Source organism: Promicromonospora sp. NPDC050249, from assembly GCF_040656015.1.
Lineage (GTDB): Bacteria > Actinomycetota > Actinomycetes > Actinomycetales > Cellulomonadaceae > Promicromonospora.
In genome coordinates this window covers 1-57120 of the sequence record NZ_JBFAKY010000032.1, presented here as the reverse complement: position 1 = coordinate 57120, position 57120 = coordinate 1, and the positions used below count along the sequence as shown (strand labels likewise).

General features: G+C 72.6%; 50 protein-coding genes. 19 read left to right on the top strand and 31 right to left on the bottom strand.

Translation table 11 applies throughout. The features are described 5' to 3' along the window. Positions 1 to 100: 100 nt before the first annotated feature. From valS to AB0I32_RS21930, 3 genes are all read right to left on the bottom strand, one after another. Entirely contained in the window at positions 101 to 2854 is a 2754-nt protein-coding gene (valS, locus tag AB0I32_RS21940; protein ID WP_357509888.1) for a valine--tRNA ligase, read from the bottom strand. 83 nt (positions 2855 to 2937) lie between these two features. After that, on the bottom strand, positions 2938 to 3498 hold the full coding sequence (locus tag AB0I32_RS21935; protein ID WP_357509886.1) for a hypothetical protein: 561 nt from the start codon (positions 3496 to 3498) through the stop codon (positions 2938 to 2940). Positions 3499 to 3619: 121 nt separating this feature from the next. Next, complete coding sequence (locus AB0I32_RS21930) at positions 3620 to 7207, bottom strand: ABC transporter ATP-binding protein (protein ID WP_357509884.1); 3588 nt, start codon at positions 7205 to 7207, stop codon at positions 3620 to 3622. A gap of 125 nt (positions 7208 to 7332) precedes the next feature. On the opposite strand from AB0I32_RS21930, the gene AB0I32_RS21925 reads away from it, so the two are divergent. Both AB0I32_RS21925 and AB0I32_RS21920 read left to right on the top strand, forming a co-directional pair. After that, positions 7333 to 8061 carry a helix-turn-helix domain-containing protein gene (locus AB0I32_RS21925; protein ID WP_357509882.1) on the top strand — a complete coding sequence of 243 codons (729 nt, stop codon included), beginning with the start codon at positions 7333 to 7335 and terminating at the stop codon, positions 8059 to 8061. 10 nt (positions 8062 to 8071) lie between these two features. Further along, positions 8072 to 8953: a hypothetical protein gene (locus AB0I32_RS21920; RefSeq protein WP_357509880.1), complete on the top strand. Its 882-nt coding sequence runs from the start codon at positions 8072 to 8074 to the stop codon at positions 8951 to 8953. On the opposite strand, the gene AB0I32_RS21915 is transcribed toward AB0I32_RS21920, so the two are convergent. Continuing rightward, on the bottom strand, positions 8904 to 9830 hold the full coding sequence (locus AB0I32_RS21915; RefSeq protein ID WP_357509878.1) for a LysR family transcriptional regulator: 927 nt from the start codon (positions 9828 to 9830) through the stop codon (positions 8904 to 8906). The genes AB0I32_RS21920 and AB0I32_RS21915 overlap by 50 nt on opposite strands. Positions 9831 to 9971: 141 nt before the next feature. Here AB0I32_RS21915 and AB0I32_RS21910 point away from each other — a divergent pair, with 141 nt between their 5' ends. Continuing rightward, a complete protein-coding gene (locus tag AB0I32_RS21910; RefSeq protein ID WP_357509876.1) occupies positions 9972 to 10811 on the top strand; it encodes an SDR family NAD(P)-dependent oxidoreductase in 840 nt (279 codons plus the stop codon). Between the two features lie 29 nt (positions 10812 to 10840). Next, complete coding sequence (locus AB0I32_RS21905; RefSeq protein ID WP_357509874.1) at positions 10841 to 11833, top strand: TIGR03557 family F420-dependent LLM class oxidoreductase; 993 nt, start codon at positions 10841 to 10843, stop codon at positions 11831 to 11833. A 37-nt stretch (positions 11834 to 11870) separates the two neighbouring features. On the opposite strand, the gene AB0I32_RS21900 is transcribed toward AB0I32_RS21905, so the two are convergent. Then, positions 11871 to 13379, bottom strand: a complete 1509-nt coding sequence (locus AB0I32_RS21900) for a serine/threonine-protein kinase (RefSeq protein WP_357509872.1) — start codon at positions 13377 to 13379, stop codon at positions 11871 to 11873. 171 nt (positions 13380 to 13550) lie between these two features. Here AB0I32_RS21900 and cofE point away from each other — a divergent pair, with 171 nt between their 5' ends. Beyond that, positions 13551 to 14342 (top strand): coenzyme F420-0:L-glutamate ligase, encoded by a 792-nt coding sequence (gene cofE / locus AB0I32_RS21895; RefSeq protein ID WP_357509870.1) that lies wholly within the window; start codon positions 13551 to 13553, stop codon positions 14340 to 14342. Between the two features lie 96 nt (positions 14343 to 14438). Here cofE and AB0I32_RS21890 read toward each other — a convergent pair whose 3' ends face one another. The 3 genes from AB0I32_RS21890 to AB0I32_RS21880 are packed head-to-tail and all read right to left on the bottom strand — an operon-like array spanning position 14439 to position 20694. After that, positions 14439 to 18458 carry an ATP-binding protein gene (locus AB0I32_RS21890; protein ID WP_357509868.1) on the bottom strand — a complete coding sequence of 1340 codons (4020 nt, stop codon included), beginning with the start codon at positions 18456 to 18458 and terminating at the stop codon, positions 14439 to 14441. After that, positions 18455 to 19180, bottom strand: a complete 726-nt coding sequence (locus AB0I32_RS21885; RefSeq protein ID WP_357509866.1) for a DUF4194 domain-containing protein — start codon at positions 19178 to 19180, stop codon at positions 18455 to 18457. Before AB0I32_RS21885 ends, AB0I32_RS21890 begins: the two co-directional genes overlap by 4 nt. Beyond that, entirely contained in the window at positions 19177 to 20694 is a 1518-nt protein-coding gene (locus tag AB0I32_RS21880; RefSeq protein ID WP_357509864.1) for a DUF3375 domain-containing protein, read from the bottom strand. Before AB0I32_RS21880 ends, AB0I32_RS21885 begins: the two co-directional genes overlap by 4 nt. A 163-nt stretch (positions 20695 to 20857) precedes the next feature. Between AB0I32_RS21880 and AB0I32_RS21875 the strand changes: the two genes are divergently transcribed. From AB0I32_RS21875 to AB0I32_RS21855, 5 genes are all read left to right on the top strand, one after another. Further along, entirely contained in the window at positions 20858 to 21184 is a 327-nt protein-coding gene (locus tag AB0I32_RS21875) for a helix-turn-helix transcriptional regulator (protein ID WP_357509862.1), read from the top strand. A gap of 190 nt (positions 21185 to 21374) precedes the next feature. Then, positions 21375 to 22058 (top strand): YdcF family protein, encoded by a 684-nt coding sequence (locus AB0I32_RS21870; protein ID WP_357509861.1) that lies wholly within the window; start codon positions 21375 to 21377, stop codon positions 22056 to 22058. A 95-nt stretch (positions 22059 to 22153) separates the two neighbouring features. Then, positions 22154 to 25903 (top strand): S8 family serine peptidase, encoded by a 3750-nt coding sequence (locus tag AB0I32_RS21865; protein WP_357509859.1) that lies wholly within the window; start codon positions 22154 to 22156, stop codon positions 25901 to 25903. 100 nt (positions 25904 to 26003) lie between these two features. Beyond that, entirely contained in the window at positions 26004 to 26384 is a 381-nt protein-coding gene (locus AB0I32_RS21860) for a DUF1232 domain-containing protein (RefSeq protein ID WP_357509857.1), read from the top strand. Between the two features lie 120 nt (positions 26385 to 26504). Further along, positions 26505 to 27092: a 1-acyl-sn-glycerol-3-phosphate acyltransferase gene (locus AB0I32_RS21855; protein WP_357509855.1), complete on the top strand. Its 588-nt coding sequence runs from the start codon at positions 26505 to 26507 to the stop codon at positions 27090 to 27092. A gap of 73 nt (positions 27093 to 27165) precedes the next feature. On the opposite strand, the gene AB0I32_RS21850 is transcribed toward AB0I32_RS21855, so the two are convergent. After that, positions 27166 to 27729 (bottom strand): redoxin domain-containing protein, encoded by a 564-nt coding sequence (locus AB0I32_RS21850; RefSeq protein ID WP_357509853.1) that lies wholly within the window; start codon positions 27727 to 27729, stop codon positions 27166 to 27168. Between the two features lie 59 nt (positions 27730 to 27788). After that, entirely contained in the window at positions 27789 to 28520 is a 732-nt protein-coding gene (locus AB0I32_RS21845) for a TetR/AcrR family transcriptional regulator C-terminal domain-containing protein (RefSeq protein ID WP_357509851.1), read from the bottom strand. 92 nt (positions 28521 to 28612) lie between these two features. Between AB0I32_RS21845 and AB0I32_RS21840 the strand changes: the two genes are divergently transcribed. Further along, entirely contained in the window at positions 28613 to 28993 is a 381-nt protein-coding gene (locus AB0I32_RS21840) for a VOC family protein (RefSeq protein WP_357509849.1), read from the top strand. A 10-nt stretch (positions 28994 to 29003) separates the two neighbouring features. On the opposite strand, the gene AB0I32_RS21835 is transcribed toward AB0I32_RS21840, so the two are convergent. From AB0I32_RS21835 to AB0I32_RS21820, 4 genes are all read right to left on the bottom strand, one after another. Beyond that, the gene (locus AB0I32_RS21835) at positions 29004 to 29480 is read right to left on the bottom strand and encodes a TIGR03668 family PPOX class F420-dependent oxidoreductase (protein ID WP_357509847.1); all 477 of its coding nucleotides are present in this window, start codon (positions 29478 to 29480) and stop codon (positions 29004 to 29006) included. A gap of 117 nt (positions 29481 to 29597) precedes the next feature. Further along, positions 29598 to 30287, bottom strand: a complete 690-nt coding sequence (locus AB0I32_RS21830) for an SIMPL domain-containing protein (RefSeq protein ID WP_357509845.1) — start codon at positions 30285 to 30287, stop codon at positions 29598 to 29600. A 40-nt stretch (positions 30288 to 30327) separates the two neighbouring features. Continuing rightward, on the bottom strand, positions 30328 to 31425 hold the full coding sequence (locus tag AB0I32_RS21825; RefSeq protein WP_357509843.1) for a winged helix DNA-binding domain-containing protein: 1098 nt from the start codon (positions 31423 to 31425) through the stop codon (positions 30328 to 30330). Continuing rightward, positions 31409 to 32032, bottom strand: coding sequence for a DUF4126 domain-containing protein (locus AB0I32_RS21820; protein WP_357509841.1), 624 nt, complete (start codon positions 32030 to 32032; stop codon positions 31409 to 31411). Before AB0I32_RS21820 ends, AB0I32_RS21825 begins: the two co-directional genes overlap by 17 nt. Positions 32033 to 32234: 202 nt before the next feature. Between AB0I32_RS21820 and AB0I32_RS21815 the strand changes: the two genes are divergently transcribed. Genes AB0I32_RS21815 through AB0I32_RS21805 form a run of 3 tightly spaced genes read left to right on the top strand, consistent with a single transcriptional unit; the run spans position 32235 to position 34708 of the window. Continuing rightward, the gene (locus tag AB0I32_RS21815; RefSeq protein WP_357509839.1) at positions 32235 to 32690 is read left to right on the top strand and encodes an anthrone oxygenase family protein; all 456 of its coding nucleotides are present in this window, start codon (positions 32235 to 32237) and stop codon (positions 32688 to 32690) included. A 41-nt stretch (positions 32691 to 32731) separates the two neighbouring features. Further along, positions 32732 to 33787: a diaminopropionate ammonia-lyase gene (locus AB0I32_RS21810; protein WP_357509837.1), complete on the top strand. Its 1056-nt coding sequence runs from the start codon at positions 32732 to 32734 to the stop codon at positions 33785 to 33787. Positions 33788 to 33835: 48 nt separating this feature from the next. Then, positions 33836 to 34708 (top strand): putative RNA methyltransferase, encoded by an 873-nt coding sequence (locus tag AB0I32_RS21805; RefSeq protein WP_357509835.1) that lies wholly within the window; start codon positions 33836 to 33838, stop codon positions 34706 to 34708. Between the two features lie 22 nt (positions 34709 to 34730). Here the strand turns inward: AB0I32_RS21805 and AB0I32_RS21800 are convergent, their stop codons facing one another. The 13 genes from AB0I32_RS21800 to AB0I32_RS21740 form a co-directional block, all read right to left on the bottom strand. Then, the gene (locus tag AB0I32_RS21800; protein ID WP_357509833.1) at positions 34731 to 36020 is read right to left on the bottom strand and encodes a glycosyltransferase; all 1290 of its coding nucleotides are present in this window, start codon (positions 36018 to 36020) and stop codon (positions 34731 to 34733) included. Between the two features lie 11 nt (positions 36021 to 36031). Continuing rightward, a complete protein-coding gene (locus AB0I32_RS21795) occupies positions 36032 to 36685 on the bottom strand; it encodes a helix-turn-helix domain-containing protein (RefSeq protein WP_357509831.1) in 654 nt (217 codons plus the stop codon). 81 nt (positions 36686 to 36766) lie between these two features. Then, positions 36767 to 37291 carry a hypothetical protein gene (locus tag AB0I32_RS21790; RefSeq protein ID WP_357509829.1) on the bottom strand — a complete coding sequence of 175 codons (525 nt, stop codon included), beginning with the start codon at positions 37289 to 37291 and terminating at the stop codon, positions 36767 to 36769. Then, the gene (locus AB0I32_RS21785; RefSeq protein ID WP_357509827.1) at positions 37291 to 37737 is read right to left on the bottom strand and encodes an RNA polymerase sigma factor; all 447 of its coding nucleotides are present in this window, start codon (positions 37735 to 37737) and stop codon (positions 37291 to 37293) included. Before AB0I32_RS21785 ends, AB0I32_RS21790 begins: the two co-directional genes overlap by 1 nt. A gap of 311 nt (positions 37738 to 38048) precedes the next feature. Beyond that, on the bottom strand, positions 38049 to 38639 hold the full coding sequence (locus AB0I32_RS21780) for an HhH-GPD-type base excision DNA repair protein (RefSeq protein WP_357509825.1): 591 nt from the start codon (positions 38637 to 38639) through the stop codon (positions 38049 to 38051). A 34-nt stretch (positions 38640 to 38673) separates the two neighbouring features. Continuing rightward, positions 38674 to 39195, bottom strand: a complete 522-nt coding sequence (locus AB0I32_RS21775) for an alpha/beta hydrolase (RefSeq protein ID WP_357509823.1) — start codon at positions 39193 to 39195, stop codon at positions 38674 to 38676. Next, entirely contained in the window at positions 39195 to 40130 is a 936-nt protein-coding gene (locus AB0I32_RS21770) for a GNAT family N-acetyltransferase (protein ID WP_357509821.1), read from the bottom strand. Before AB0I32_RS21770 ends, AB0I32_RS21775 begins: the two co-directional genes overlap by 1 nt. Positions 40131 to 40207: 77 nt before the next feature. After that, complete coding sequence (locus tag AB0I32_RS21765; protein WP_357509819.1) at positions 40208 to 40696, bottom strand: GNAT family N-acetyltransferase; 489 nt, start codon at positions 40694 to 40696, stop codon at positions 40208 to 40210. Between the two features lie 19 nt (positions 40697 to 40715). After that, the gene (locus tag AB0I32_RS21760) at positions 40716 to 41198 is read right to left on the bottom strand and encodes a GNAT family N-acetyltransferase (RefSeq protein ID WP_357509817.1); all 483 of its coding nucleotides are present in this window, start codon (positions 41196 to 41198) and stop codon (positions 40716 to 40718) included. 58 nt (positions 41199 to 41256) lie between these two features. Beyond that, positions 41257 to 41652 (bottom strand): nitroreductase family deazaflavin-dependent oxidoreductase, encoded by a 396-nt coding sequence (locus AB0I32_RS21755; protein ID WP_357509815.1) that lies wholly within the window; start codon positions 41650 to 41652, stop codon positions 41257 to 41259. Positions 41653 to 41730: 78 nt separating this feature from the next. Beyond that, positions 41731 to 42561, bottom strand: a complete 831-nt coding sequence (locus AB0I32_RS21750; protein WP_357509813.1) for an ATP-binding cassette domain-containing protein — start codon at positions 42559 to 42561, stop codon at positions 41731 to 41733. A gap of 62 nt (positions 42562 to 42623) precedes the next feature. Next, a complete protein-coding gene (locus tag AB0I32_RS21745) occupies positions 42624 to 43631 on the bottom strand; it encodes a putative F420-0 ABC transporter permease subunit (RefSeq protein WP_357509812.1) in 1008 nt (335 codons plus the stop codon). Beyond that, positions 43628 to 44641: a putative F420-0 ABC transporter substrate-binding protein gene (locus tag AB0I32_RS21740; RefSeq protein ID WP_357509810.1), complete on the bottom strand. Its 1014-nt coding sequence runs from the start codon at positions 44639 to 44641 to the stop codon at positions 43628 to 43630. The genes AB0I32_RS21745 and AB0I32_RS21740 overlap by 4 nt, the downstream gene beginning before the upstream one ends. 239 nt (positions 44642 to 44880) lie before the next feature. Here AB0I32_RS21740 and AB0I32_RS21735 point away from each other — a divergent pair, with 239 nt between their 5' ends. Together AB0I32_RS21735 and AB0I32_RS21730 are read left to right on the top strand one after the other, a co-directional pair. Further along, positions 44881 to 45684: an SDR family oxidoreductase gene (locus AB0I32_RS21735; protein ID WP_357509808.1), complete on the top strand. Its 804-nt coding sequence runs from the start codon at positions 44881 to 44883 to the stop codon at positions 45682 to 45684. A gap of 279 nt (positions 45685 to 45963) precedes the next feature. Then, entirely contained in the window at positions 45964 to 47535 is a 1572-nt protein-coding gene (locus AB0I32_RS21730) for a molybdopterin-dependent oxidoreductase (protein ID WP_357509806.1), read from the top strand. Positions 47536 to 47538: 3 nt separating this feature from the next. Here AB0I32_RS21730 and AB0I32_RS21725 read toward each other — a convergent pair whose 3' ends face one another. Further along, a complete protein-coding gene (locus AB0I32_RS21725) occupies positions 47539 to 48378 on the bottom strand; it encodes a methyltransferase domain-containing protein (protein ID WP_357509804.1) in 840 nt (279 codons plus the stop codon). A gap of 162 nt (positions 48379 to 48540) precedes the next feature. On the opposite strand from AB0I32_RS21725, the gene AB0I32_RS21720 reads away from it, so the two are divergent. Both AB0I32_RS21720 and AB0I32_RS21715 read left to right on the top strand, forming a co-directional pair. Next, on the top strand, positions 48541 to 49212 hold the full coding sequence (locus AB0I32_RS21720) for a winged helix-turn-helix transcriptional regulator (RefSeq protein WP_357509802.1): 672 nt from the start codon (positions 48541 to 48543) through the stop codon (positions 49210 to 49212). 137 nt (positions 49213 to 49349) lie between these two features. Further along, positions 49350 to 50789, top strand: a complete 1440-nt coding sequence (locus tag AB0I32_RS21715; RefSeq protein WP_357509800.1) for an MFS transporter — start codon at positions 49350 to 49352, stop codon at positions 50787 to 50789. A 60-nt stretch (positions 50790 to 50849) separates the two neighbouring features. Here the strand turns inward: AB0I32_RS21715 and AB0I32_RS21710 are convergent, their stop codons facing one another. The 3 genes from AB0I32_RS21710 to AB0I32_RS21700 form a co-directional block, all read right to left on the bottom strand. Next, complete coding sequence (locus AB0I32_RS21710) at positions 50850 to 51851, bottom strand: type IV toxin-antitoxin system AbiEi family antitoxin domain-containing protein (RefSeq protein ID WP_357509798.1); 1002 nt, start codon at positions 51849 to 51851, stop codon at positions 50850 to 50852. Positions 51852 to 51998: 147 nt separating this feature from the next. Continuing rightward, a complete protein-coding gene (locus AB0I32_RS21705) occupies positions 51999 to 52799 on the bottom strand; it encodes a hypothetical protein (RefSeq protein ID WP_357509796.1) in 801 nt (266 codons plus the stop codon). Next, a complete protein-coding gene (locus AB0I32_RS21700; protein ID WP_357509794.1) occupies positions 52796 to 53440 on the bottom strand; it encodes a SigE family RNA polymerase sigma factor in 645 nt (214 codons plus the stop codon). The genes AB0I32_RS21705 and AB0I32_RS21700 overlap by 4 nt, the downstream gene beginning before the upstream one ends. Positions 53441 to 53767: 327 nt before the next feature. Between AB0I32_RS21700 and ileS the strand changes: the two genes are divergently transcribed. Continuing rightward, positions 53768 to 57058, top strand: a complete 3291-nt coding sequence (ileS, locus tag AB0I32_RS21695; protein WP_357509792.1) for an isoleucine--tRNA ligase — start codon at positions 53768 to 53770, stop codon at positions 57056 to 57058. Positions 57059 to 57120 lie beyond the last annotated feature (62 nt).

Below are 57120 nucleotides of genomic sequence, written 5' to 3'. Positions count from 1 at the left end.
GTTGCGATGAGATCGGTCAATCAAACGACCGATCTCATCGCAACCGACCGAAGTCGCGGAAGGGACGTGAGCAACCGACCGAAGTCGTCTGCCCTGTCGGTCAGCCCTTGTTGCGGGGCGGGGCCTCGCCCAGCTCGCTCGACGTCACGACCATGCCGCCCTGGACCGCCTGGTCGCCCTGCCCCTCGGCAGCGGCCACCAGGTCGAGCACACCCGTGACGCGGCCAGCGGCCTTGATGTCCAGGGCCGCGGTCTCGACGGCGGTCAGCGACGCGGCGGGCACCGCCAGCGACGCGGCGACGATCGGGGTGCGCATCGACGCCTTGGCCTCGGACTTCACCTTGCGCAGCGCCGCAAGGGCGTGCCCCGCCGCCGCGAGGTCGGCCGGGTCGGCACCGTCGGACGCCGCACGCAGCGGTCCCGCGACGGGCCACTCCGCGCGGTGGACCGAGCCCTCACGCCACCAGGACCAGACCTCTTCCGTGGCGAACGGGAGGTAGGGCGCCAGGAGCCGCAGCATGGTGTCGAGCGCGATCGCCAGCGTGGTGCGGGCTGACGTCGTCTCGGCGGAGAGGTTCGCCGCGTCGTCACCGGCGCCGTAGGCGCGGTCCTTGACGAGCTCGAGGTAGTCGTCGCAGAACGCCCAGAAGAACGTCTCGGTGAGCTCGAGCGCACGGGTGTGGTCGTAGGACTCCAGCGCCGCGGTGGCCTGCTCGACCACTCCCGCCAGCCCCGCGAGCATGGACCGGTCGAGGGCGACGGTCACCGCCGCCGGGTCGAGCGCGATCTCGCTGCCCGCGCCGCCGCCGAACGACAGCGCGAACTTCGAGGCGTTGAGGACCTTGATCGCCAGGCGGCGACCGATCTTCATCTGCCCCACCTCGAACGCCGCGTCCGTGCCCAGGCGAGCGGACGCCGCCCAGTACCGCACCGCGTCGGAGCCGTGCTCGACGAGCAGGTCCATCGGCGTGACGACGTTGCCCTTGGACTTCGACATCTTCTTGCGGTCCGGGTCGAGGATCCAGCCGCTGATCGTCGCGTTCTTCCAGGGCAGCACCTTGTTCTCCAGGTGCGAGCGCACCACCGTGGAGAAGAGCCAGGTACGGATGATGTCCTGGCCCTGGGGGCGCAGGTCCATCGGGTACACGCGGTCGAACAGGTCCTGGTCCCGCTCCCAGCCGCCGACGATCTGCGGCGTCAGGGACGAGGTCGCCCAGGTGTCCATGACGTCGGCGTCGCCCACGAAGCCGCCGGCCTGACCACGCTGGTCCTCCGTGTAGCCGGCGGGCGCCTGGGACGTCGGGTCGATCGGCAGCGACTCCTCGGCCGGGACGATCGGGTGGTCGTAGTCGACCTCGCCGTTCGCGGCGATCGGGTACCAGAGCGGGATCGCGACACCGAAGAAGCGCTGGCGGCTGACCAGCCAGTCGCCGTTCAGGCCGTTGACCCAGTTCTCGTACCGCACCCGCATGAAGTCGGGGTGGAAGTCGAGCTCCTTGCCGCGGCCCAGCAGCTCCTCGCGCAGCGCCTTGTCCCTGCCACCGTTGCGGATGTACCACTGGCGCGAGGTCACGATCTCGAGGGGCTTGTCGCCCTTCTCGAAGAAGTTGGCCTTGCGCTGGGTGGCCACCGGCTCGGTCGGCATGTCGCCCGACGCGACGAGCGCGTCGACGATCGCCTTGCGGGCGCTGAACGTCGTCTTGCCCGCGACCTCGGCCTCGAACAGCTCGGCGCCCGGGCCGCCCGGGAGCCACTCCGGCACCTCACGCGTGATGCGGCCGTCGCGGTTGATGATCGAACGCGTCGGCAGCTGGAGCTCGCGCCACCACTGCACGTCCGTGAGGTCACCGAAGGTGCAGCACATCGCGATGCCAGCACCCTTGTCCGGCTCGGCCAGGTGGTGCGCGAGCACGGGGACCTCGACGCCGAACAGCGGCGACGTCACCGTGGTACCGAACAGGTGCTGGTACCGCTCGTCGTCCGGGTGCGCGATGAGCGCGACGACGGCGGGGATCAGCTCCGGCCGGGTGGTCTCGATGTAGACGGGCTCGCCGTCCGCCTGGTGGAAGGCGACCTTGTGGAAGTGGCCGGGGTAGTCCCGGGCCTCCAGCTCGGCCTGGGCGACGGCGGTCTGGAACGTGACGTCCCACAGACCCGGCGCCTCGGCCTGGTAGGCCTCACCGCGCTGCAGGTTACGCACGAACGCGCGCTGCGCCGTGGCGCGCGAGACGTCGCCGATGGTCTGGTACGTCTGGGCCCAGTCCACCGAGATGCCCAGACGGCGCCACAGCTCCTCGAACTGCTTCTCGTCCTCGGCCGTCAGGCGCTCGCACAGCTCCACGAAGTTGCGGCGGCTGACCGGGACCTGGTCCGCGGCCTTGACGCTCTTGCCGGTGCCCTCGAACGGGGGAGTGAAGTCCGGGTCGTAGGGCAGCGACAGGTCGACGCGCACGCCGTAGTAGTTCTGGACGCGGCGCTCCGTGGGCAGGCCGTTGTCGTCCCAGCCCATGGGGTAGAAGACCTCGAGGCCGCGCATGCGCTTGTAGCGCGCCACGATGTCCGTGTGCGTGTAGCTGAACACGTGTCCCACGTGCAGGGAGCCAGAGGCTGTCGGCGGCGGGGTGTCGATCGAGTAGATCTCGTCGCGGGTCTTGGTGCGGTCGAACGCGAAGGTCTGCTCGGCGGTCCAGCGCTCGTCGAACTTGGTCTCGAGACCGTCGGTGCTGACCTTGTCCGGTACCTCCTTGACCACCGCGCGGACGACGTCGGCGCCGGCTACCGAGGCGGCCGAGGAGTCGAGGGCGGGTGTGGTCACGGCCGGGTCCGTCGGCCCGGAGGAGGCAGGAGTGCTCATGCGCACCAGTGTCCCAGATTCGAGCAAGCCGAAGTACACGTTTCCACGGTCACGGAGTGATCAGCAGTTCTGCCCCGTACGGCTCAGCCGGCATCGGCGAGCGCCTGCTCCAGAGTTGCGTCGGTGCAGGTGTCGGTGGCGACGGGGCCGTCGATGGAGAGCTCGACCACGGCGTCCTGGTGCTCGGGCGACGACTGGCCGCCGCCGCCGAGCTCGACCGACCAGCCGTTGGCGGACACGGACTCGACCCAGATGTCGCCGCCGTGCTCGGAGTGCTGCTGCTCGGACATCGGCTCCAGGCCGTGCTCCTCGAGCACCGGGTCGACCTGCGCGGCGAGCGAGGCGAGCAGCTCCTTGGCATCGTCGATGGTGCCGGCCCCGTTGGCGCTCGTGACGAAGAGGTAGCAGAGCCCGTCCTCCTGCTCGGTGACCGACGGGTAGGTGGCCAGGGACTCCGCCCACGTCAGGTCGTGCGCGTCCGGCGTCTCCTGGAGAGCGGCGAGGACGTCGTCGTACAGGTTCGTGTAGGTGGTGAGGGCCTCGTCGAGGGGCGGCGCCTGCTCGGTGGGGCCTTCGGGTGTGCAGCCGGTGAGGGCCGCGAGCGCGACGGCGAGGCCGGCGGGGACGGTCCGGGATGCGCGCACGAGGTGCTCCTTGACGAGTCGGGGGCTGCTTGCCCGTGATCGGTCTCGGACGCTACCAGCGCCCGCAGCGGCTGTCTCGACCCTGACAGGGGGAGCTCTACCCATGGTCAGCCGGCCATGATCAGCCGGCCAGGTGGGACCAGCGCGGTCCCAGGTCACGCCAGTGTCCGACGGCGGCGACGCGCCCGCCGTCGAGCACCACGACCCGGTCGGCGGTCGCGAGGGTCGCCGCGCGCGACGTGGTGCCGAGCACCGTCGTACCCGCGGACCGCAGCCGGGACCAGACCTCCGCCTCGGTGACGGCGTCGAGCGCGGACGAGACGTCGTCCACGAGGAGCAGGTCGGAGCCGGTGGCCAGCGCCCGGGCCAGGCCGAGCCGCTGCACCTGGCCGCCCGAGAGCCGCAGGCCGCGGTGTCCCACGAGCGTGGTCGTGCCGCCTGCCTCGGCGATGTCACGGCCGAGCCCGGCGGCAGCCACCGGACCGGTGACGGGGCGGTCGTGGTCGAGCCGTACGTTGTCCGCGAGGGTTCCTGACACGACGTGCGGCACCTGCGCGACGTGTGCGACACGTGGCGGGCGCAGGAACGTCTCCGGATCGGTGACCTCCTCGCCGTTCCAGCTCAGCCGCCCGCCGAGGTCGACAAGACCGGACAGGGCCCCGAGCAGCGACGACTTGCCGGATCCGACCCGCCCCACGACCAGCACGAGCTCGCCGCGCCGCACCGTGAGGTCAACGCCCGCGACGCCTACCGTGCCGTCGTCGTGCGTCGCGCTGACGCCGTCCAGCCGCAGTTCCCGCAGCGCGCCCGGCGCGGCAGAGGCTGTCCCCGCCGCACCCGATGCCCCCGGACCGGATGCCGAGGGGTCCGACGCCGCCGGGTCCGCGGTGCCGGCGAACAGGTCGAGGTCCCGTGGCACGTCGGCGAGCCGCTCCGTGCCGGCGTACCGGGAGGTGACCTCGACCCAGCGGCGTGCGGACGCGGCGCTGGTGACAAGCTGCCCCAGTCCGTACCCGATCCAGCTGAAGGTACCTATCGAGGTGCTGACCAGGAGAGCGGTGGCGAGCGACCACGTACCGCCGAGGTGCAGCGACCACGCCAGGACCATCGCGATCCGGCTCAGCACCGAGGGCGCGAGCCCGACGAGGAAGCTGGTGCGCTCCTCGCGCAGCGAGGCCTGCACGCGGCGTCCGTCCACCCGGGCGACCTGGGCGAGCACACCGCCCGTAGCGGCGGCGAGCTTGACCGTACGCACCGCGTCGAGGGCTGATCCGAGCAGGCGGCCCAGCTCGGCGGCGGCATCACCCGCGCGTCGTGCGGCGGCCGCGACGGACCGGCTGCCCAGTACCTGCGCCGTGAACATCACCGCCGCCATGGCCAGCCCGATCGCACCGGCGAGGAGGCTGTCGCTCAGCACTATGAGCAGCGCCAGCGTGAACGGTGCGGTGAGGACCTCGCGCCAGGCCTGGGTGTGTCCGGTGAGCCGGTACTCCTCCTGGGCCCGCGCGGCGATCTCACCGGGGGCGTCACGCACCGTGCGGCGCTGCGCCGTCTGCCCGCGCAGGACGGCGAGGCGCAGCCGTAGCCGCGAGTCGGCCCACCAGCGGGCGCTCGTCAGACGGATGGTGAACGGCAGCAGGGTGTTGGCCACGACCGCGGCCAGGATGGCGCAGGCAAGCAGCCAGGGCGCCGAGCCCTGCTCCAGGTCGACGACGAGCGACGCCCACAGCCAGCCGACGACCAGGCCGGTGGTGGTGAGGTAGTCGGTGAGCTCCCAGACGAGGGCCGGGAGCAGCAGGCCGAGCGGACGGGCGCGCAGCGTGCTCCACACGGCCCGGACCATCGACGTGCGCGGCGGCGCGGGATCCCGGCCCTGTCCGGCCCGTGCGGAGCCCGACGCATGGTCGCCGACGGCGAGCTCGGCGGGCGGCGTCCGTCTGGCCTGGTCGGTGCCGGTGTCCGGGCCGGTGTCCGCGGGCGGTTCCGTGAGCCCCGCCGCGGCGACGAGCTGGGCGAAGTGCCCGTCCGCGGCCGCCAGCCGGTCCCAGGGTCCGTGCTCCACCAGGCGTCCGCCGTCGAGCACCGCGACCGTGTCGGCATGCCGCGCGGTGGGCAGCCGGTGCGCGACGACCAGCGCCGTCCGGCCCGCCAGGAGGGCGCGCGCGGCGAGGGTTACCCGCTCCGCCGTCGCCGGGTCCATCCGGGCCGTCGCCTCGTCGAGCACGACCACCTCGACGTCGCGCACCAGGAGGCGGGCGAAGGCGACGAGCTGTTCCTCCCCGGCGGACAGGGTCACGCCGTCGGACCCGAGGCGGGTGTCCAGGCCGTGCGGCAGCGAGGCGACCCAGGCCCGCAGGCCGAGGGCTTCCACCGCCTGCTCCACGCGTTCCGCGGGTACCGGTGCCCAGAGCGTGATGTTCTCGGCGAGGGTCGCGGCCAGGATCTCGGTGCGCTGCCCGACGACACCGACGCGGGTTCGCAGCTCGTGCAGGTCCAGGCCGGTGATGTCCCGACCGTCCAGGAACAGGCTCCCCACCGGCGGCTCGACCGCCCGGGACAGCATCTTGGTCAGGGTGGTCTTGCCCGAGCCTGTCCGCCCCACCAGCGCGCACGTGCTGCCCGCCGGGATGGTCAGGGACAACGGGCCCAGGCGGAAACCGCCGCCGTACCCGAACGTCAGGTCACGCAGCTCGACGTCCACCCCGGTGGAGCGGCCGGGGAACGCCTCGCCGCCGACGGGTTCCTCTGGCACACCCAGCAGGTCGCGCACGCGGTGGAACGTACCGATCGCCTCCTCGACGCGCGGCAGCAGGCGGCCGAGGACGTCCACCCGGCCGACGAACCCGGTGACGAGGAGCCACAGCGTGACCAGCCGGGCGACGTCGAGCGTGCCTCCCGTCACCGCCCACACCCCGCCCACGAGGACGGCGCCGACGAGGGCGTCCAGCGGAAGCTCGGTACGCAGCCGCACCCGGGAGAACACGACCGACCACTCCTCCCGGAGCCGGATCTGGCGCGCCGCCAGCTCGGCGTACCGGCGCAGCACGTACCGCTGGCCGTGGGCGGTGCGCAGGTCGTCCCGGGCGGCGATCGCCTCCTCGAGCTGCGCCATGTGGTCCGAGCCGGCCTCCGAGCTGCGTCTGCTGAGGTCGCGCAGGGGCCGTGCCGCCCGTCGCGCGAACACCAGCACCACGGCGGCCACCAGGGGGAACGCGATCCAGGCCGGCCACCACACCAGGCCGGCGGTCACCCACCCGACCACCAGGCTGATCGCCGCCTGCCCCAGCGTGATGCCGATACCGCTGATCGCGCGGGTGAGCCGCTCGGGATCGCCGTTGACGCGGTCCAGGAGCTCGCCCACCGCCTGCTCCTCGAGCGCCGGCAAGGGCTGGCTCAGGGCAGCTGCGGCGAGGTCGACCCTGAGCGTGGCCTCGGCGCGGGCCACCGCACGTTGCACGACCAGCCACGTCACGGCGTCCAGCACGATGACGGCCGCGCTCACCGCCGCGAGCACGATCAGCGTGTCCCTGGCCGGATCGGCGGCCATCCGGCCCGTGACCACTGCCACGTACGACGAGGCCATGGCCGCCAGCAGCGCGGCAGGGACCGCGACGGCGGCGACCCGCAGCGCGCGCCGACGCCACGAGGCGCGGCGCTGGTCGCCGGCCTCGTTCGTTCGACGGCTCGGTCGGGCCGGGGTGTGGGGCACGGTCCGACTCTGCCACCGGTCACTGACACTCGGTCCGGGCCCGGGGCAGCTGCTGCGGGGTCGTCCGCGGGGCCCGTGGTCCAGACCTGATGTGGGTGTCAGTGGGTCGACGTAGCGTGGATCTCGTGACCTACCGCGAGCTCGCACCGCCCACCGGCCTGCTACCGGTGGTGGCCTGCCTGTGGGAGCACGACGTGCCGCCCGACCACGAGCAGCGGATCATCCCCGACGGCTGTGTCGACCTGGTCCGGCTCGGGGGAGAGCTCGTGGTCGTCGGCGCGGACACGGGCCCGGTCGTCGCCCGGTCGCACGCCACGGCGGCGTCGGCACGGACCAGCGGCATCCGGCTCCGGCCGGGCGCGGCGGGCGCCGTCCTCGGCATCCCCGCCTCGGAGGTGCGCGACCTGCGGGTACCGCTCGCGGACGTGTGGCCCGACGTCGGCCCCGCGCTCGCCGACGCGCTCGGCGCGGCGGACCCCGCGGGGCGGCTGGACCTGCTCGCCCGCACGGTGCTACGGCGAAAGGCGGAACGGGACGGGCTCGTCGCGGCAGCCGCATGGCGGCTCGGGGTGCCGGGCGCGCGGATCTCCGGCGTCGCCCAGGACCTGGGTGTGAGCGAGCGGCACCTGCATCGCCGCACCGTGGACGCGGTCGGCTACGGGCCCAAGATGCTGGGGCGGGTGGCCCGGCTGCGGCGGCTGATCGGCCTGTCGGCGGGTGCGCCGTCGTCCCTCGCGGAACGCGCGGTCGCTGCCGGGTACGCGAGCCAGGCCCACATGTCCGACGAGGTGCGCCGGCTGACCGGCCTCACACCCGTCCGTTTTCTGGAAGACGCCGCACTGACCGCCGCCTAGCGTCGGATTCATGAGCACAACGACGAGGATCGACACCGGAGCCGCGAGGCGGTTCATCTACGACGACGCCCGCCTGCTGGAGCGGCACCGCCTCGCGGTGCTGTTCGACGGCGCGCCGGGCAGCCGTGTCCTGGACGCCCTGCGTCCTTACCGGAACGACGACGGCGGGTGGGGCCACGCCCTGGAGCCCGACCTGCGCGGGCCGGACAGCCAGGTCTCGGGCGCGCTGTCCGCGCTCGAGGTGCTCGCCGAGCTGGGGACCGCCGCCGACCCGGCGGTGACACCGCTGGTCAGGGAGACCGCCGACTGGCTGGCGTCCGTCGCGCTGCCCGATGGGCGGGTGCCGCACGTGCTGCCGACCGCCACCGCGTACCCGGCCGCACCATGGATGCAGCCGAACGAGGGCGGCATGCTCACGTTCGCGATCGCCGGCCACCTGTGGGAGCTGGGTGCCGACCATCCATGGCTCGACGCCGCGACCGCGTGGTGCTGGGCCCAGGTCGAGACCGAAGGAGGCCTCGTGGGCGGCTACCCGGTCAAGTTCGCCGTCCACTTCCTCGACGCCGTACCCGAGCCGGACCGCGCGGCCGCCGCGATCGAGCGGATCCGGCCGCTCCTGCGCACCGACGGCACCATCCCCGTCGGAGGCGGGCAGGACGACGAGAAGCTCAGGCCGCTGGACCTGTCGGCGAGGCCCGGTGCGCCCAGCCGTGCGCTGTTCTCCGCGGACCAGATCTCCGCGGAGCTCGACCGGCTGGAGAGCGAGCAGCTGGACGACGGCGGCTGGGACTTCGACTTCCTGCACTGGTCACCGGGGCAGGCGGTGGACTGGCGCGGCATCGTCACCCTCGGAGCGCTGCAGACCCTTCGAGCGCACGGCCGGCTTCCGTAGCCTGCTCGGTCGCGTGCCGCACGAACCTCGCCACGTCGGGCGACGTAGCGGTGCACGCCCAGGCGACCCGCAGCTCGCTGGCCGAGAGGCCGACGACCGGCACGACCACCGTGCCGTCCGTCGGCCGCTCGGGCACGTGGGTGCGCGGCATGAAGCCCACTGCCTGGCCGAGCCGGATGCTGCCGGTGTACTGGGCGGTGTCGTGCACCACCGGACCGGGCCGCCAGTCATGGTGCTCGAGGTCCGTCCCGGTCCAGAACGCCATGGCGGCCGGCGGGAGGTCCGGCCAGACCGGGAACGTCTCGCCCGCCAGCTCGCCCCGGTGGACGACGTCCCGCCCGGCCAGCCGATGCGACCCGGGCAGCACCGCGACCCGCGGAACGGTGCTGATGAGGTCGCTGTCCAGGCCGCGGTCGTCGAACGGGCTGCGGAGCAGCGCCACGTCGGTGGCCCCCGCGCGCACCTCGCCGGCCTGGGCGCCGACCTCGACGATCGCCGCACGAGCAGGCAGCTCGTCCGGGTAGCGCTCGTTGTAGGAGTCCACCAGGCGCCGCAGAGGTTCGACGTCGCAGGCGCGGGCCGTCACGCGCAGGTGCGGCTCCTCCCGCCCGAACCTCGTCGCCCGGGTCAGCGCGGCCTCAGCCGCCTCGACGACGCCGCGGGCATCGCCGCTGAACTGCCGCCCGGCCTCGGTGAGCGCGACCCCCTGGGGCTGCCGCACGAAGAGCGCGGACCCGATGGCGTGCTCCAGCGCGCGGATCGCCCGGGACAACGCGGGCTGGGTCATCCCCAGCCGCTCCGCGGCGCGCGTGAACGTGCCCTCGTCCGCCACCGCCACGAAATAGCGCATGTGCTTGAGATCGACGTCCGGTGTCACGTCGTGAGCATCGCATGTGCAGGAGCCATGCCGCCAGGGCATACCTCCATGCCACGCGGGCCTTGGATCGTTTCTCGGGACTCCGGTCTGCTGGGTGCGGGGCCGGCAAACCGTCCCCGCACCCAGCAGAAGGAGAGAACGATGGCGCAGAACGCAGTAGTCACCGCCGGCACCCGCGGGATCGGCGCGGAGGTGGCGCGGGAGCTGGTCCGGCGCGGCTACGCCGTGACCGTCGTGGGTCGCGACGCGGCGCACGGGCAGGAGGCGGCTCGCCGGATGGGCGGCGCGCGATTCGTCCAGGCGGACCTCTCGGTGCTCGCCGAGGTCCGCGCGCTCGGCGAACGGCTCGCGGCAGAGGGCCCGCTCCGGCTCCTGGTGAACAACGTGGGCGGCATGTGGTCCGAACGCCGGCAGACGGCCGACGGCATCGAGGCGAGCTTCGCGGTCAACCACCTGTCCCCGACCGTGCTGACCGAGGCGCTGCTCGACGCGCTGCGCGCCGGCGGCCCGAGCCGGATCGTCGACGTCACGTCGTCGTCCATCGGCACCCTGAACGGGCCGCCCGCGTACGACGACGTCGAACCGGACGAGTACTACGGCATGGCCGTCTCCGGCCGGGCCAAGCTCGCCCACCTCGCGTACACCCTGGACCTGGCCGAACGACTGCGGGGCACCGGCGTCTCGGTGTTCGCGGCGGACCCCGGGGCCGCGGCCACGCCCAACGGCGCGGAGATGACTCCCGAGATCCTGCCGCCGGCCCTGCGCCCTCACTGGCAGCAGATCCTGGACCTGCAGCGTCCCGCCGCCGAGGCCGCCCGCACCGTGGTGTTCGCCGCCACCGACCCGTCGCTGGCAGACCGGACCGGCGTCGTCCTCGACCCGGAGTGCCGGCCGTCGGACGCGCTGACCGGGGCGATCACCCCCGGCCTGCTCGCCGCCTCCCAGGCGCTCACCGAACGGGTGCTCAAGGCCACCCTCTGAACGCAGCCCCCGCCGTCTAGGCTGTCCGGGTGGTGACCATCGGCTATGCCGCGATGCTCGAACAGTTCGCGCCCCGGGAGGCCGTGGAGCTGTCGGCGCTCGCCGAGGCGCACGGCTTCTCCGGCATCATGGCCGCGGACCACTTCCAGCCGTGGACCCCTGCCCAGGGGCAGGCGGGCTTCGTCTGGAACGTGCTCGCGGCGGCCGCTGAGCACACCACCGGCGACCTGGGCCCCGTGACGGCGCCGACGTTCCGGTGGCACCCCGCGGTGGTCGCCCAGGCGTCGGCGACGCTCGCGGCCATGAACCCGGGCCGGCACTGGCTGGGTGTCGGCTCGGGGGAGGCCCTCAACGAGCACGTGGTCGGCGGCTACTGGCCGGAGGCCGCCGAGCGGATCAACCGCATGTTCGAGGCGGTGGAGATCATCAAGAAGCTCTTCGCCGCATCGCTGGCCGGGCGCGACGTGAAGCATGCGGGCACGTACTTCAAGCTGGAGTCGACGCGGCTGTGGACCATGCCGGCGGTGGCCCCCGAGATCCTGGTCGCGACAGCGGGTCCGGTCACCGCTCGTCGTGCGGGGCGGACGGCGGACGGGCTGATCACCCAGGCGGCGCCCCTCGACCGGATGGCTTCGCTGCTCACCCGGTTCGCCGACGGCGCCCGTGAGACCGGCCGTGACCCGGGGCGGATGCCGAAGGCGCTCCAGCTCCACCTCTCCTGGGCGCCCACGCACGACGAGGCGGTGGCCAACGCCCTGACCGAGTGGCCGGTGGGCGGCATGCGGTTCCCGCGGTCCGACATCCGCTCCCCGCACGACTTCGCGCAGCTCGCGCGGATGGTGCGCCCCGAGGACTTCGAGGGGCGCGTGCTGATCTCCGCCGACCCGGACGAGCACCGGGCGTCGATCCAGCGGTACGTCGACCTCGGGTTCGACCGCATCTACCTGCACAACGTGGGCCGCAACCAGCGCGAGTGGATCGACACGTTCGGCCGAGAGGTGCTGCCGAAGCTCGTGCGGTGACGTGCCGCGCGGTGCCCGCAGGAGCAGCCTCCGGGAGTCAGCGAGTGGCGTCCCAGTGCCAGCTGTAGCCGTAGGACTCCTGTCGCACCTCGACCGCGGCCAGCGGGCCGACGTCGGGCAGCGTCACCGTGACGGTCACCGGCAGGGTGTCCGTGAGATTGCCCTGCGTCCAGAACGTGTCCTGCGCGGTCGCGTCCGCGACCGTGCTCTTCTTGACCTTCCCGTCCTGCGCGACGGCGTAGATCCCGAGATACGCGCTCGGCGTCGGGTTGCCGTACACCTCTGTCCCCACCTGGTCGCACGCGAGCGTCAGCGTGGCCTGCCGCCCCTCCACCGCGGTCACGCTGGCGATCCAGCACGAGCCGTTCTCCAGATGTCTGACGGTCCCCTGTGCCCACGGACGGTCCAGGCTGCCGTCCGCGACCAGCTGGACGGGGCCCGGACTGTTCTGCGGCGGCGGCGTGGTCAGTGTCTGCCCCGTGCCGGCGGGCTCCCGATCGTCGTCGGCGAGCGAGCTCCAGATGCCGAACGCGGCTCCTGCCAGCACCGCCGTCCCGGCGGCCACCGAGCTCAGGACCACCAGGGGCCGCCGTCGGCGGCCTCGTCGTCCGTCGCTCCGCAGTACGCCGCTTTGTTCTACGCGACGCTCGGCGCCGCGCACCCGCCGCGGCCTGACCAGGGGGAGCGTGGCCCCGGCCGGCTCGGCGGCACCGAGCGAGTGCAGGATCGCGTCGAGGGTCGGACGGTGCTCCGGGTCCTTGACGAGGAGGGCGTCGAGGAACGGGCGCAGGTACGCGGGAGCGTCGTCGTAGGACGGCGGGGACGCCGCGACCCGGTACAGCACCACCGCCGGGTGGTCGCCCTCGAAGAGGTGGTTCCCGGTCGCGGCGTAGTACGCCAGCGCGCCCAGTGCCCACACGTCGGCGGCCGACGTCGTCCGGTTGCCCGACGCCTGCTCCGGGGCCATGTACATCGGGGTCCCGACCGGCTGCCCGGTCATGGTCAGCCGCGTCGCGCCGACCGAGGCGACGACGCCCAGGTCGATCAGACGCGGACCGTCCGGACCGAGGATCACGTTGGCCGGTTTGACGTCCCGGTGCACCAGGCCGGCGCGATGGATCTCGTGCAGTGCCTCGGCGACCCCGGCGACCAGGCGCAGTACCTCGTCCTCCGGCAGGGGCCCCTGGGCGGCGAGGGCCTGCGAGAGGGTGGGCCCGGGGACGTAGTCGGTGGCGAGCCAGGGCAGCTCCGCGTCGGGATCGGCGTCGATCAGGTTCGCGATGAACCGGCTGCGAACCTTGGCGGCGGCCCGCACCTCCCGCCGGAAGCGCGCGCGGAACTCGTCGTCGTGGAGCTGGGCGCCCCGGATCAGCTTGATCGCGACCTGCTGTCCGCGACGGGTGGTCCCGAGGTAGACGTCGCCCATGCCGCCGCTGCCGAGGCGGCTCCGGACCCGGAACGGCCCGATCGCGCGGGGGTCGCCGGACCGCAGGGCGGCCGGCTCGGGTACGGGAACCGTCCTCTGAGCGGGCGGGTCGTGCAGCACCGGACGCTTCCCCCATCGATCGCAGTACGAACCAGACACAGCTGAACCAGACAGCCGGGGCCTGGACGCCTGGCAGGGTACCGCGCCGGCACGGCCGACCGCCTTGATACAACGGCCACGGACGGATGCCGTCCTCCACGCCGCGCTCCGGCGCCCGGTCGTGGTGTGAGGATGGTCCCCGTGGAACGACTCAGCATCTGGGCCCCCGACGGGCTGCCCGAGATCAGCCCCGGCGACGACCTCGGCGAGCTGATCGCCGGCCTCCTGGCGAGCCAGGACGAGCAGGACCGGCCGCAGGACGGCGACGTCGTGGTGGTGACCTCGAAGATCGTGTCCAAGGCGGAGGGCAGGGTCGTGGCCGCCGACGACCGCGAGCAGGCGATCACCGACGAGACCGTCCGGGTGGTCGCCCAGCGGGAACGGCCCGGGCTGCCGCCGCTGCGGATCGTCGAGAACAAGCTCGGCCTGGTGATGGCGGCCGCGGGGGTGGACGCGAGCAACACCCCTGAGGGCACGGTGCTGCTGCTGCCCGTCGACCCGGACGCCTCGGCCCGGACGATCCGCGCCGTGCTCACCCAGCGGCTCGGCCTGCGCCACATCGGCGTGGTCGTCACCGACACGGCCGGCCGGCCCTGGCGCGACGCCCTGGTCGACATAGCGATCGGCTGCGCGGGGATCGCGCCAACGGACGACCTGCGCGGCAGCACCGACGCCCACGGCCGCCTGCTCAACGTGACGGTCACCGCCGTCGTCGACGAGATCGCGGCGGCGTCCGAGCTGGTCCGGGGCAAGTCGAGCGGGCGTGCGGTCGCCGTCGTGCGCGGCATGGGCCACCACGTCACCGCCGACGACGGCCCGGGCGCCCGCGTCCTGGTACGCAGCAGCGCCGACGACCTGTTCCGCGAGGGTTCGGCCGAGGCCTACGCCCGAGGCCTGGCGGACGGCGGTGCGACAGCCCGCTGACGCGTCGGGCCCGTGGCGTACCCAGTGATTCGGCCCGAAGATCGCTCGATTCTGGGCCGGATCACTGGGCTGCCGGGGCTGCCGACCCGCGGAGCACTACAGGGACGGGCGGCGCGACGTCATCCTGACGACCGGCGACGTGTCGTCCCGGTCCTCAGGGGTGACGGTCACCGACCAGTCCGGCTCCGGTCCGCCGCTCTCGGCGGTGTCCGACGCCGGCTCCGGGGCCGAGCCTGAATCAGACTCTGACGTCGTCGCCGGGTGCGAGTCCGACGTCGAGTCCGTGGTCGACGTCGGTCCGGGCTCCGGCTCCGGCCCGGGAGCTGGCGGCGGAGGTACTGCGGGAACTCCGCGCGCTGGCGTGGGTGTTCCGGAGTCGGCGGTCGAAGCCGGCGTGCGGGCCGCGGGGGCGGCGGGGTACACCACACCGGCCTGCGGGGGAGCGGCGGGCGCAGGACCGGCGGGTGCCGGACCCGCCGCCGGTGCCGGAACCGCCGGCGACGTGGCGCTCTGTGGAGCGACGACCGGCGTCGGCGCCGTACCCACCGACGGCCCAGGAACAGCCGGTGACGGCTGCCCCTCGGCCGGCCGCGCGGGTATGGCCGGCGTCGGCGTCGTCCTGGCCGGCACGGAAACGCCCGCTCCGCCTCGGGTCGGTGAGGCGACCGGGTCGACGTCGGGCAGCGGGGACTCCAGCAGGACCACGTCCACGCGCGACTCCCGCATCTCCCGGCAGGTCGCGAGGCCGATGCCGCCCACGTAGTCCTCGAGGGTCTGCAGCAGCTTGAGCGGCGTGGCCAGGATCATGTGGAACCCGAACGCCGCGAACGTGTCCATGGCGGTGCGGGTGAACGCCGTGTCGGCCTTGTCGAAGGCCTCGTCCAGGAGGATCGAGCCGAAGGCGGGCGTCGCGGAGTCCGAGGCGCCGGCCAGCTGGTACCGCAGGGCGGCGGCCAGGCAGAAGACGACGAGCTTCTGCCGCTGGCCGCCGGAGAGACCGGCGGAGGAGTCGTGCACGGCCAGCGCTATGCCGCCCGCCGTGACCTCGACGCCCGTGAAGTGCACGTGCCGCCGGGTGTCCAGGCACAGGGCGCGCCACGCGCGGTCGGCGGGATCGCTCGACCCGAGGCGGCGCACCAGGCGCTCCAGCACCTCGTACTCCGGCTCGGTGTCGCTGGTGAGGGCGTCGAGCGTGGCGAGGAACTCCTCGACGGCCGCGGGACGACGCTCCTTGACGCGGATCTCCAGGAACCGGTCGGTGTCGAAGGGGGAGCGGCGCAGGGACGTGTTGACGCCGACGATCCGCTCGCGGATCGCCGCGGGTGCCTGCCGGATCTCGGCGGCGAGCTTGCGCAGCGCGCGCCGGGCCTGGTCGGTGAGGAGGTCGGAGAACCGCGCCTCCTGCTCCGGGAGCCGCGAGGTGCGGATGCGCTCCAGCACCTCGAGATACTGCGACCGGTCGCCGACCTGAGCCGTCAGGTCGCGGGTGATGGCGGGCCAGCGGCGGCGGAACTCTGCGAGCAGCCCGACGATCTCCCGCTCGGCGGCACCCGAGATGCGCAGCCCGGCCTCCCGCTCCGCGTCGAGCGTGCGGGACACGGTGAGCGAGACGTCGTCGATCACCTCGTGCGTCACCGTCTTGCGGACGGCGGCGTACCGCTTCTCCAGCTCCTCGCGGTGCGCGAGCGGGATGGCGTTGGTCGGGGCGTCACCGAGCTCGGCGACCACGCGCTCCAGGGAGCGGCGGTGCGCGCGTGCCTCCGCGAGCGTGTCGGCGGCCACCGCGGCGGCCGCGCGGGCCTGGTCCAGGCGGGTCTCGGCCGCCGCGACGTCCTGCGACGCCTGCAGCAGGTCCATCGTTCCGTCGAGCAGCCTGTCGAACGACGCCTGCGCGTCGGTCAGGTCGGCCTCGGCGGTCTCGATGTCGACCTCGCGCCACTCCCGGCGGGCCACGTGCCGCAGCGTGAGCTGGCGGCGTACTGCCTCGCGCTGCTCGGCGACGGCGTCGGCCACGGCGGCGTCGGCCTCTGCGAGGCGCGCCTGCGTGGCGCGGGCGAGCTCCAGGAGCTGGTCGAGGCGGTCGTCGGCGTCCCAACCGAGCGCCCAGTCCTCGACACCGGGCAGCAGCGGCTGCTCGATCTCCTCGGGCCCGTGCTTGATCAGACCGTCGCGGGTCACCGCACGCTCGTGCCGGTCCAGCCCGGACGGGTCGTCGACGCACAGGTAGTCGTACTGCTCCGACAGGCGCCGGTGCAGCCAGCCCGACATCGGGCCGTCCTTCACCTCGACCTTGTGCACCAGCGACGCGGCGTCCGTGGAGCGCGGCGCGTCGTTGCGCACGCCGACCACGCGGTAGCGCAGGCCCGGCCCGGCCCCGACGGCGCTCGCGACGGCCGCACGGTGCGCGGGGGCCACGAGCACGACGGTGGCCAGCGGCCGCAGCACCCCCTCGATCACGGGGCGCCAGTCGGCGTCCTCCTCCCGGACGCGCAGCAGCTCGGCCGCGAACGGGAGCGTGGAGATCTCGAGCCCCGCGGCCTCGGCCACGGCCCGGCGGGCCGCCGCGAGCTCCGCGGGCACGTTCGTCTGGGTCTGTCGTACCGCCTGGATTCGCGTGGCGACGGCCTCGTGCCGCAGCCCGACGGCGGAACGCGCCGCCAGCGCCTCCCGGATCTTCGTGTCGAGCGCCTCGGGCGCACGCACCCGCCCGACCGTCGCGATGGTGCCGGTGGTGACGGCGGGCAGTGCACCCGTCGCGACCTCCGCGGCCGACGGGACCGGGCCCGTGACGGCAGGCACCTGCCCCGTCGAATGGGCCGGCGTGTGAGCAGGCGCGACGGCGGGCAGGGCGCCCGTCAGCGTCGGTACCGAGCCGGTGGCCAGCGGCCGCGCACCGCCGAGCTCCCACCTGGCCTTCTCCTTGAGCGCCGCGAACTCCGCGAACGTCTCGGGCATGTTCATGCCCACCGACTGCAGGTCGGTGGAGAGCTCACCGCGCCGGGTACGGACCAACGCGGCGATCTCGCCGGCCCGCTGGAGGCGGTCGGCCTGCGTGGCGAGCGCCTGGCCGCCCCGGGCGCCGAGCACGTTGACGGCCTGCTGGTGGGTGTTCGCCGCGACGTCGACCTCGGTGTCAGCGGCCTGGCGGTGGTGCTGCGCCCGGTCCTCGGCCGCCCGCGCCTCCGCCAGGGCGCCGTGCGCCAGGTCGAGCTTCCATGCGTCCTTGAAGGTCTCCAGCGACCCGCGCAGCGTGGCCGCGCGCACGCCGGCCGACGACCCCTCGTCGTACGCCTTGGTCAGGGTCGCGAGCCGGCTCAGGTGCTCGATCTGCCGGCGCGAGGTCTCGATGTCGGCGTAGGCCCGCGCCACGTCCGCGAACTGGTGCACCGCCTGGGCGGCCAGCTCGAACGTGCTGGGCTCGTCCAGCATGTGCCCGCGGAACAGGTCGTCGAGGCTGCCCAGGTTCTTCGCCGACTGGGTGCGGTGCAGCAGCACCAGCGCCTGCTCCGAGCCGATCCCCAGCGCCTGCGTGAACGCCGCGGCGAACGGGCCGTGGCGCTCGCTCACCGTCGCGGTGGGCCAGGCGCCGGTCACACCTGCGACGTCGGGCCCGGACCGGACGTACCGCTCGAACTCCAGCAGCCCCACGTCCTCCCGCACCACCACGTGCAGCATGGACGGCGCCGAGGAACCGCGCGTCAGGTGGAACAGGCGCACCAGCGTCACGGCGGCGTCGGGCGAGTCGGTGCCGTTCGAGTAGTGCAGCAGGATGCCCGACCACGTCGCGCCGGAACGCAGGTGGTCGGCGACCACCTCGCCCGTGCTCTCGTCGGTGCGGTGCCGCCAGGCGCCGCGCACGTACGAGACGATGTCGCGGTCGCCCGCCTCGCGCTCGGTCGCGCCCGTGCCGGCGGCAGCCACGTTGAACCGCAGGTGCTCCGGCGGGGTCAGGACCGCCGCGACGGCGTCGACCAACGACGACTTGCCGGAACCCGAGTGGCCGGTGAGCAGGAACCCCTCGCGGGGGACCGGCACCACATGGTGCCCCGAGAACGTGCCCCAGTTGACCAGCTCGACGCGCGCGAGGCGCCACTGTCCGGGGTGGGGCGTGTTCATGCGCTCTCCTTCGCCAGTCGTGCGTACTCGGCGCTCAGCGCCGCTACCTGGTCCGCACCGAATACGGTCCGCAGCACGGGCGAGACCACGCACCGGTCCCCGCTGAGCGGCTCCAGCATGCCCGACTCGGTCAGCCGGGCCCATGTCGCGTCCAGCTGCCGCGTGAAGTCCATGGGCGAGCCCCCGCCGCGCCGCCGGTACTGGCCGAGATGGTCGGCCGCCTCGTCGCGGCTGACCGCTACCCGCCCGTCCGGCGAGTCCAGCAGCAGGGCACGCAGGTGCAGCAGCAGCGCGGTGTCGAGGAAGGTGAGCGTCAGCTCGCGGACCACCTGCGGTGCGTCCGCCGCCGGCACGTCGCGCACGAACGCGACCTGCGCGTCGGCGTCGACCACCAGGTCGAGGTACTGGTCACAGAGGCGCTCGCGGACCACGTCCTCGTGCGACAGGAGCGCACGCCAGGTGTCCGGGTCGGACTCGGCGGCCAGGTAGGGGCCGCGCACCAGGCGGGCCAGCGCGAGTCGGGCCGGGGCGGGCAGCGTGCCGTGGTCACCCGGCCAGAGGTGGGCGCCCGTACCGGCGTCGCTCCCGGTCTCCGGGCCGGCCCCGCTCCCGAGGCCCGACGACGTCGCGCCGCTTCCGGCCGGCCGGCCTGGCCGGGCGCTGGTGAGGTCTGTGGTGCCGGGCGTCGCCTGGCCGGTTCCTGTCACGGTGGGTTCGGTCACGGGACATGCTCCTCGAACTGGTGCTGGGGTAGTACGGCCCGTCGCACGACACCGCGCGAGGACCGCCAGTTCACGTCTTCGTTCTTTCCGGTGGCCACGCCGTTCTGCTCGGCGAGCGTCAGCAGGCCGACCACGCTCGCGGCCCCCTGGGTGGCCGGGTGCGCGGCGAGCACCGACGCGACGGTGGCACGACCCACGGCCGCGACCCGCTCGTTCACGTGCCCGCGCAGCTCGTCCACGTCGATCTCGGAGTCGCGGGCCATCGCCCGCAGTGCCGAGAGCGAGACGATCCGCGGTGGGGGAGTGGGCGCTGCGGGCGGTGCCTCGGCGTCCTCCCCGCCCGGGTTGTGCGGCTGCAGACCGCCGACGGACCGGGGCGCGACGGTGCCCAGCGGCAGCCTGAGGCGCATCTCGGCTCCCGGCGCGACGTCGGGGGCCGCGGCGAGGGCCGCGTCCTGCGCCTGGCCGAGCAGACGGCGCAGAGCGCGCTCGGCAGGCAGCTCGCCGGACCGGACCATGCGCTGCAGCGCACGGCGCAGGCCGGCCATCGTGTCGGTGAGCTCGTCGGCGGCGTCCTGCAGCGTGGGCAGGAGGCGGCGCAGGGCCGATGCCTCGGCGGGTGCCAGGTGGACGGTGTCGAGCACCCGGCCGACGTCGTCCTGCGCCGTGTGCTCCGCCTGCCGCAGGAGGTCGCGGAACGCGACCAGGCCCCGCCCGGCCTCGGACTCGGCGAGGTGGTCCACGCCGCGGTAGATGTCGTCGAGGAACGTGTCGCGCGAGCCGTCGGACTCCAGGAGGCGGCGGCGCAGCTCACGGTCCGTGCGCTCGAGGTCGGTGCGGACCCGGGCCAGGTCGGCGGGGATGTCGCCGGCCAGCGCGAGGATCTCGCGGGCGCGTTCGGCGGCGGCCTCCGGTGGCAGCGCGGCGGAGTCGCCCCGCCGGGCCCGCTCGATCCGGGCGTCCAGGGCGGCGCGCTGCTCCAGCAGGGACGCGAGCCGTGCCTCCGGGTCGGGGTCGGCATCGGAGGCCAGCGTGTGCAGGCCGTCGAGGATCGTGCCGAGGCGGGACGGCGTCACCGCCGGGTGGGGTCTGCTCAGCCGGGAGACGAAGCGGACGGCGAGCAGGGCGCCGTCGGACAGCTCGACGGTCTCGGTGTCCGGTTCGCCTGCCACCTGCGCGGCCCGCCGCCGCACGAGCACTCCCTCGTCGATCCACTCGGAGACGTAGAAGTAGCCGGAGTAGGGCAGCTCGAAACCCGCACGGCGCAGCTCGGGCAGGTCGTCGTCGATCCGGTCGGCGAGCTGCTCCACGGGCAGCCTGCGGCGGGAGGCGCCGAGGTTGCGATCCAGCAGGACGACGGCGGCCGCGGCGTTCCTCGAGCGCAGCAGCACCCACGCGGGGTGCTCCTGCAGGAGGGCGCGTACGCCCCGCGCCGCCTGGCCGCGCCGACCTGAGCCGTGCCCGGCGGACTGCCGGGACACGGCCGCGTCACCCGGTGTGCTCGCTGTGCCCATGGGGGCTGAGAGTAGTAGGCCAACGTGTCGGAGCGGCACCCCCGGCGGAATCCGCGGCACATGCCCTGTCGATGAGCCGCGACGGCCATAGACGTATAGAGTCAGTCGCACAGGGCTTGCCGGAAAAGAGATCTTCACTTTCCGGGAGGCCCTGTCGTGCGTCATGGCACGTTTCGATGGCCGAGCGTCGACGGGAGGGGGCGTCTTGCTCACCACTGCAGCCCAGATCGTTGTCAGGATCCGTGCCGAGCGAGGGCTCAGCATGAGTTCGCTGGCAGTGCTGGCGGGCGTACCCACGTCGACGATCAGCCGTATCGAGTCCGGTCAGGTGGAGCCAACGCTCGGCATGATCCGGCGCATCGCGCTGGGCGCCGGCTACCACCTGCACCTGCAGTACTACGACCTGTTCTCGGGCAAGCTCGAGGACCATGTCGTCGGGGCCACGAACGCCGAGGGAAGGAACGAGAGCGAGGACGATCCTGACCGCTAGAGCAGGGTCGCCGTTGTCCGTTACCTTGTGTCCTTATGGGGTGTCTGCGCGGGGGGCGCGAGAACTGCGGTGGAGGGCGTAGCCCGCATGTTCTTGCAGGTAGTGAAATAGCGCGTCATGACAGCGGAATCCCGGCGCGTACCCACACTCAGGTTGTGCCGGTCATTCCTCCGAGCAATATGGTCGTCATATGCCGAACGTCATGATCCCCGCCGAAGTGCGGGAGGACGTAGAGATGCTGTGGGCGTTCCATGACCTACAGCACGAGCCGCGACCGGTCGACGTCTGCATCGGCCTGGGCGGTCACGACCTCGGCGTGGCCGACTACACGGCCGACCTCTACCTCGACGGGCTGTTCCGGCAGATCGTCTTCACCGGCGCCAACGCACCCACCACCATCGAAGCCTTCCCGGAGGGCGAGGCGATCGGCTACCGCGACCACGCCATCGCCCGCGGTGTGCCGGGCACCGCCGTGCTCGTCGAGCCGGCCGCGACCAACACGAGCGAGAACCTCGAGCTGAGCCGCAAGCTGCTCGCCGAGCACGGGATCGAGCCGTCCTCCGTGCTGCTCGTCTCCCACCCGTACCAGCGGCGGCGCGCGTTCGCGACGTGCCGGGTCGTGTGGCCCGATGTGGACGTGCTCTGCGTGTCCCGGCCGATGTCGCTCGACGCGTACCTCCGGACCAACGGCGACGCCGACCGCGTGGTCGACATGCTGGTCGGCGAGACGCAGCGCCTCACGCTGTACGCGGAGCTCGGCTTCATCTCCCGCGAGGAGGACGTGCCGGACGACGTGGTGGTCGCCTTCGACCGTCTCGTGGCCGCGGGGTACACGTCGCGGCTCGTGGAGGACCGGCGCCCGATCGACGTCTGACCGCGGAGCCCGACTTTCGTGGTGCGTCCTGCTTGACGCGGATAACTTCGGCGCAGACGCGCCCTGATCGGGCGCGCACGACGGAGAGGCTCCGCATGCGCCGTGTCGCTGTTGCCGCACTGTCCGCACTCCTCCTCGGTGGGCTGCCCGCAGCCGCCCTCACCCCGTCCGGAGAGAGTCCACCGGGGTCGCCGGGCTCGGCGCCGCCGGCCGCCGCATCCGGTTACGGTCCCGCGGCGCACACGGTCACCCTGATCACCGGCGACCGGGTGGCGATCAGCGGTTCGGGGGACGCGCGTGCGCTCACCCCGATCGCGGCGCCGCGGCCCGACGGGCGCACCGTGACCTTCCACTCCGTCCGGCGGGGCGACGCCCACTACGTGCTCCCGTCCGACGTCGTGCCCCTGGTCGGGGACACCCTCGACCTCGCGCTGTTCGACGTCGCGGGTCTGATCAAGGCGGGTTACGACGACGCGGCGCTCGCCGCCACGGGCCGCACCTCGCTGCCGGTCATCGTGCAGTCCACCCAGAAGATGGCCCGGACCGCAGACGCCGCGGACTGGGCAGGGCTCGGCCTCACCCGGGAACGGACGCTCCAGTCGATCGGCGCGGTCGCGGGCTCCGTCGACGTCGCGACGGGCGACGGCGGCAAGGTCGCCAAGGTGTGGGGACTGCTGCGTGCGGTGGGTGCCGGGTCGGGCTCGGCGGACGGAGCGCGGGCGAAGGTCAGGTCGGGCGTCACCAAGGTGTGGCTCGACGGACGGGCCGAGGCCCTCGACGCCGACTCGACGCCCCAGGTGGGCGCACCGGAGGCCTGGGTGGACGGCCACACCGGCGAGGGCGTGACTATCGCCGTCGTCGACACGGGGGTCGACACGACGCACCCCGACCTGGACGAGAGTGTCGTCGCGGAGCGCGACTTCACGGGTGGTGACAACCCTGCCGACGGCTTCGGCCACGGCACCCACGTGGCCTCGATCGCCGCCGGGACCGGCGACGCCGACGCGGACATGAAGGGCGTGGCCCCCGGCGCGGACATCATCAACGCCAAGGTCCTCGACGACTCGGGCTACGGCGAGTGGTCGGGGATCATCGACGGCATGGAGTGGGCGGCCCAGGAGGGTGCGCAGGTGCTCAACCTGAGCCTGGGGGAGCCGGGCAGCTACACCGACGGCACCGACCCCGCGTCCCAGGCGGTGAACGCGCTCACCGAGGAGTACGGCGTGCTCGTGGTCGCGGCAGCCGGCAACGACGGGCCCGCCGCGGGCACCGTCTCGCCACCCGCGGTCGCCGACTCGGCTCTCGCCGTCGCCGCGGTGGACGACGGCGACGTGCGGGCGGACTTCTCCAGTGCCGGCCCCCGAGCCGGTGACGGCGCGCTGAAGCCCGACATCGCGGGGCCGGGCGTCGAGATCGTCGCTGCCCGGGCGGCCGGAACCGAGATGGGCGAACCCGTCGGCGACTCGTACGTCATCGCCAGCGGCACCTCGATGGCTGCGCCCCACGTGGCGGGTGCGGCGGCCGTGCTGCTCTCGGCCCAGCCGGACCTGACCTGGCAGGAGGTCAGGTCCACGCTCATGGGCTCGGCACAGCCGGGCGGCAACCCGGTCTGGGAGGAGGGGTCCGGCCGGGTGTGGATCCCCGGCGCGATCGAGCAGCAGGTGACGGCGAGCCCGGCATCGGTCTCGCTGGGCGGCTTCGAGTTCCCGCAGGACGGCCTGGAGCCGGTCACGGAGACGCTCACGTACACGAACACCGGCGAGGCGGCGGAGACGCTCGACCTGGCGGTCGACGTCACGTCGGGCGGTGAGCCGGCCGCCGGCGCGGTGACCCTGAGCGCGGACAGCGTGACCGTCCCCGCCGGTGGCAGCGCGACCGTCGACGTCACGGCGCACCCCGCGGACAACGGGGTGGGCGAGTTCGGTGGCGTGCTCACGGCGACCGGCGCGGGCGGGGCGGTGCGCACCGCCGTCGGCTTCGTGAACCAGCCTGAGCTGTTCGACCTGACGATCAACGCCACGGACGTCGACGGCAGCCCCGCCGAGGGCGACGACTTCTTCGTGATCCAGGGGATCGACGACCCGGACTTCTTCACGTTCACGCAGTTCGACGAGGACGGAACGTCCACCTCACGGGTACCGGCGGGCCGGTACAACATCAGCGGCTTCGCCGTCGTGTCCGACGAGGTCGGCGCCCCGCTGAGCACCATGTCGGCGGCGTTCCCGCTCGTCGACGTCACCGAGGACACCACGCTGACGATCGACGGCGAAGCCGCCCAGCCCGTCACCATCGACACGGCGCGCGAGACCGACGTCGGCATGACCTCCGTGGACCTGACCTACGAGACCGACGAGATGGGGACGGGCAACCTCTTCTTCGGCGACCTCGGCGACCTGTACACGATGCCGGTACCCGAGCCGGCGGAAGGCCACTACAAGCAGACGTGGACCGCGCTGCTCGACGAGAAGATCCTCGACGTACGGGCGGGCGATCTGGCCCTGGACCTCACCATGCTGGCCTCTACCGGGCCGGTGACCGGCACGTTCGAGGTGCCGCTCGTGGACGCGGGCCTCGGCGAGGACTTCTCCGGTGCCTCCGGCTCGTGGGCCCTCGTCGAGCACGCAGGCCCCGAGACGCTGCAGGGTGTGGCGGACGCCGCCGCGGCGGCCGGCGTCGAGGCACTCCTGGTCGCGGGCAGCGCGAAGGGCTATGTGGACGACTGGGTGGAGACCGCACCGCTCCCGGTCTTCGGCGTGCCGGCCGCACAGGCCGAGTCGGTGCGAGCGGCGCTCGCAGCGGGGCCGGTGAAGCTCTCGGTGGCGGGCAAGGCCGCGCCGTCGTACTCGTACGCGCTCGGCTTCAGCAGGGACGGTGCGGTGGCCGACGAGCCGATCGCGTACGTCGCCGACAAGCGCACCACCGGATCCGTGCGCGTCTCGGTGACGGCCCCCGCGCCGGGAGCCGACCCGTACGTCGGTGGCACGCTCTGGGTGGGGAATTCCGGGGCGGGCATGTTGAGCAGGGTCCCCGCCCCGCACACCCGCAACATGTTCGTCACGGCGGACGAGGAGGTGGCGTACTCGGCCGCTGCCTCAGTCACCGTGGAGGACCCGTTCGAGGGGCTGTTCGAGGGGCCCGGGCGTAGCTTCGCCCCGGGCGAGAAGGCGACGGAGCGCCTGCTCGCACCCGTGTTCCATGGTTCCGGTGGCCTGGCTCAGCGGACGGGGAACGCCATGCTGGTGTTCATGCCGCCCTACGTGGACGACGCGGGTCACAACATGGTCGGCCTGCTGGGCGAGGGCGCGCGGACGCGCCTGCGGCTGTGGGCGGGCACGAAGCTCGTCGCCGACTCCACCGGCTTCCCGGAGGTGTACGCCGAGGACCTGCCGGCGCGGCAGACGCCGTACCGGCTGCGCCTTCGCACCGCCTACTCCGGGGACTGGTGGCGCACGTCCACCGACGTCACCACCGAATGGCGGTTCCGTTCCGCCCGGGCCGGCGCCGAGGAGCGCGTGCCGCTCCCGCTGCTCCAGGTCGACTACGGGGTGCCGGCCGCGCTCGACGGGTCGGTGGACCGGACGGCCAAGCTCACGCTGTCGGCCGACCACCAGCCGGGGGTCGAGGGCGCGGACGTCACGGGTATGCGCCTGTGGGCGTCGTCCGACGACGGGGAGAACTGGCAGGAGGTCACCGTGAAGCCGGGCAAGGGCGGTACCTTCCGGGCGGTGGTCAAGGCCGCGGCAGGCGCGCAGTTCGTGTCGCTCAAGGCGCAGGCGGAGGACGCCGACGGCGGGCGCGTCACCGAGACGGTCATCCGGGCGTACCGGCTCGAGCCGTCCAGCTGAGCCGGTCGGCTGAGTCCATCGGCCGCATGAGGTAGACATCACGAACCGGGCGACTCGCACATACCTAGCGAGTCGCCCGGTTCTCCGTTACCTTCCGGGCATGGGCGATGAGAAGAAGCGCGGCAAGGATCCCAGGAAGTTCACCTGGCAGGAGATCCTGACGTTCATCGCGGGCGCCGGCTACGTGGCCAGCCCGATAGACCTCCTGTCGGAGGGCGTCCTGGGCCCGCTCGGCCTGGGTGACGACGCGATAGCGATCGTCATCGCCGGCGTGACCCTGTTCAAGGCGGTGCAGCGGTTCCGGCAGCACCGGCCGAAGCCGGGCGCCGCTGGGGACAACACCTCGGGCACCCCCAAGCAGGGCGGCACGACGCCGGGGGCCACGCCGCCGGGCAGCGCGACGCCGGGCAGCTACGCGACGGACAAGACCATCCCTGGCACCGCCGAGGACGTGACGCCGGGCCGCAGGCCCAAGCGCTGACGCGGGGTCGGGAACGGGTCGGCCGACCGGGTCGTCGGGCGTTCGCGGGATCTGTCAGAATTGAGATTCTGCTCTTTTGCCTGAGGTTTCACCCGATCCACCTTTGACTCGAGGACGACGATGTCACGCACCATCCGCCGGGTTGCCGCACGACTGATCTGGGCCGTAACCGGCTACCGGATGCGCTCGGAACCCGCGCCGACCCGGCCCACGGTGTTCATCGGCGCGCCGCACACGTCCAACACGGACTTCTTCCTGATGCTGGCCATCGCGTTCGACATGGACCTCAAGGTCCGGTTCCTCATCAAGGACTCCTGGTTCAAGGGCCCCATGGCCGGTCTGATGCGGTCCCTCGGCGGCATCCCCGTCGACCGGAAGGACCCGGCGAGCATCGTCGAGGAGATCCTCGCGGCCGTCGAACGGGGCGAGGAGTTCCACCTGGTCGTGACGCCGGAGGGCACGCGCGGCGCCGGTTCGGGCTACTGGAAGTCGGGGTTCTACCGGATCGCGCTCAAGTCAGGGTTTCCGGTGACGCTCGGATACGTCGACGGTGTGGCCAAGGTCGCGGGGCTCGGCCCGAGCATCCAGCTCACCGGCGACGTCGGCGCCGACATGGACGTGATCCGCGCGTTCTACGCGGACAAGTCGGGGGTCAACCCGGCCAACCGCACCGAGCCGCGGCTCCGCTCGGAGGACGAACCCGTCTGACCGGGGTCTCGACAGGCTCGTCCACCGCTGGGCGAGCCCTTTCGTCGGTCGAGCCTGCCGAGACCCGCCCGGATCACATGGTGAGTGACGTGACCTCGTCCGGGAGTTCCATCGCATCCATCGGGCCGTGGTGCTTGACCTCGCCCTGATCGTCGATCAGCACGACGTCGCCGTCTGCCATCACGCCGAAGTGTGCGGCGAGATCGCCCACGCTGTCCTCGAGCTGGACGACGCCGCCGACGTCGGCCAGCGGGTCGTCCATCGGATCGCTGTCCGTGCCGGCGACCGAGAGCAGCTCGACGCCTTCGACGTCGGCGAGGGCCGCGGCCGTCTCGTCACACGTGTCGCACGTCTCGGACCAGAACAGGACGACGGCGGGGCTCCCCGCGAGGTCGGCACCCTCGAAGGTGTCGCCGCTCGCGGTGGTGGCGGTGAAGTCGAGGGCGTCGGACATCATCTCGTCGTCGGCCATGTCGTCATCCATCGGGGACTCCGAGATGTCGTCCATCGGGCTCTCCGACATCATGTCGTCGGACGGCTCGCTACCGCCCGGCTCGTCCGCGGAACCGCAGGCGGCAAGGGTGAACGCGCAGGTCAGGGCTACGGCGGCGAGGGCGCCGCGGTGCAGTGTTCTCATGCGCCCGACGCTAGGCGCGCCCTGCGGCGAACAACCCTTACGGCCTGGTTACCGGCTCCTTACGCACCCGGTCCGTCGGCCGCCGGGGCCAGCGAGTCGAGCACGCGCGCCAGCCCGAACTCCCAGGCGTGCTCGGGGCTGGACGCCGCGTTCATCTCCTCGCCTGCGGCGCCGCCCACCCGCTGGGCCAGCGGGTAGTCGTCGCCCAGGTACCCGGCGAGCCGGCCGGCCCACCGCGCCCAGATCTGCGGCATCTCGTCGGCCCGCGGGTCGCGCCGGCGCGCGCGGGCCGCGGCCCGCACGAAGTCGAGCACGAAGGTGAGCGCGGCGTCGCGGGCGACGTCGTCCAGGGGCAGCGCGTCCAGGGCGTGCAGCTCGTGGTCGTACTTGGCGATGGTGCCGGGACCGAACGCCGTGCGTTCGTCGTCGATCTCCAGCAGCCAGGGGTGCTCGAGGTGGAGGGCCAGGTTCGCGTCGGCGACCTGGCGCACGCGGGTACGCCAGCCGGCGTTGCCGTAGGCGGGCAGTGGCATGCGCGCGTAGGCGGCGTCGGCCATCAGGACGAGCAGGTCGTCGCGCTCGTTCACGTGCGTGTACACCGACATGGTCGAGATGCCCAGGGCCTCGCCGAGCCGTCGGACCGTGACGGTGGCGAGGCCCTCGGTGTCCGCCAGCGTGCAGGCGGCGTCGACGACCGCACCCGTCGTGATGCGCGACCGCGGGCCGCGCGTGCCGCCCTGCGGGGCGGCCGGATGGTCGCGCCAGAGCAGGTCGATCAGCTCGCGGGGCATGGGTCTCCAGAATCGGTGTGACAGGCCGGGAACATTCTGCAATCATCCTACGTTGTACGCCGTACAGAGTTAACTCGACGCGAGGAGCCAGCTTGAAGATCACCGAGACCGCCCTGTCCCTCAACGTGCCCGACGTCGCCGCTTCGGCAGAGTTCGCGAAGCAGCACTTCGGATTTACCGAGACGATGTCCGCGGACGGGTTCGTGGCGCTCACCCACCCCACGGCGGGTGTCAACATCGTGTTCCTGCGGGTCGGCCTGAACACCTTCAAGCCCGAACGCATCGCCGGACCGGCCGGCCAGGGCCTGCTCGTCGCCTTCGTCGTGGAGGACGTCGACACCGAGTTCGCCCGGATCTCCGCCGCCGGGGCGGAGGTCGTCACGCCGCCCGAGACCGAACCCTGGGGTGAGCGCTACTGCCAGTTCGCCGACCCCAACGGGATCGTGTGGCAGCTCGTCCACTGGGTGTCCTGACCGCGCCCGGCTAACCGTGCGTCCAGCCGGACCACCGGGTCACCCACACCCTGATCAGTGGACCGTCCGGTCTGTTCTCGCGGTACTGCGGGTACCGCGCGGCGAGCGCGTCCAGCGCCGCCGCGCGGGGCTCGCCCTCGTGCTCGACGGTCGCGGTGCCGTCGGCCCGCACCCACCACAGCCGAGCCCAGTCGTCGTCGTACCGGTCCACGAGGAACGCGACCCGCGGGTTCTCGGCGAGGTTGCGCAGGCGCTTCAGGTCGCGCGTGGTCTTGGGCTTGTGGTCGACGGCGACCACCAGCTCGTCGACCGTCGCTGCCTCCGGTCCGGCTTCGGACCGCGCATCGCCCGTGGCCCCGTGTGGCGTGCTGAGCAGGGCGAACGTCACCGGCACGAGGTGCGGCACACCGTCGGTGTCGGCGGTGGCGAGGTAGGCGTGCCGGGCCGCGGCGAAGCGGGACCGGCAGGCCTCGAGATCGAGGCGCACGGTCCCATTCTGCCGAAGCGGGAGCTGTCGACCCCGAAATCTCAGGAGTTGACCATGCAGTTGCTACCAGTCTGACCCTCAGACTGGCAACAACTGCATGGTCAACTCCGTGAGGCCTCAGCCCTCCGCAGGCGCGCCCGCCTCGTAGTCCGCGGACAGCGTGACGTCGACGTCGATGTCCCGGGGCTGGAGCTCGACCTGTGCGCCACCGTCGCCGTCGGACATCATCCCTGCGCGCATCGCGTACATCGGGGCGTGCCCGCCGCCGCCGTTGCCGCCGCCGCGCAGGCCCGCCTCGTAGATCGCCACGGGCGCGACCGGGCCGAGGCCCAGGGCGTCCGCGTACGACTGCGCGCGTACCGCCGTCTCCTCGGCGGCCTCGATGCGGGCCTCGGCCAGGAGTGCCTTACGGGTCTCGTCGGTCAGGTTCCAGGTGATCCGGTCGATCTCGACGCCCTCGACGTCCATGACGTCCGCGAGCCAGGTGGACAGCACCTCGAAGTCACGGAACGTGACCGACAGCCGCGCCGAGGCACGGAACCGGCGGATCCGCTGCTTGCCGCCCGTCTGGGAGTTCTTGACCCGGTCGTCGTAGACGTACGAGTGCACCGAGTCGGCGTCCCACCTCTCGGCGGCGCCCGTCGAGACGTGCGCCTTCACCTGCTCCACGAGGATGGTGTGGGTCCTGGCGACCTGGTCCACCACGTCGTTCCGGAGGGTGCCCGAGAACGCGACGTGCAGGTTGACGGTGCCCCGCTCCGCGGGATGGGTACGGGTGGCCTGACCTTCGACGGCAATGCGAGTCATACGCGGAGTCTGCCGACTACGCCGCCCCCTGCGCCACCCGTCAGCCGATGGTGCCCTTGCCCACCGCTCCACGGACCAGGGTCGGCTCGAGTCCGCAGAACTCCCCGTACCGCGCGGCCTCGGCCTCGATCGCGGCCCAGACCCTGGGGGATGCCTCCTCGGTGAGCTCGACCGTGATCTCCACGCTCTGCGTCTTGAGGACCCGGGACCAGCCGCCGGCGATCATCCCGTCCACGGTCACGAGCCCCATGTACAGCCAGCGGCTCGGCATGTCTTCCTGGGTCATCGGGGGCCAGCCCTTGAAGTCGTGGCAGAAGAGCTCGTCGAACACCGACAGCAGGCGGACCGTGCCTTCCGGAGCGGGTTCCGGCAGGTCGCCGTCGGTCCAGAGGGTCATGCCGGCCAGCTCGTGGCGGGTCAGCCCGGCGTCGGCCACCGCAGCGCGAGCCGCGGTCTTGGTGAGAGTGGCCCACCATGCGGCGTCCTCGGCGCGGCACGGGCCGTGCCCGCGCACGTACGCGCGCACGAGATGGATCCGCGCCTCGTCCTCGTCCCAGACCTGCTGCTCCGGGAGCAGCCGGTAGGTGGCCTGCTTGCCCTGCATCGGGCCGCTCGCGACGAGCAGGTCGAGCTCGGCGTGCATCATGATCTGGCCCAGGTGCCAGCTGTCCACCGGCGCACCCTCTGCCTCGGCGAGCGCCACGCCGATCGCCTTGCGGGTCAGCGGGCCGTCCGCGAGAGCCTCGGCGACCACCGCGTGCCGGCGGGGGAGCAGCGAGTGGTCGAAGTCGCGCGGTCGCTCCGCCGACAGCATCGCCCGGCGCACCCGGGGCGCCGTGACGGTCATCAGGGGCGCGAGGTCGCCGGGGGCGACGTAGTGCCAGGTGGGACGGAGGATGTGCGTGCGCAGTATCGACCCGTCGGCCAGCGCGGCCTGCACCTCGGCGAGCGTTGCCGGTGTCCCCAGCCGCTGCGCCACGCCCCACGCGGAGGAGTGCAGCTCCTGCGACTGGACGGCGCCCAGGCGGGCGACGACGCCGGGAACGCCGTCTACGTCGTCGGGCGGTCGCAGCGTGCCCAGGCCCACCGAGGTGAGCCGGGCGCGCTGGACCTCGCGGATGTCAGACGTAGTAGGCATCGTCACCGCCGTGCCCGGCCGCCCGGGCGCGGCGATGCTTCACCAGGCTTCGGATCAGCATGATCGCCCCGATCACGAACAAGATCATCACGGGGATGATCGCGAGCGGGGCCAGGACGGACACGAAGCCGAGACCGATGCTCGTGACGTCCTCCGCTGCGCTGACCACCGGCGCCGCGGTGCCACCGGAGACGGTGTTGGCCACGACCCGCCCTCCGGCCTTCGCGGCATGCGTGCCGAGCGCGAGGACGATGCCCGAGACGATGGGGATCCACTGGCCCGACTGCACGAACGTGCTCGGGTCCGTGACCGTCGCGGTCTCCGACATGGAGCCGGCACCGAAGGCGATACCGCCGGCGGTGGGCCGGATGACCGTCTGCACCACGTCGTTGATGGAGTCCAGCACGGGGATCTTGTCCGCGACGAACTCCAGCACCAGGAGGACGGTCAGGATCACGAGGACCCAGGGGTTCTCCAGCCACGCCCAGCTGCTCGGCAGCGTCACGAGGTCCGTGAAGCGCGAGAGCACGCCGAGGAAGATGAGGGGGATCCATGCGTTGAGGCCCGCCGACAGGGCGAGTCCGGTTCCGGTGGCAAGTTCGAGCATGACTCGAAGTGTTCCACGGCACACCGACACTCAGGGGGGCGAAAGTGTCCGGTGTGCCCGATCTGTTATCAGAGTGCAGCACGGCGCGGCAGACCCGGCCGGGTCGATCACGGATGCACGTGCGTAACACCTGGAAGATGCGGAACCCTCGTGGAAGAGTTGCTGCCTTCACCGCACTGGTGCGCTGCCTGGGAGGCACTTGATGGTCTGGACGATCTTCGCCGTGGCGTCGGTGGTGCTGCTGGGGCTCTCGGCGGGCGTTTTCTACGGGTTCTCGTCGTTCATCATGAGCGGCCTCGCCCGTGCCTCGGACGACGCCGCCGGAGCCGGCATGAGCGGCATCAACGAGACGGCGCTCCTGCCCGTGTTCATGAGCGTCTTCTTCGGCGCTCTCCTCGTCCCGGCGGGCACCGGCATCTGGGGCCTCGTCGAGGGGCGCGACGGCGGCGCGTGGGTCCTCGGTGGTGCCGCCGTCTACCTGGTGGGCACCTTCGGCGTCACCATGGCCCTGAACGTGCCCCTCAACAACCGGCTCCTCGCCGCCCACGACAAGGGCGCCGAATGGCGCGCCTACTGGCGGCCGTGGACCGCGTGGAACCACGTGCGCACGTTCGCCGGCGTCGTGGCGACGGTGCTCGCGGCGGTCGGCCTGCTCTGACCGGTCGGCCTCCGGTGGGGGCGTCGGGGACAATCGAGCACATGCCCGCCATCGACTTTCACCGCACCCTGCCCGGATACCAGCCGACGCCCTTGCGGGACGTGCCCGCGCTCGCGAAGGAGCTCGGTGTCGGACGGGTGCTGGTCAAGGAGGAGTCGAGCCGGCTCGGGCTGCCGTCGTTCAAGGTGCTCGGCGCCTCCTACGCGACGGCGCGCGCCCTGGCTGAGCGGTTCGGGCTGCCCGCGGCCACCCTGGACGCGGTGCGCTCCGCCGTCCGAGGCAGCGCCGTCCGGCTGTACGCGGCGACGGACGGCAACCACGGCCGCGCCGTCGCGCACGTGGCGGGGATGGTCGGTGCCGCCGCGACGATCTACTACCCGCCGGGCATCACGGAGGCCGCCAAGAAGGCGATAGGCGTGGAGGGTGCGCAGGCGGTCGAGGTGGACGGAACGTACGACGACGTGGTGGCTCGCGCCGCCGCCGATGCGGAGGCCGACCCGGACGCGGTGCTGGTGCAGGACACCTCCTGGCCCGGGTACACGGAAGTCCCGCAGTGGATCGTCGACGGCTACTCCACGCTGTGCCTCGAGACCGACGACCAGCTCGCCGCCCTCGGCGTCGCCGGGCCTGACCTGGTGGTCATGCCGGTAGGTGTCGGCTCGTTCGCGCAGGCGGTGGTGAGCCACTACCGCGGCTCAGGGGCCGACGGCGGCACGCTGCTCGCCGTCGAGCCCGACCGGGCCGCCGGGCTGGTCACGTCGCTGCGCGCGGGCCGCCCGGTCACGGCCCCGCCCGGCGAGACGATCATGACCGGCCTCAACTGCGGCATCGTCTCCGCGCTCGCCTGGCCGGTGCTGCGGGACGGGCTGGACGGCGCCGTCACCGTCTCCGACGACCAGGCGGCCGCTGCCGTCGACGACCTGGCGCGCCTCGGCGTCGACTCCGGACCGTGCGGCGCGGCGACCCTCGCGGCGGCCCGCCTGGTGCTCGGCAAGTCCGGCTGGCGCGAGGCCATCGGCCTGCGGTCCGACGCCGTGGTGCTGCTCCTGTCGACGGAGGGCCGGGCGGCGAACCCCGTCCCCGAGAACCGGGTCTGACCCGGTCCGCCCCGACGTCACTGCCAGATCGCCGCCAGGAGTGTGTTCGTGCCCGTTTCTCTTCCCGCCGCCCTCGAACCGATCCTGCCGCTGCTGTGCTGCCCGTCCTGCGGGGCCGAGCTGTCGCCCGCAGACGGGGCGCTGCGCTGCCCGCGGCGTCACAGCTTCGACCTCGCCCGGCACGGGTACGTCGGCTTGCTGACCGGTGCTCGTGCGACCAGCGGGGACGACGGGCCGATGGCGCGGGCCCGGCGGGACTTCCTGGCCGCCGGGCGGTACGCGCCGGTCCGCGACGCGGTCGCGGAGCTCGCCGCTGAGGCGGATCCTTCCGGTCGCCCGGGACGCCAGGACCGGCTGGCCACTGTGGTCGACGTCGGCTGCGGGACCGGCTACTACCTCGCCGGAGTGCTCGACGCACTGCCCGACGCCGTCGGCCTGGGCCTGGACACCTCGGCCCACGCCCTGCGGGTCGCGGCCAAGGCGCACGAGCGGGCCGCGGCGGCGACGTGGGACGTCTTCCGGCCGTTCCCGATCGTGTCCGAGCAGGTGGACGTGGTGCTCGACGTGTTCGCACCGCGCAACCCGGCCGAGTTCCACCGGGTGCTGCGCCCGGGCGGCGTCCTGGTCGTGGTGCGGCCCTTCGGTGGCCACCTGGCCGAGCTGCGCAGCCAGGTCACGCAGATGGTGACCGTGGACCCGGACAAGGAGCGGCGCCTGCACCAGGCCCTGGACCCGCACTTCGAACCCGCGCGCACGGTGGAGGTCGAGTACACGACGCCGCTGACCCGGCAGGAGGCCGTGGACCTGGTGCTGATGACGCCGAGCGCGCGGCACGTCACGGAGGCGGAGCTGGCCGACGACGGCGACCTGCCCGAGCAGGTCACGGTGTCGGTGCTGGCCACGGCCTACCGGCGGCGGTGACGGCAGGCGCGCTCGGCTCCGGCTACCTCGACGCCTGCCGGGTTCTGCTGGTGCGCAGGTACTCCGTGAACAGCTCCGCCGTCCGGCCGATGCCGTCCTCCTCCCGCAGGCGGGCGCCGAGGTCGGCCGCCCGCTCGCGCAGGGCCTCGTCGGTGGTCGCCTGGGTGATCGCCGCGGTGAGCCGGTCGGCGTCGACCTTCTTGATGTTGACGGGCTCCGGTCCGACGCCGAGGTCGGCGACCCGGCGTCCCCAGCTCGGCTGGTCGGCCGCCACCGGCGTGACGATCGTCGGGATGCCGGCGCGCAGGCTTGCCGCCGTCGACCCTGCCCCGCCGTGGTGGATCGCGGCCGCGAGGCGCGGGAACAGCCAGTCGTACGGGGCCGAGTCGATCTGCAGGACGTGCTCGGGGAGCTCACGGTCCAGGCCGAGCTTGGACCAGCCGCCGATCAGGATGCCGCGGCGTCCGGTGCGGTCGAGGGCTTCCAGGTAGGCGTCGATGAGCCGGTTCGGGCGCGCGACGGGCACGCTGCCCAGGCCGAACGACACCGGCGGATCGGCTGCGTCGAGGAACCGGACGAGGTCGGCGGGCGGCTCCCAGCCGGCCGGCGCGTGCGTGGGCAGGTAGCCGGTGACCTGGATGCGCGGATGCCAGTCGGCGGGGCGCGGGACGACCAGCGGGCTGTACGCGTAGTACAGCGGCATGCCCTGCCGGTCCTGGAGCACACGCGCGTTGGTCCGCAGCGGCGGTAGACCGAGGACCTCGCGGCGCTGCCGGTTCACGCCGGGCCGCTGCATCATGCGCCAGATCATCTGGTCGGTGCCCCACCAGCCCGCATGGTCGAGCACGGGGCCGCGGCTGCGGCCGTCGCCGAAGAAGAACGTCGGGAACTCTCGGGTGGGCGTGACCGGGAAGAACTGCAGGTCGGCGCACGGGACGCCGAGCTTCTCGGCCACGTTGTACCCGTACAGCGCCGTCGGCCCCTTGTAGAGCACCGCCTCGCTGTGCTTCGCGGCCTGCCAGATGTCGCTGATGATCTGCGGCAGGATCTCCTTGCGGGCCTTGGCGCCGTAGGCCATGAACCGGAGCATGTTGCCCGACTCGACCAGCTCGGCCAGCTCCGGGTTGTCCGCGTACGAGGGCAGCTTGGGGCCGAACGGTTTGAACGCCGCGTCGTACGACGCCGCGAGCCCCGCGAAGTCCGGCGAGCCGACGACGGTCGGGTGGTGGCCCTGCTCGCGCAGCGCGACGGCCAGGCCGAACAGGGGCTCGACGTCGCCGCGCGAACCCGCGGCGAGGATCGTGATCTGCATGGGTGTCCTTCCTACGTCGTCGTCCGGTCGAGCTGCTCGTCGATGACGGCCAGGGCTGCCGCGGTGTCAGGCGCCTCCGGTGTCAGCATCCGGTCGATCATCTCGGTGACCGTGTTGATCAAGGACTCGGGCGACGGGCCGTCCGGGCGGTCCTGATGGTCCTGGATGGCGCGCAGCACCGCGGCGGTCAGGGCGTCCAGCACGACGGCGACGGAGGCCAGGTCCACGCCCTGGCGGACGGCGCCCGCCTGCTGCAGCAGGCCGAGGAGCTGGCCGAGCGGCCCGAGCCCGGCCGGACCCGGCATGGTCGCCTCCGGGTCGCGCAGATACCTGCCGAAGACGTCGCGGTCCCGCGTGGCGATGGCCGCGAGCAACGCGTCCTGGGCGACCACCCGGAAGGCCGCCCGGAAGATGCTCGCCGCCGTCCCCGGCGTCCGCTCGTTCGCCAGCTCCTTGCGCCAGCGGACCGTGTAGCCGCGCAGGGCACGCGCCGCCACGGCGTCGACGAGCTCACGCTTCGAGGCGAAGTGCCGGTAGACGATCGTCCGGCTCAGATCGGCGGCCTCTGCGACGTCGACCATGGTCAGCTTGTCGTAGCCGCGGTTCAGCAGCAGTGCGACGGCGGCGTCGAGCAAGGCCTCCTGGCGCCGGGTGCTGTCGACCATCGATGTTCTCCGACCTGTGACACTGAGACGATAACTGTCACAGTGTTTCGCTGGAGCGCGCGGGAGTCAAGCGCCGCGGGTTCACGGGCCGGTCTCGTCCGCGGTGGTCGAGGGGAACGGCGACGGCGGCATGTCGCAGCCGTCGGGCGTCAGGGAGTCGGACGGTTGCCCGGGCCGCTCCGGTCCCGGCGTAGGCCGGGACATCGGTGGTGATGACGCGCACTCGCGCGGACCGAGGGACGGTCCGGTGCTCGGTGTGCTCGTCGGCGTGCTGTGGGTCGGTGTGAGTGAGGCCGGGGCGCCCGGCAGGACCGTGCCCGGTTCGGGCCACAGCAGAGCCGTGCCGATCCCCGCCCCGCCGAGCAGGGCCACCGTGGCCGCCAGTGCCCACACCGCGGAACGACGGCGGGGGAGTGCCGGCCGCTGTCCGTACCGGAGGATCTCCACACCGGACGACGAGGCGTCGTCGTCGGGCTCCGGTTCTGCGGCGGGACGGGACCGGGTACGCACCAGCGCGTCGGAACGCGTGCGGGTCAGGTCCAGCTCGGGGTCGACCTGGCTCAGGGCACGCCGCGCGCGGGTCAGGGTGTCTTCCGTCTTTCTCATCAGGTCTCCTGACCTTCGGTCACGGTGCGGTAGGCGGCGCGCAGTCGCCGTCGCGCCCGGTACACACGAGTGGCGGCTGACGCCGTCGTGCAGCCGAGCACCTGGGCGACCTCAGCGGTGCTCAGCTCCGCGGCCGCCAGCAGCTCGACGACCTCGCGGTCGGCAGGGCGCAGGAGTGCCAACGCGCGGTGGAGCACGTCGAGCTCGTCCACCAGGCGGGCGTCGTCGGGACCGGGGGCCCTGGGGTGCCGCAGCGTCCGCTCGGCGAGCGCCGTCCGGCGCCGCTCGGCACGGACCTGGTTGGCGAGCACCCGCCGGGCGATGGCGAAGAGCCAGGCGCGGGGGTCGTCCGGAACCTCGCCCTTGCGCCAGGCGATCGCGAAGACCTCTGCCACGACGTCCTCCGCCTCGGCCGCGCCGAGCCGGGTTCGCGCGTACCTGTGCACCGCGCGGGCGTGGTCGGCGAACAGAGACTCGGTCTGGTCCGGCGTGAGCGGACCGGAGGAGACGTCACGTGGCTCGGTATGGGTGGACAGGACGTCTCCCGGGGGTGCGGCAGTGGGACGGGTGCGGGCTGCTGCGGGCCTGCGAAACGGTCGGTGTCCGGGAGCGGGCTCGCCATGACACCTGGCCGGTGTCGTCCACGTCACATCACTGCGCTGTCATGGCGCGTGTCCGCGCTCCCGCTGAGCCTTCTACCGGGCCCGTCGGTGGGCCGTCGGCTGCGCCGGACGGGCCGTCGCCCGTGCCGGTTCTGTCAGGCGTTCTTCGCGGCTGCCTTCTGGGCCTTCTTGAAGGCGCGGACCTCCAGCAGCGCCTCGGCGCTGGTCACGTCGGCGATCGACCGGTGGGAGCCCTCTTCGCCGAACTCGCCCGCCGCCTCGCGCCAGCCCTCCGGCTGGACGTCGCGCTGCTTGCCGAGCAGGGCGAGGAAGATCTTGGCCTTGCGCTCCCCGTAGCCGGGCAGGGCATTGAGCCGCTTGAGCACCTCGCGACCGGTGGGGGCTCCGCCGTCGGCGCCGGGCGCGGTCCAGATCTTCGCGGCGTCGCCGTCGTACTCCTCGACGATCGTGCGGGCGAGGTCCTGCACGCGACCCGCCATGGAGCGGCCGTATCGGTGGATCGCCGGGGGAGTGGTCGCCATGGTGGTGAACTCGTCGGGGTCCGCCTCCGCGATGGCATGCACGTCGAAGGAGCCCATGCGGTCGCGGATCTTGGCCGGTCCGGCGAACGCGTGCTCCATCGGGAATTGTTGATCCAACAACATGCCAGTGAGGAGTGCGAACGGGTCCTCGCTCAGCAGCCTGTCCGTGTCGGGGTCGCCGGTGATCCAGAGCTCGGTAGCCATGTGCCCATTGTGACCCAGGTGCTTCGGCGCGCACTCAGGGGATCAGCCGGTCCACGATCTCCAGGGTGTCCGAGGTGAAGTGCCCGTCGTCGCGCACCACCAGCGTCCCGCCGAGCCTGTCGAACATGGCCCGCCCCTGGTCGGCGTCGCAGCCGAACTCGTCCTCGACCGAGTTGAGGAATACCAGGTCACGGACGTGCGACCGGATCGCCTCCCAGTCGTACGAGTCCTGCAGCACCGGCTCGGGACCGTCGTTCGGCAGCGTCGAGTACCCGGCAACGAGCACCGCCTGCGCCACCGTGACGTCCAGGTGTTCGAGGACCGCCAGCAGCAGCGCGGCCCCGCCCGAGTGCCCCACCAGGACGGTGTCCTCGGAGAACGTGTGCGCGGCGAGCACCGTGGGCAGGAAGGTCGCGACCGGCTCCACGTTGATCCCGGGATGGTGCGGCGTCTCGACGTCGTACCCGCGTGCGCGCAGCCGGCCCGCGAGCCACGGGTACCAGATCCACTCCGGCCGAGCGCCGGTCCCGTGGAAGATGATCGCCCTGCGTCCCATCAGCTCTCCCTCGAAGACGCTGCCGTCTCGGGCACCACACCGAGGTTGACCTGGTCCAGGACCGGTTCGAACCCGATCGCCGCGTACACCTTGTTCGACACCGGGTTGTTCCGGTCGGTGTAGAGGCAGACCCGGTCGCCGGCGTCGAGCACGCGCTGGGCCACCTCGGCGACCATCGCCCGCGCATACCCGCGCCCGCGGTGCTCGGCGGGCGTGTAGACGGGGCCGATCCGGACCACGCCGAACGCCGGCGGCCGCATGCCCGTCAGGTGCACCACCTGGCCGTCGACGTCCCACAGCCAGACCGTGCCCTCCTCGATCCAGCGTTGCGCGCCCTCGATCCGCAGCGGTACGGCTTCCGGCGGGCGCCCGGCCTGGGCGTCGGCCTCCGGGTGGAACTCGGCGAACCATGCGGTGACCAGGTCCAGGTCGGCGAGCGTGGCCGGGCGCGCTCTGCCCGACGGCGCCGGGTCCGGCCCGGTGACGTGCTTGGCCTCCCAGAGCCGGTCGGGGCGGTCCTCGAACACCGTCCCGCCGGTGGACCGCAGCACCTCGTCGGTGAAGACCCGGACGGCGGGCATCGGGCCGTTCGCCGAGATCAGGGGTGGCTCGCCGGATCGCGCCGTGTGGTCGAGGGCCGTGCGGGCCAGCAGCCGCGCCGCGTCGTCGGGCAGCGCCGGGACCCATACCGTGTGCGGCGCGTGCGGCATGGTGCGCATCGACACGGCGACGACGACGTCGTCCGCGTCGCGCACGACCGCCCACCACATCGGGTGCTCCGGACGCGGCGCGCCGGGCGCGAACGTCCGCGCGGCGTGGTGCGTGACCGACGCGACGACGCTCCAGAGCACCGGCTCGGCGGCCAGGAGGTCACCCGCCACGGCCAGGACTGCCGCTGGATCATCGAGGAGCTCGACGCTGTGTGCGGTGGTCATGCCGAGATCCTGGCACGCGGGGCCCGCCCGATCGAGCTGTTTCGCGCGTATCGCGAGCGGTCCGCCCCGCGCAGCAGCTAGCGAACCAGGCGCACCTCGAGCACGTCCGTGTCCGGGTCGGTGACGGTGACGCCGTCGGGCAGGAAGCCCGCGCGCTGGAAGAACTTGCGCGCACGCGGGTTGGTCGCGTACGTCCAGAGCTGGGCCGACGTACCGGGCGGGAGGATGTTCTCCAGCAGGGCGTGACCGACGTTGGTCCCGTGGAAGTTCGGGTCGACGTACAGCTCGTGCAGCTCGATGGCGCGGGCCGGCGGGTGGCCGAGGTGCGGGCCGGACGGGTTCTTCATCGCGAAGCCGACGATCTTGTCGCCGACCTCGGCGACGAGCGCCTTGTTGCCGGCGGCGAGGATGCGCATCCAACCCTCGGTGCGGGTCCCGAGCGTCTCGGTTTTCCAGTGCTCGGGCGACAGGAGCTCGCCGAAGACCGCGCGCCGGGTGGTCCAGTGCACCGCGGCGATACCGACGGCGTCGTCCGGGACCGAGGCGCGGATGTGGAAGTCAGACATGAGTCGAACCGTAACCCGACTATCTGACCATCCGTACCTCGGCGAGGTCGGCGGTGGTCGTGTCGACGACCCGCGTGCCCTCCATGACGAACCCGTTGCGCTCGTAGAAGCGCCGGGCGCGCGGGTTGTCCTCCGCGACCCACAGCTGCGCGCCGGTCCCTGGCGGCACGACGGCGTCCAGCAGCGCCTGGCCGACGCCGGTCCCGTGGTGGGCCGCCAGGACGTACAGCAGGTACAGCTGCCGCTCACGCATCGGCAGCACGTCCTCCTGCTCGACGGCGTCGCCGGACATCGCGATGCCGACCACCTCGCCGCCCACCTCGGCGATGACGGGGGCCGCGCCGTTCGCCAGCCACCGCTCCCACGTCGTGGTGCGCCGCTCGAGCGTGGCGGTGGCCCAGAACTCGGGCGGGAGAATCGATGCGTAGGTGGTGACCCAGGTCGTGTGGTGCACCCGGGCGACGGCAGCGGCGTCGGACAGCGTGGCTGTGCGCAAGTTCACGACGCGAAACATACTCCCGCGCCGGGGCGGTCGATGACACGCGACCGCCGCAGCGACGTCAGGCAGGGTGCAGGGTGCCGACCAGGCAGTCCTCGATACCGACCGCGGACATGAGCTTCGACGGCACCGAGCCGAGCCATCCGACCGCCTCGTACGCCGGAACGAGCCGGACGTCCTTGACCAGGAAGTCCGTACCGGCGCGCGTCAGCCGCACGGTTCCGGCGCTCATCGTGTTGCGGGCCCAGTCGGTGCCGGAGCCCCACGGCAGCGGCAGGACCGCGACGATCTCCTGCTCGGGCCGGGCCGCGAACGCGACCAGCGGGGTGCTGTACTCCTTCCCGGACTTGCGTCCGACGTGGTGCAGCACCACCCACGGCGAGACCTGCCCGGCGATGCGGAGCATCCACGGGTTGACGAACTTTCCTGCCTTGACGACGAGATCCGGTGCGGCCATGCGTCCCATCATGGTTCAGGTACGCGGATCCGTCAGCAGGGGGCGCTACCCGCGTGCCGCCGCAGGCCCGGCCGGACGTCAGCCGCGGTCGAAGGAGAGCACCGGGCGCCCGGTCCGCGGATGCGTCAGCACGTCGACCCGCACCCCGTACACCGGCTCCAGCACCGCCGGGACCAGCACATCGGAGACCGGGCCCGCCGCGACGACCCGGCCCTGGTCCAGCAGGACCAGGTGGTCGCAGGTCGAGGCGGCGAGGTTCAGGTCGTGCAGGGCGGCGACGACGGTGACGCCGTCCGCCGCGAGGTCGCGCAGCACCCGCATGGCGTGCAGCTGGGCCGCGATGTCGAGGTGGTTGGTCGGCTCGTCGAGCAGGATCAGCCGCGGCTGCTGCGCCAGGGCGCGGGCCATGTGCACGCGCTGGCGCTCGCCGCCCGACAGGGTGCCGACCTCACGGTCGGCGAGCTCGGCGGCGCCCGCCGCGGCGAGGGCCGTGTGCGCGGCGGCCCGGTCGGCGTCCGAGTCCCCCGCGAGCAGGGAGCGGTGCGGGATGCGGCCCAGGAGCACCGCGTCCAGCACGGACAGCGGCAGGTCGGTGCCGGCGTCCTGCTCCACGAGGGCGAGCAGCCGGGCGCGCTCGCGGCGCGGCAGCGCGCCCAGGTCGGCGCCGTCGAAGGACGTCGCCGGGTCTGTCGCCGATTCCGGGGCCGACGACGGCGCGGGCGTCCCGCCGTCGGACGGCGACGTGGCGCGCCCCGCCTGCTGCACCCCGGCGAGAACCCGCAGCAGCGTGGACTTGCCCGAGCCGTTCGGCCCCAGCAGCCCGGTGACGGCGCCGCTGGGGGCGACCACCCCGACGTCGTCCAGCACGAGCCGCCCACTGATGTCCCAGGAGACGTTTCCGGCCCTCAACCCTCGTTGAGCGCTGGATGTCTGCCCTGTCGGAGGCGGCTGGGTGGACACATATCCAGTACTCACCGGTGGTTTCCTTTCCAGAGAAGGAAGGCGAAGATCGGGGCGCCGATCGCCGCCGTCACGATGCCTACCGGGAGCTCGCGGGGCTCGAAGACGGTGCGGGCCAAGGTGTCGGCCCAGACCAGGAACGACGCCCCGGCCAGCGCGGACAGCGGCAGCAGCAGCCGGTGTCGGGCCCCGGTGAACAGCCGCACGGCATGCGGCAGGATCAGCCCGACGAACCCGATGGACCCGCTCTGGGACACGAGCGCCCCGGTCAGCAGCGCGACGCCGATCAGAAGGATCCAGCGCGCGCGGTTCACGGGCACACCGAGCGCGGCGGCGGCCGTGTCCCCGAACGTGAACGCGTCCAGCACGGAGCCGGTCAGCGCCAGCAGCGTGCCGAGCACCAGGACGGCGCCGCCCGCGATCGCCACTGACGTCCACGTCGCCGACGCGACGGAGCCCATGAGCCAGGAGAGGACCTCGCGGAACGCGTCGCCCTTCGCGGACCAGAAGATCACGAACGACACGGCAGCCGCGCAGAGCTGGCTGATCGCGAGCCCCGCCAGGACCGTTCGGGTGGGCGTGATCGTGCCGAGCGCACCCGCCAGCCCCAGGGCGAGAGCCAGCGCCCCGACGGCCCCGGCGAACGCCGCGACCGGCAGCAGCAGCGGGACGCCCGCGAGCAGCACGAGCACCGCGCCCAGCGACGCGCCCGACGACAGCCCCAGCAGGTACGGGTCCGCGAGCGGGTTGCGCGTGAGGGACTGCATCACAGCGCCGCACAGCGCGAGACCCGCGCCCACCGCGGCGGCGGTGAGGATGCGGGGCATCCGCAGCTGCCACACCATGCCGTCGCGCAGGGCCGAGAGCGGCTCCAGGCCGAGCGCGCCGCCCAGCCCGAGGTGGGTCGCCACCGAACGGCCGACCTCGGACAGGGCGAGGTCGGCCGGGCCGATGGTCACCGCGACGCCGATGCTCAGGACGAGCGCGAGGGCCGCGGTGGGCAGGGCGAGCAGCTTCACAGGTCGAGGTCCGCCAGCTGGTCCACCACCGAGGCGACGGCGTCGACGTTCCGGACGCCGGCCTCGGTCGCCGGGAACGGCACCACCACGTAGCGACCCTCCTTGACCGCCGTCATCTCGCGGGTCGCCGGGTTCGACTCCAGCGTCTCGATCTTCGCGTCCGCGGGGTTCCACGCGGCGTCGACCAGCACCAGGACGTCGGGGTCGGCCTCGACCACGTTCTCCCAGCCGAGCGAGGTCCAGGTGTCGTGGACGTCGGCCGAGACGTTGGTCAGCCCGGCCGCGTCCATGATCATCTGGGGCGCGCCGATGCCTGCGCCCACGTACGGGGTGTCGTCGCCCGAGGACCACCACAGCGCCGTCAGCCCGCGGTCGTCGGGCTCGATGGCGTCGAGCGCCGCCCGCTGCTCCTCGACGAGCCGCGCCGCGGCGTCCTCCGCGCCGAACAGGGAGCCCACCTCCGCGATCTCGTCGAACACCGTGTCGAAGGTGAGCGGGTCCGGCATGTACCCCTCTTCCTTGCAGGCCGCGGGGGACACGTACGTGGCGACGCCGAGCTGGGCGAGGGTCTCGCGGTCGCCCGCCGTCTCCGCGGTCAGGTTGGACTCCCAGCCCGCGTAGACGAGGTCCGGCTCCAGCGCCAGCGTGGCCTCGGAGCCGGGCGCCTCGGCCGCGAACGGCTCCTTGACGGCGGGCACCGACTCCAGCGAGTCCGGCACCGGGCCGTCGAGGAACGCCGAGCCGACGATCCGGTCGCCCAGGCCGAGGGCCAGCAGCATCTCGGTGGTCGACGACTTGATGGTCACCACGCGCTCCGGCGGCGCCTCGACCACGGTCTCGAAGCCGCAGTTGTCGAGGGTGACGGGAAAGCCGCCCGACGACGGCGACGCGCCCCCGGCGTCCGGCTCACCGGAGGCAGTGGGCGAGCAGGCCGCAAGAGCGAGCGCCGCGATGGCGGCGATCGCGGGCAGGGCGACAGCACGGGACGGACGGACGCGAAGGGGGTTCACGCGATGGCTCCAGGGGTCGACGAACAGCCCACGATTTTCTTCAGTCGTGGGGTGAGCAGCGACGCGCCATCTCGCGTCCAGGCGGGAAGCGGCTCACAGCGAGAGCCGCATCAGCGGGCCAAAGCAGGGCCCGCGACCCGGCGTCACGATACACCGGCCGATTCCGGCGGCCCCAGCGGATTCGCTCTCAGCGTCGGACCCGGCCGACCGCGGGCCACCGTCGAGGCTAGGGTGCGGCCATGAGCGACAGCACCGCCCCCGAGACCCTCCCCGCGACCACGCCGAACCGCCGTGCCCTGGTGACCGGGGCGTCGTCGGGCATCGGCGCAGCGACAGTGCGCCGCCTGCGCGCCGACGGCTGGGACGTCGTGGCCGCCGCCCGTCGAGCCGACCGGCTGGAGGCGCTCGCCGCCGAGACCGGCTGCGAGGTCTACGCCGTCGACCTGACCGACGACGACGGCGTGACCGCCCTTGCGGATCACCTCACCGCGACGGGCGGGCTCGACGCCGTCGTGAACAACGCGGGCGGCGCGTTCGGCCTGGACCGCGTGGAGAACGCGGACATCGACGACTGGCGCCGCATGTACGAGATCAACGTGCTCGGCACGCTGCGTGTTACCCAGGCCGTGCTGCCCCTGCTCCGTAAAGCGGGCGCGAGCAAGGGCGTGGCCGACGTCGTGAACGTGACCTCGACCGCGGCCCAGGGTGCCTACGAGGGCGGCGCCGGCTACACGGGCGCCAAGCATGCCGAGCACATGCTCTCCCAGACGCTGCGCTGGGAGATCGCGGGCGAGCCGGTACGCGTCATCGAGGTCGCCCCGGGCGCCGTGGCGACCGAGGAGTTCTCGCTGGTCCGGTTCGGCGGCGACGCAGAGAAGGCCGCCGCCGTCTACGACGGCTACACGCCCCTGGTGGCCGACGACATCGCGGACACCATCGCCTGGGCCGTGTCCCGCCCGGACCGCGTCAACATCGACCTGGTGACGATCCGGCCGCGCGCCCAGGCCCACAACTCGAAGATCGTGCGCGGCACGGGGATCTGACCGCCGGGCAGCGCCGCCCCGTTGGTCGGGCTTGCCGAGAACTCGCGCGGCCTCGAGCTCGGTCGGTTGTTGGACGGCTCCAGCGACTTCGGTCCCTTGCCGTGAGATCGGTCAATCAACTGACCGATCTCACGGCAAGGGACCGAAGTCATGTCGGGGAGCGTGCAACGGACCGAACTCGGACGCGTGAGCACCATCGGACCACCGGGGGCCTTACAGAGTCGTGACGATCTGGGCGCCGACGCCGGCGGAGCCCGGTCCGCGTGCCACGCTGAGCGTATGACCCAGGCAACCGAGACCCCGGCGACCCCGCGGGCCGACCGCACCCCGCACGACGCGCTGTGGGCCGCTCTCGCCGGCGTCCTCGCCGGTGCCGCGGGCCTGGCCGTCGCGGAGTTCGTCGCCGCCCTCGTCGCCCCCGGCGCCAGCACCCTGTTCGCGGGCGGCGCCGCGGTGATCGACGCCGTTCCCGGCTGGCTCAAGGACTTCGCCGTGCAGGCGTTCGGCACGAACGACAAGGCGGTCCTCCTCGGGACGATGGGCGTGGTGCTGGCACTCGGGGCGGCGCTCGCGGGCCGGCTCGAGCTGCGCCGGCCGCCGTCGGGCGCGCTGCTGATCGGCGCGGTCGGAGTGGTCGGCGCGACGGTCGCCGTGCTGCGCCCGGACGCGACGCCGCTGTGGGCGCTGCCCAGCATCGTCGGGATCGGTGCGGCGGTGCTCCTGCTGCGGTCGGCGACCGCTCGTCTGCGACCGGCGCCCGACCTGCGGGCCGAGGCAGGCACCGCTGTGGACCGGCGTGGCTTCCTGACGGTGGCGGGGATCACCGCGGGTGTGGCGGTGCTGGCGCTGGCGGGTGCGCGCGTCGTGTCGGCGGGCTCGGCGGTGGTGAGCGCCGTCCGCGACAAGATCCGCCTGCCGGCCGCGCGCGAGACGGCGCCCCCGGTGCCCGCGGGCGCCGACCTGGAGCTCGACGGCCTGGCCCCGTACGTCACCCCGAACACGGACTTCTACCGCATCGACACCGCGCTGCGGGTGCCGCAGCTCGACCCGGCCGAGTGGTCGCTCAGGGTGGAGGGCATGGTCGAGGAACCGTTCACCCTCACCTGGGACGAGCTCCTGGCCCTGCCGCTGGAGGAGCACCACGCGACGCTCGCCTGCGTGAGCAACCCCGTGGGCGGCGACCTCATCGGCAACGCCCTGTGGCTCGGCTACCCGATCCGTGCCCTGCTGGAGCGTGCCAAGCCGCAGGCGGGCGCCGACATGGTGCTGTCCCGCAGCGACGACGGGTTCACCGCCGGGACGCCGCTCGAGGTGCTGCAGGACCCGGACCGGGCCAGCCTGCTCGCGGTCGGCATGAACGGCGAGCCGCTCCCCGTGGACCACGGCTTCCCCGCGCGGCTCGTGGTGCCGGGCCTGTACGGGTATGTGTCCGCCACCAAGTGGGTGACGTCGCTCAAGGTCACCACGTTCGCCGCCGACCAGGGCTACTGGACCCCGCGCGGCTGGTCCGCGCTGGGACCGATCAAGGTGCAGTCGCGCATCGACGTGCCCCGCGGGTCGGTGGCGGCCGGTGCGGTGACGGTCGCCGGCGTCGCCTGGGCCCAGCACACGGGCATCGGCAAGGTCGAGGTCCGGGCCGACGACGGCGACTGGGTCACCGCAGAGCTCGCGGAGACCGTCGGCACGGACACGTGGCGGCAGTGGCGGGCGTCCATCGACCTGGACGCCGGCGACCACACGCTCGCGGTGCGGGCCACGGACAGCGACGGGCTGGTCCAGACCGACGCCGAGGCCCCGCCCGCACCGGACGGGGCCACCGGCTGGCACACGGTAGACGTGTCGGTGGGCTGACCCTCAGGCCCGCGTCGCCGCCAGGAGCAGGTAGTCCCAGCCCATGGCGCCGTCGGCGTCCTGGAACCGTGCGGCCAGGTCCAGGAGAGCCTGGTCGAGGGCGGCGGTGCGCTCAGCGGAGTCGGCTATGTTGCGGTAGACCGCGATGGTGGGGCCGTACACGGCCTTGAAGAACTCGCGGAACTCCGTGCCGGAGGAGAACCGGGCCACAGGGAGCGTGCGCACCTCGGTGTGCACGTCCGTGACGCCGTCGCCGAGCAGGGCGCGCACGTGCGCCTCGTCGCCCCAGAGCAGCGGCGGCTCGGCGCCGGGCGGCGGGGCCGGGGCGTACGGCTTCATCGTCGCGAACATCTGGCCGATGAACCCGGCGGGCGTCCACGCGATGAGACCGATCGTCCCGCCCGGGCGGGTCACCCGGAGCAGTTCGGCGGCCGCGGTCCGGTGGAACGGGGCGAACATGACCCCGACGCACGACAGCACACGGTCGAACGCCGCGTCGTCGAACGGGAGGGCGTGTGCGTCGGCCTCCGCCCACGTGAGCTCGGCGCCGCTGGCAGCGGCGGCGGCCCGGCCGGCGTCGAACAGCTCGGGCGTGAGGTCCGAGGCGATCACGTGCGCGCCGGCGAGCGCGGCGGGGATGGCGGCGTTGCCGGAGCCCGCCGCGACGTCGAGCACGTGGTCGCCCGGCCGCACGCCGGCGGCCTCGACCAGGACGGGCCCGAGGGCGGGGATCACCTCCGCGGCGAGCACGGGGTAGTTGCCGGCCGCCCACAGGGCGCGATGCTTGGTGCGGACGGCGGTGAGGACGTCGGAAGGGACGACGACGGTGTCGGTGTCGGTCATGGGACTGCTCCTTGTCCGGAGGAACTGGGAGTCCCACTGTCCGCCGGGCAGAAGCTGGCCATCCAGTGCTGTGTCTGTACCGGGTGAGGTTCTCGTTCTGTACTGGTGCGCCGTCCCGGCCGGGCGTTGACTGGACGGGCGGGGGCCCGGTGAGGAGGCTTCATGACGACGTACGGCCAGTTCTGCCCCGTGGCCAAGGCCATGGAGGTGCTCGACGAGCGGTGGACGCTCCTGGTGGTCCGCGAGCTGCTCGCTGGCAGCACCCGGTTCAACGAGCTGCGGCGCGGCGTGCCGAAGATGTCTCCCGCGCTGCTCGCCAAGCGCCTGCGCTCGCTGGAGCGGGCCGGAGTGGTGCGGCGCTACGAGGCCGAGGGACATCCCGGCTATCGGCTCACGCCCGCGGGCGAGGAGCTCCGGCCACTGGTGGAGGGCCTGGGCATCTGGGGCGCGCGGTGGGTCGGCGGGCTCGGTGAGGCCGACCTGGACCCGCACCTACTCATGTGGGACATGCGGCGCACGGTGCCCGTCGACGCCTGGCCGCGCGAGCGCACGGTGGTCGCGTTCCGGCTCGACGGCGTCCCCTCGCCCGTCGCCCACTGGTGGCTCGTGGTCCGCGACGGCGAGGTCGACGTCTGCGACTACGACCCCGGGTTCGAGGCGACCGTGACGGTCTCGGCGGCGCTGCGCACGCTGGTCCGGGTGTGGCGGGGCGACCTGTCGTGGCAGGGGGCGCTGCGCGGCGAGGTGGTGAGCCTGGACGGGCCCGCCGACGCGCGCCGGGAGCTGCCGGTGTGGCTGGGGCAGTCGGCGCTCGCGGCGGTGCCGCGGCCGTAGCGACGGGCCGTAGCGACGGGCCGTGACGCATGGTGCCCTCGTCGATGAGTTTTGATCGCGTCCGTCGTCGACATGATGAACGCGAGGTGCGAGCCACGGCTTGACCTCAACCATTGTTCAGGTACTGGAGTACTCCCATGAGCACCGATCCGCCCGTCACCGACGCCGAAGCCGACGCCCCGCGTCTTCACCTGTCCGACCCGACCGTCCGGACGTTCGCCCAGCTGCTGGTGAACGTGCTGCTCGCGGGGGTCATCAACTTCACGGTGTGGTTCGCCATCACCTTCTTCGTGTTCCTGCAGACCCGCTCGGTCTTCGCCACCGGCGTGATCGCCGGCCTGTTCCTCGTGGCGATGGTCAGCACCGGCGTGTGGTTCGGCAGCCTCGTGGACCACCACCGCAAGAAGACGGTGATGCAGGCGTCCGCCCTGGTCTCCATCACCTTCTACGTGACGTGCCTGGTCATCTACCTCGTCACCCCGGCCGAGGAGTGGACGGACCCGGGCAGCGTGCGGCTGTGGGTGCTCATCGTGCTGCTCATGTGCGGCGTCATCGCAGGCAACCTCCGCTCGATCGCGCTCCCGACGGTCGTCACCGCCCTCTTCGACGAGACCCTCCGCGACCGTGCCAACGGCCTGGTGGGAACCGTCACGGGCATCTCGTTCCTCGTGACGTCGGTGATCAGCGGCCTCCTCGTCGCGTTCGACGGCATGCGGACCTGCCTGATCCTGGCGATCGGCGTCCTCGCCGTGGCTCTGGTGCACCTGCACTTCGTCAAGGTCCCGGAGGTGCTGTCGCACGCGGCGGCAGAGGGGGAGCCGCGCAAGGTCGACCTCAGGGGCACCATGAAGGTCGTCGGACGCATCCCTGGCATGTGGGCGCTCATCGCCTTCACCGCGCTGAACAACGTGCTGGGCGGCGGGTTCATGGCGCTCATGGACGCGTACGGGCTGTCGATGATGTCCGTGCAGGCGTGGGGCTTCGTCTGGGGCGGGCTCAGCGCGCTGATGATCGTCTCGGGCCTGCTCATCGCCCGCACCGGCCTCGGGTCCAACCCGGTACGCACCATCCTGCTCGTCAACCTGGGGTTGTGGGCCGTCACGGTGGTCTTCCCGATGCAGGCCTCGGTGGTCTGGCTCGTCGCGGGACTGGCGGCGTACATGATCGCGATGCCGTACGTCGAGGCCTCCGAGCAGACGGTGCTGCAGAAGGTGGTCCCGTACGAGCGCCAGGGCCGGGTGTTCGGTTTCGCGCAGTCGCTGGAGCAGGCTGCCTCGCCGCTGACGGCGTTCCTGATCAGCCCGCTCACCCAGTTCTTCTTCATCCCCTTCATGCGCGAGGGTGGCACGGGCGCCCGCTGGATCGGCGACTGGTTCGGCACGGGCGACGCCCGCGGGATCGCGCTGGTGTTCGTCCTGATCGCGGTGCTCGGCCTGGTGCTGACGGGCTACGCCCTGTCGAGCAAGTACTACCGGCTGCTCAGCCGCCGCTACCAGGAGGCTCCGGGCGACCCGACGCCGGACGCCGGCCCGGCCACCGAGTCGGCCGGCGCGGACGCCGTCCGACCCGTCGTCTGACCACGAGATGACCATGCACCTGCTGCCAGATCCGGACCGGGCCTGGCAGCAGGTGCATGGTCATCTCGCGCGGGCTGCCCGACGGCGGGACGGCCGCGGCGGGAGCTCCCGACCGGGTCGCCAGCCCTCCTGGCGCAGGATCTGGGCGACCTCACCGGTGAAGTGGCCGCCGGTCACGTGACCCGGGAAGAACCGAAGGACGATGTTCTGCCCCTCGCCGACCAGCCCGTTCTGCCGCGTCGCATCACGCCGTACCTGCCGGTCTGCCCCGTGGAACTCGTGCGAGTCGATCTCGACGATCAGCCAACGTCCGTCGCCGAGGTACCAGACGAGGTCGGCTCGGCCCAGGAAGCGCCCACGGGCATCGAAGAAATCACGCTGAAGGTCGTCGGGCGCGATGCCCGCGTCATGGCACCGTAGCCGTGCGTGGCTCTCGGGCGGTGATTCCGCCCGTCCGTCGGTGAGCGGCAGCCAGGCGATGACCGCGAGCGATCCCTTGCGGTTCACGAGCTGACTGCGGATCCTTGCGAGGTCGTCCGTCCGGATCAAGCCCTGGTTCAGCGCACTGTCCAGGCAGGCGACCGCCTGGTCGCGGGTCAGCGTCGGCAGCGCCTGGACCAGCGCTCGCTCCACGGTCACCACCTTGCGGCTGGAGATCTCGACCGTCTCCAGCCCCGCTGCGTACTGCCGGAACATGATCCCGTCCCGGGACTTCCGTGCCAGGCCGCGCGGGAAGGTCACCTCGGGGACGATCCGGCGGGGGAGGCCCTTGACACCGTGCAGCATCAGGGCGCATGAGCCGACGGCGATCGCGTGGCGGTTGGCCAGCAGTGCGGACCAGACTGATCGCAGCCGGTCGACGTCAAACGCGTGCAGGCCGCTCGGGACGTCGTCCGTGTCGAAGACCCCGCGCGTGACACGGCGCCAGGACCCGCGGGCCACCAGGTTGCGGCGTTGCGACGGCCCCACGCCGGCGGCGTCGCACTGCCGTGACGACAGGAGGCCGGCCTGCTGGCGCGCGAGGTTCAGCAGCTGCGGCGGGAGGGGCTGTCTCTTCGGCACGCCATCAATTACAACTGATGGCATGGGTTGCTAGCCCTTGTCATCCACAGGCTCCCAGATGACCATGCACTTGCTGCCAGATCCGGGGTCGGCCTGGCAGCAAGTGCATGGTCATCCTTCGCGGCCGGCAGCGGGCGGCCGACGCCGTCAGCCGAGGCTCAACGACGCCCGGAACTCCTCGACGAACTCGGCGTCCGCCGCCGGCAGGTTCATCGAGATCGTGTACCGGCCGGGGCCGTCGGCGCGGTGGACGAGGATCCGGATCAGGCCGCGGGCGGGGTCTGCCTCCGGGAATCCCGCGATCTCGCTCAGCCGCTCGCCGTCCTCGACGGTCGCGACGCTCGCGCCGGGCAGGTCGAACGACTTCGCGGTGGGTCCCGGAGTCTGGGTCAGGCCGCTTGCCTTCGTGTCGTAGAACTCGTAGTCGGGCGTGACGTAGGCGACCCGGATGAACGGCGGGGCGTCCGGGTCATCGCTGCTGTGCCACATGTCGGAGGACACACCGGGCTCGTCCTGGACCGGGCCGCTGCTCATGATCTCGGGCGGCAGGGCATAGGTGAGGCCTTCCAGCTCGTGCACCTCCCATCCGTCGGGCACGCCCGCCGACTCCAGCTCCTTCAGTGCTGCCGCCTCCGCATCCCTCGCCCGCTGTTCCTCCACCGACATCGACGGGCCTGCCGACGTCGACGACGCCGGCGACCCGCCCGGCAGGAGCACGCCCGGCGCCGTCGGGCCACCGAGGGCGAAGGCCGCCCCCGCGACGGCCGCGACGGTCAGCACGCCGCCGCCGGTAGCGAAGACCGCGCGGCGGGTCCGGGTGCGGCGGATCGCCACGCGCGACATGGCGTGCGGGTTGGCGGCGGTGGGCGGTACGACGCCGGAGCTGAGGTCGCGCACGTGCGCCACCCATGCCTCGTCGACCGGCTTGGTGGTGGAGTGGTCGTTCATGCGTCCTGTCCTTCCGAGAGCAGCTCACGCAGGCGGGCGAGGCCGCGTGCGCCTTGGGACTTCACGTTTCCGATGCTGACGCCGAGCTCCTCGGCGACGTCGGCCTCTGACCGGTCGAGCAGATGGCGCAGCACGACCACCCGCCGCTGGCCGGGGCCGAGCCGGCGCAGCGCGCGCACCAGGCGCTCCCGCTCGGCGATCTCGTTCCCGCTGTCGAGCGCGGGGGAGCGGCTCGCCTCCTGCGCGACGACGACGTCCTCGGGCGACTGCAGGACCTCGCGGCGGGTGCGCCGCCAGCCGTCGATCCGCGCGGTGGCCAGCACCCGCCGGGCGTAGGCGAACGGGTTGCCGTCCTTGAGCCGGGACCAGTGCCGGTAGGTCCGCTCGAGCGCGATCTGGGTGAGGTCGTGCGCGCGGTGGTCGTCGCCGCACAGGAGGTAGGCGATGCGGTGCAGCGCGGCCGTGCTCTCGACGGCGAAGAGCCGGAACTGCTCCTCCGGTGACATCCCGGTGCGGACCACCGAGAACTCCGGCGCGCCGGCCGGAACCTCCGTGGCTGCTCCGGGCTCCGGCACGGCCCGCAAGGGGGCGCCGGCCGCTGTGCCGACCGGCGGACCGATCGCTTGGCTGATTGCGTTCATGTCACCTGGACGCACGCGGGGCGCGATCAGGTTGCACGCCGGACTTTTCCGGTTGCCGCCGCCCGGTACGATTGCCCTACAGGCATCGACCCGGCTATCACCGGCGAGCCTCCGGAAGAACAGGTCACCCCACCGCCGTCAGGCAGCGGGAACCCCAGTAGAACCGGACGGGTAGGCCCGTCACAGCCGTCAACGAGCGGCCGCACGCGGGAGCGGGTGGCAAGCGGGGTGGTACCGCGGCGCACCCAGGTGCGGCGTCCTCGCAGCAGAAGCACCAAGAAGTCCACCTGCTGCCGAACCGCTGAACCGCCAGGAGCCAGAAGAACCATGGCCTATCCGCTGCACCGTCCGAGCGACGCCACCACCCCCGTGCCCGCATCGCCCAGCCTGCCCGACCTCGAGCGCGACGTGCTCGAGTACTGGGAGAAGGACGACACCTTCCGCGCGTCCGTCGAGGCCCGACCGGCCGGCGAGAACGGCAGCAACGAGTTCGTCTTCTACGACGGCCCGCCGTTCGCGAACGGCCTGCCGCACTACGGCCACCTGCTGACCGGGTACGCCAAGGACGTCGTACCGCGCTACCGGACCATGAAGGGGCAGCGGGTCGAGCGCCGCTTCGGCTGGGACACGCACGGCCTGCCCGCTGAGCTGGAGGCGATGAGCCAGCTCGGGATCAAGACCAAGGACGAGATCGTCGCGCTCGGCATCGACAAGTTCAACGAGGCCTGCCGCTCCAGCGTGCTCAAGTACACCGACGAGTGGCGCACGTACGTGACGCGCCAGGCCCGCTGGGTGGACTTCGACAACGACTACAAGACCCTGAACCCGACGTTCATGGAGTCGGTGCTCTGGGCCTTCAAGTCGCTGTTCGACAAGGGCCTCATCTACGAGGGCTTCCGCGTGCTGCCCTACTGCTGGAACGACCAGACCCCGCTGAGCAACCACGAGCTGCGCATGGACGACGACGTCTACCAGCAGCGGCAGGACCCGGCGGTGACCGTCGGCTTCGCGGTGACGGAGGTCCCGGAGAACGCGGAGGTGCTCCGTACGGGCGACCACCTGCTCATCTGGACCACCACGCCGTGGACCCTGCCGTCCAACCTGCTCGTCATGGTCGGCCCGGACGTCGACTACGCGATCGTCGAGTCGTCCTTCACCGGCACCCCGCAGCGGTACGTCCTCGCGGAGGCCCGCGTGGACTCCTACGCACGCGAGCTGACGGACGAGGGCGCCGAGGCACCGAACGTCGTCGGACGCCTCAAGGGCAGCGACCTCCTGGGCGCCGCCTACGCGCCGCCGTTCGCCTACTACGAGGGCCACACGGGCGCGCACCGCGTGGTCGAGGCGGACTTCGTCACGACCACCGACGGTACGGGCCTCGTCCACAACGCCGGCGCGTTCGGTGAGGAGGACAAGCAGGTCAGCGACCGCGAGGGCGTGGAGCCGGTCATCCCCGTCGGGGCCGACGGGCGCTTCACCTTCCCCGTCGAGGAGTACACCGGGCTGCAGGTCTTCGACGCGAACGCGGCGATCATGGACCACCTCAAGGCCCGTACGCGGGGTGCGGCCGACGACGAGGCGGGGCGGACGACGTCCGGCACCGTGCTGCTGCGTCGCGAGCAGTACGTGCACTCGTACCCGCACTGCTGGCGCTGCCGCCAGCCGCTGATCTACATGGGTGTGTCCTCGTGGTTCGTCGAGGTGTCGAAGTTCAAGGACCGCATGGTCGAGCTGAACGAGCAGATCACCTGGGTGCCGGACCACATCAAGCAGGGCCAGTTCGGCAAGTGGCTGGAGAACGCGCGCGACTGGTCGATCACGCGCAACCGCTTCTGGGGCTCGCCGGTGCCGGTCTGGAAGTCGGACAACCCGGCGTACCCCCGCATCGACGTGTACGGGTCGTTCGCGGAGATCGAGCGTGACTTCGGCCGGGTGCCGCAGGACAAGGACGGCAACCCGGACCTGCACCGCCCGTTCGTCGACGACCTGACGCGGCCCAACCCGGACGACCCCACCGGGCAGTCCACGATGCGCCGCGTCGAGGACGTGCTGGACGTCTGGTTCGACTCCGGCTCGATGCCGTACGCGCAGGTGCACTACCCGTTCGAGAACGCCGACTGGTTCGAGCACCACTACCCGGGCGACTTCATCGTCGAGTACATCGGGCAGACGCGCGGCTGGTTCTACACGCTGCATGTGCTGGCCACCGCCCTGTTCGACCGGCCGTCCTTCCAGACGGCGCTCTCGCACGGCATCGTGCTGGGCTCCGACGGCCGCAAGATGTCGAAGTCGCTGAAGAACTACCCGGACGTCAACGAGGTCTTCGACCGTGACGGGTCGGACGCGATGCGCTGGTTCCTCATGTCGTCGCCGATCCTGCGCGGCGGCAACCTCGTGGTCACCGAGGAGGGCATCCGCGACGCCGTCCGCCAGGTGCTGCTGCCGCTGTGGAGCACGTACTACTTCTTCACGCTGTACGCCAACGCCGCCGGGGACGGCGCGGGGTACGCGGCGCAGCCGCTGACGCCCGAGCGCGTGGCCGGGCTGCCGGTCATGGACCGGTACCTGCTGGCGCGCACGCGCGGGCTCGTCTCGGACGTGACCGAACAGCTCGACGGCTACGACATCGCGGGTGCCTGCGACTCGGTGCGCCAGTACCTCGACGCCCTGACCAACTGGTACGTGCGCACGCAGCGCGACCGGTTCTGGGCCGAGGACGCCGACGCCTTCGACACCCTCTCGACGGCGCTAGAGGTGCTGTGCCGCGTGATGGCGCCGCTGGCGCCGCTGCTCACGGAGGAGGTCTGGCGCGGCCTGACCGGCGGACGCTCGGTGCACCTTGCGGACTTCCCGGTGGCCGAGACCCTCGTGGCCGACGACGCCCTCGTCGCCGCCGTCGAGTCCGCGCGGGCAGTGGTGTCGCAGACGCTGGCGCTGCGCAAGGCGAACAAGCTGCGTGTGCGGCAGCCGCTGCGGTCGCTCGTCGTGGCCGTGGCGGACCCGGACGGCGTCGCGCCGTTCACCGGGCTGATGGCGACGGAGCTGAACGTCAAGGAGGTGCGGCTGGTCGCCTTCTCGCCCGAGGTCGCCACCGAGTACGGCATCTCCGAGCGCCTGGCGGTCAACGCGCGTGCCGCCGGCCCGCGGCTCGGTCGCGGTGTGCAGGCGGTGATCAAGGCGGCCAAGTCCGGCGCCTGGTCCAAGACCGACGCCGGCGCCGTCGTGGTCGCGACGGAGGGCGGCGACGTCGAGCTGCTCGAGACCGAGTACGAGCTGACGACGGTGGTCACGCCCCGGGACACGGCCGACGCGGGCGCCGAGGCCGTGGAGACCGCTGCGGCGGTCCTGGCCGGCGGCGGTTTCGTCGTCCTCGACCTGGCGCTCGACGACGCGCTGCGCGCCGAGGGTTACGCCCGCGACGTCGTCCGCGACGTGCAGGACGCACGCAAGGCCGCCGGTCTGCAGGTCGCCGACCGCATCGCGCTCGACCTGACGGTGCCCGCCGAGTGGGTCGCCGCCGTCGAGGAGCACCGCGAGCTGGTGACCCGGGAGACGCTCGCGACGTCGCTGGCCGTGACGGCCGGGGCCGAGCGGACGGTCTCGGTGACGAAGGCCTGAGCCGTTTCCGCGAAGTAGAGCGCCTGTCCGAGTCAGACTCGGACAGGCGCTCGACGTAGCGG

Bases quoted from the DNA above. Each gene is read 5' to 3' on its own strand.
- valS (WP_357509888.1), bottom strand. From the start codon at position 2,854: ATGAGCACTCCTGCCTCCTCCGGGCCGACGGACCCGGCCGTGACCACA.
- AB0I32_RS21920 (WP_357509880.1), top strand. From the start codon at position 8,072: ATGAGCACAACGACGAGGATCGACACCGGAGCCGCGAGGCGGTTCATC.
- AB0I32_RS21910 (WP_357509876.1), top strand. From the start codon at position 9,972: ATGGCGCAGAACGCAGTAGTCACCGCCGGCACCCGCGGGATCGGCGCG.
- cofE (WP_357509870.1), top strand. From the start codon at position 13,551: ATGGTCCCCGTGGAACGACTCAGCATCTGGGCCCCCGACGGGCTGCCC.
- AB0I32_RS21890 (WP_357509868.1), bottom strand. From the start codon at position 18,458: ATGAACACGCCCCACCCCGGACAGTGGCGCCTCGCGCGCGTCGAGCTG.
- AB0I32_RS21880 (WP_357509864.1), bottom strand. From the start codon at position 20,694: ATGGGCACAGCGAGCACACCGGGTGACGCGGCCGTGTCCCGGCAGTCC.
- AB0I32_RS21875 (WP_357509862.1), top strand. From the start codon at position 20,858: ATGGCACGTTTCGATGGCCGAGCGTCGACGGGAGGGGGCGTCTTGCTC.
- AB0I32_RS21870 (WP_357509861.1), top strand. From the start codon at position 21,375: ATGCCGAACGTCATGATCCCCGCCGAAGTGCGGGAGGACGTAGAGATG.
- AB0I32_RS21865 (WP_357509859.1), top strand. From the start codon at position 22,154: ATGCGCCGTGTCGCTGTTGCCGCACTGTCCGCACTCCTCCTCGGTGGG.
- AB0I32_RS21860 (WP_357509857.1), top strand. From the start codon at position 26,004: ATGGGCGATGAGAAGAAGCGCGGCAAGGATCCCAGGAAGTTCACCTGG.
- AB0I32_RS21855 (WP_357509855.1), top strand. From the start codon at position 26,505: ATGTCACGCACCATCCGCCGGGTTGCCGCACGACTGATCTGGGCCGTA.
- AB0I32_RS21850 (WP_357509853.1), bottom strand. From the start codon at position 27,729: ATGAGAACACTGCACCGCGGCGCCCTCGCCGCCGTAGCCCTGACCTGC.
- AB0I32_RS21845 (WP_357509851.1), bottom strand. From the start codon at position 28,520: ATGCCCCGCGAGCTGATCGACCTGCTCTGGCGCGACCATCCGGCCGCC.
- AB0I32_RS21830 (WP_357509845.1), bottom strand. From the start codon at position 30,287: ATGACTCGCATTGCCGTCGAAGGTCAGGCCACCCGTACCCATCCCGCG.
- AB0I32_RS21825 (WP_357509843.1), bottom strand. From the start codon at position 31,425: ATGCCTACTACGTCTGACATCCGCGAGGTCCAGCGCGCCCGGCTCACC.
- AB0I32_RS21820 (WP_357509841.1), bottom strand. From the start codon at position 32,032: ATGCTCGAACTTGCCACCGGAACCGGACTCGCCCTGTCGGCGGGCCTC.
- AB0I32_RS21815 (WP_357509839.1), top strand. From the start codon at position 32,235: ATGGTCTGGACGATCTTCGCCGTGGCGTCGGTGGTGCTGCTGGGGCTC.
- AB0I32_RS21810 (WP_357509837.1), top strand. From the start codon at position 32,732: ATGCCCGCCATCGACTTTCACCGCACCCTGCCCGGATACCAGCCGACG.
- AB0I32_RS21800 (WP_357509833.1), bottom strand. From the start codon at position 36,020: ATGCAGATCACGATCCTCGCCGCGGGTTCGCGCGGCGACGTCGAGCCC.
- AB0I32_RS21795 (WP_357509831.1), bottom strand. From the start codon at position 36,685: ATGGTCGACAGCACCCGGCGCCAGGAGGCCTTGCTCGACGCCGCCGTC.
- AB0I32_RS21790 (WP_357509829.1), bottom strand. From the start codon at position 37,291: ATGAGAAAGACGGAAGACACCCTGACCCGCGCGCGGCGTGCCCTGAGC.
- AB0I32_RS21780 (WP_357509825.1), bottom strand. From the start codon at position 38,639: ATGGCTACCGAGCTCTGGATCACCGGCGACCCCGACACGGACAGGCTG.
- AB0I32_RS21775 (WP_357509823.1), bottom strand. From the start codon at position 39,195: ATGGGACGCAGGGCGATCATCTTCCACGGGACCGGCGCTCGGCCGGAG.
- AB0I32_RS21770 (WP_357509821.1), bottom strand. From the start codon at position 40,130: ATGACCACCGCACACAGCGTCGAGCTCCTCGATGATCCAGCGGCAGTC.
- AB0I32_RS21765 (WP_357509819.1), bottom strand. From the start codon at position 40,696: ATGTCTGACTTCCACATCCGCGCCTCGGTCCCGGACGACGCCGTCGGT.
- AB0I32_RS21755 (WP_357509815.1), bottom strand. From the start codon at position 41,652: ATGGCCGCACCGGATCTCGTCGTCAAGGCAGGAAAGTTCGTCAACCCG.
- AB0I32_RS21735 (WP_357509808.1), top strand. From the start codon at position 44,881: ATGAGCGACAGCACCGCCCCCGAGACCCTCCCCGCGACCACGCCGAAC.
- AB0I32_RS21730 (WP_357509806.1), top strand. From the start codon at position 45,964: ATGACCCAGGCAACCGAGACCCCGGCGACCCCGCGGGCCGACCGCACC.
- AB0I32_RS21725 (WP_357509804.1), bottom strand. From the start codon at position 48,378: ATGACCGACACCGACACCGTCGTCGTCCCTTCCGACGTCCTCACCGCC.
- AB0I32_RS21720 (WP_357509802.1), top strand. From the start codon at position 48,541: ATGACGACGTACGGCCAGTTCTGCCCCGTGGCCAAGGCCATGGAGGTG.
- AB0I32_RS21715 (WP_357509800.1), top strand. From the start codon at position 49,350: ATGAGCACCGATCCGCCCGTCACCGACGCCGAAGCCGACGCCCCGCGT.
- AB0I32_RS21705 (WP_357509796.1), bottom strand. From the start codon at position 52,799: ATGAACGACCACTCCACCACCAAGCCGGTCGACGAGGCATGGGTGGCG.
- AB0I32_RS21700 (WP_357509794.1), bottom strand. From the start codon at position 53,440: ATGAACGCAATCAGCCAAGCGATCGGTCCGCCGGTCGGCACAGCGGCC.
- ileS (WP_357509792.1), top strand. From the start codon at position 53,768: ATGGCCTATCCGCTGCACCGTCCGAGCGACGCCACCACCCCCGTGCCC.